This window comes from Streptomyces sp. NPDC016309 (genome assembly GCF_043077235.1).
Taxonomy (GTDB): domain Bacteria; phylum Actinomycetota; class Actinomycetes; order Streptomycetales; family Streptomycetaceae; genus Streptomyces.
Genome location: NZ_JBIBSG010000007.1, coordinates 110,660 through 168,330 on the forward strand (window position 1 = coordinate 110,660; position 57,671 = coordinate 168,330).

At 72.9% G+C, this 57,671-nt stretch carries 46 protein-coding genes and 1 tRNA gene (2 of these 47 running past the window's edge); 15 read left to right on the top strand and 32 right to left on the bottom strand.

Annotation, left to right across the window (positions count from 1 at the left end; genetic code table 11):
• The 9 genes from ACF068_RS19110 to ACF068_RS19150 all read right to left on the bottom strand — a co-directional run.
• Positions 1-1,098: the 5' portion of a DNA polymerase III subunit delta' gene (locus ACF068_RS19110; protein ID WP_392275421.1), read on the bottom strand. 108 nt of this gene lie to the left of the window's left edge; only the first 1,098 of its 1,206 coding nucleotides appear in the window; it begins with the start codon at positions 1,096-1,098; its stop codon lies off the left edge, out of view.
• A gap of 143 nt (positions 1,099-1,241) precedes the next feature.
• Positions 1,242-4,394: a dTMP kinase gene (tmk, locus tag ACF068_RS19115; protein WP_392275422.1), complete on the bottom strand. Its 3,153-nt coding sequence runs from the start codon at positions 4,392-4,394 to the stop codon at positions 1,242-1,244.
• Positions 4,395-4,714: 320 nt separating this feature from the next.
• On the bottom strand, positions 4,715-7,600 hold the full coding sequence (gene topA, locus ACF068_RS19120; RefSeq protein ID WP_392275423.1) for a type I DNA topoisomerase: 2,886 nt from the start codon (positions 7,598-7,600) through the stop codon (positions 4,715-4,717).
• Positions 7,601-7,882: 282 nt separating this feature from the next.
• Complete coding sequence (locus tag ACF068_RS19125; protein WP_392275424.1) at positions 7,883-8,080, bottom strand: hypothetical protein; 198 nt, start codon at positions 8,078-8,080, stop codon at positions 7,883-7,885.
• A 419-nt stretch (positions 8,081-8,499) separates the two neighbouring features.
• Positions 8,500-10,014, bottom strand: a complete 1,515-nt coding sequence (locus ACF068_RS19130; RefSeq protein WP_392275425.1) for a methyltransferase — start codon at positions 10,012-10,014, stop codon at positions 8,500-8,502.
• A 79-nt stretch (positions 10,015-10,093) separates the two neighbouring features.
• Positions 10,094-10,828 carry a small secreted protein gene (locus ACF068_RS19135; protein ID WP_392275426.1) on the bottom strand — a complete coding sequence of 245 codons (735 nt, stop codon included), beginning with the start codon at positions 10,826-10,828 and terminating at the stop codon, positions 10,094-10,096.
• A 211-nt stretch (positions 10,829-11,039) separates the two neighbouring features.
• A complete protein-coding gene (locus ACF068_RS19140; RefSeq protein WP_392275427.1) occupies positions 11,040-13,430 on the bottom strand; it encodes a sodium-translocating pyrophosphatase in 2,391 nt (796 codons plus the stop codon).
• 247 nt (positions 13,431-13,677) lie between these two features.
• Positions 13,678-14,136, bottom strand: coding sequence for an ATP-binding protein (locus ACF068_RS19145; RefSeq protein WP_392275428.1), 459 nt, complete (start codon positions 14,134-14,136; stop codon positions 13,678-13,680).
• Between the two features lie 329 nt (positions 14,137-14,465).
• A complete protein-coding gene (locus tag ACF068_RS19150; protein ID WP_003967428.1) occupies positions 14,466-14,819 on the bottom strand; it encodes an STAS domain-containing protein in 354 nt (117 codons plus the stop codon).
• 79 nt (positions 14,820-14,898) lie between these two features.
• On the opposite strand from ACF068_RS19150, the gene ACF068_RS19155 reads away from it, so the two are divergent.
• Positions 14,899-17,376, top strand: coding sequence for a DEAD/DEAH box helicase (locus tag ACF068_RS19155; protein WP_392275429.1), 2,478 nt, complete (start codon positions 14,899-14,901; stop codon positions 17,374-17,376).
• Here ACF068_RS19155 and ACF068_RS19160 read toward each other — a convergent pair.
• The 7 genes from ACF068_RS19160 to ssd all read right to left on the bottom strand — a co-directional run bounded on the left by ACF068_RS19160 (position 17,318) and on the right by ssd (position 22,179).
• The gene (locus tag ACF068_RS19160; protein ID WP_392275430.1) at positions 17,318-17,725 is read right to left on the bottom strand and encodes an Rv3654c family TadE-like protein; all 408 of its coding nucleotides are present in this window, start codon (positions 17,723-17,725) and stop codon (positions 17,318-17,320) included. The two genes, ACF068_RS19155 and ACF068_RS19160, sit on opposite strands and share 59 nt — an antisense overlap.
• On the bottom strand, positions 17,722-18,087 hold the full coding sequence (locus ACF068_RS19165) for a TadE family type IV pilus minor pilin (RefSeq protein WP_392275431.1): 366 nt from the start codon (positions 18,085-18,087) through the stop codon (positions 17,722-17,724). The genes ACF068_RS19160 and ACF068_RS19165 overlap by 4 nt, the downstream gene beginning before the upstream one ends.
• The gene (locus ACF068_RS19170) at positions 18,074-18,211 is read right to left on the bottom strand and encodes a DUF4244 domain-containing protein (protein WP_392275432.1); all 138 of its coding nucleotides are present in this window, start codon (positions 18,209-18,211) and stop codon (positions 18,074-18,076) included. The genes ACF068_RS19165 and ACF068_RS19170 overlap by 14 nt, the downstream gene beginning before the upstream one ends.
• Positions 18,212-18,315: 104 nt before the next feature.
• Positions 18,316-19,077, bottom strand: a complete 762-nt coding sequence (locus ACF068_RS19175; protein WP_392275433.1) for a type II secretion system F family protein — start codon at positions 19,075-19,077, stop codon at positions 18,316-18,318.
• Complete coding sequence (locus ACF068_RS19180) at positions 19,074-19,919, bottom strand: type II secretion system F family protein (RefSeq protein WP_392275434.1); 846 nt, start codon at positions 19,917-19,919, stop codon at positions 19,074-19,076. Before ACF068_RS19180 ends, ACF068_RS19175 begins: the two co-directional genes overlap by 4 nt.
• Positions 19,916-21,067, bottom strand: coding sequence for a TadA family conjugal transfer-associated ATPase (locus ACF068_RS19185; protein ID WP_392275435.1), 1,152 nt, complete (start codon positions 21,065-21,067; stop codon positions 19,916-19,918). Before ACF068_RS19185 ends, ACF068_RS19180 begins: the two co-directional genes overlap by 4 nt.
• Positions 21,064-22,179 (bottom strand): septum site-determining protein Ssd, encoded by a 1,116-nt coding sequence (gene ssd / locus ACF068_RS19190; RefSeq protein WP_392275436.1) that lies wholly within the window; start codon positions 22,177-22,179, stop codon positions 21,064-21,066. The genes ACF068_RS19185 and ssd overlap by 4 nt, the downstream gene beginning before the upstream one ends.
• Before the next feature lie 703 nt (positions 22,180-22,882).
• On the opposite strand from ssd, the gene ACF068_RS19195 reads away from it, so the two are divergent.
• Complete coding sequence (locus tag ACF068_RS19195; protein ID WP_392275437.1) at positions 22,883-23,713, top strand: HAD family hydrolase; 831 nt, start codon at positions 22,883-22,885, stop codon at positions 23,711-23,713.
• Positions 23,714-24,166: 453 nt separating this feature from the next.
• On the opposite strand, the gene ACF068_RS19200 is transcribed toward ACF068_RS19195, so the two are convergent.
• Positions 24,167-25,045 (bottom strand): oxidoreductase, encoded by an 879-nt coding sequence (locus ACF068_RS19200; protein WP_392275438.1) that lies wholly within the window; start codon positions 25,043-25,045, stop codon positions 24,167-24,169.
• Positions 25,046-25,157: 112 nt separating this feature from the next.
• Here ACF068_RS19200 and ACF068_RS19205 point away from each other — a divergent pair, with 112 nt between their 5' ends.
• A complete protein-coding gene (locus ACF068_RS19205) occupies positions 25,158-26,144 on the top strand; it encodes an ATP-binding protein (protein WP_392275439.1) in 987 nt (328 codons plus the stop codon).
• Here ACF068_RS19205 and ACF068_RS19210 read toward each other — a convergent pair.
• A complete protein-coding gene (locus ACF068_RS19210) occupies positions 26,132-27,652 on the bottom strand; it encodes a hypothetical protein (protein WP_392275440.1) in 1,521 nt (506 codons plus the stop codon). The two genes, ACF068_RS19205 and ACF068_RS19210, sit on opposite strands and share 13 nt — an antisense overlap.
• A 301-nt stretch (positions 27,653-27,953) precedes the next feature.
• Between ACF068_RS19210 and ACF068_RS19215 the strand changes: the two genes are divergently transcribed.
• The 6 genes from ACF068_RS19215 to ACF068_RS19240 all read left to right on the top strand — a co-directional run bounded on the left by ACF068_RS19215 (position 27,954) and on the right by ACF068_RS19240 (position 36,519).
• Positions 27,954-30,548 carry a bifunctional SulP family inorganic anion transporter/carbonic anhydrase gene (locus tag ACF068_RS19215; protein WP_392275441.1) on the top strand — a complete coding sequence of 865 codons (2,595 nt, stop codon included), beginning with the start codon at positions 27,954-27,956 and terminating at the stop codon, positions 30,546-30,548.
• A 301-nt stretch (positions 30,549-30,849) separates the two neighbouring features.
• Positions 30,850-32,805 (top strand): acetate--CoA ligase, encoded by a 1,956-nt coding sequence (gene acs / locus ACF068_RS19220; RefSeq protein WP_392275442.1) that lies wholly within the window; start codon positions 30,850-30,852, stop codon positions 32,803-32,805.
• 460 nt (positions 32,806-33,265) lie between these two features.
• Positions 33,266-34,735, top strand: a complete 1,470-nt coding sequence (gene nhaA / locus ACF068_RS19225; protein WP_392275443.1) for a Na+/H+ antiporter NhaA — start codon at positions 33,266-33,268, stop codon at positions 34,733-34,735.
• A gap of 39 nt (positions 34,736-34,774) precedes the next feature.
• Positions 34,775-35,269, top strand: coding sequence for a phage holin family protein (locus tag ACF068_RS19230; protein ID WP_392275444.1), 495 nt, complete (start codon positions 34,775-34,777; stop codon positions 35,267-35,269).
• A complete protein-coding gene (locus tag ACF068_RS19235) occupies positions 35,266-36,198 on the top strand; it encodes an alpha/beta fold hydrolase (protein WP_392275445.1) in 933 nt (310 codons plus the stop codon). The genes ACF068_RS19230 and ACF068_RS19235 overlap by 4 nt, the downstream gene beginning before the upstream one ends.
• Before the next feature lie 141 nt (positions 36,199-36,339).
• The gene (locus ACF068_RS19240; protein ID WP_392275446.1) at positions 36,340-36,519 is read left to right on the top strand and encodes a hypothetical protein; all 180 of its coding nucleotides are present in this window, start codon (positions 36,340-36,342) and stop codon (positions 36,517-36,519) included.
• Positions 36,520-36,619: 100 nt separating this feature from the next.
• Here the strand turns inward: ACF068_RS19240 and ACF068_RS19245 are convergent, their stop codons facing one another.
• From ACF068_RS19245 to nth, 3 genes are all read right to left on the bottom strand, one after another.
• Positions 36,620-37,819: a MarP family serine protease gene (locus ACF068_RS19245; RefSeq protein ID WP_392275447.1), complete on the bottom strand. Its 1,200-nt coding sequence runs from the start codon at positions 37,817-37,819 to the stop codon at positions 36,620-36,622.
• 75 nt (positions 37,820-37,894) lie between these two features.
• On the bottom strand, positions 37,895-38,548 hold the full coding sequence (locus ACF068_RS19250) for an NUDIX hydrolase (RefSeq protein ID WP_392275697.1): 654 nt from the start codon (positions 38,546-38,548) through the stop codon (positions 37,895-37,897).
• Between the two features lie 442 nt (positions 38,549-38,990).
• Positions 38,991-39,905, bottom strand: a complete 915-nt coding sequence (nth, locus tag ACF068_RS19255) for an endonuclease III (RefSeq protein ID WP_392275448.1) — start codon at positions 39,903-39,905, stop codon at positions 38,991-38,993.
• Between the two features lie 311 nt (positions 39,906-40,216).
• On the opposite strand from nth, the gene ACF068_RS19260 reads away from it, so the two are divergent.
• Positions 40,217-40,891, top strand: coding sequence for a Crp/Fnr family transcriptional regulator (locus tag ACF068_RS19260; RefSeq protein ID WP_014046869.1), 675 nt, complete (start codon positions 40,217-40,219; stop codon positions 40,889-40,891).
• 88 nt (positions 40,892-40,979) lie between these two features.
• On the opposite strand, the gene ACF068_RS19265 is transcribed toward ACF068_RS19260, so the two are convergent.
• The 5 genes from ACF068_RS19265 to ACF068_RS19285 form a co-directional block, all read right to left on the bottom strand.
• A complete protein-coding gene (locus ACF068_RS19265) occupies positions 40,980-41,864 on the bottom strand; it encodes a prohibitin family protein (protein ID WP_392275449.1) in 885 nt (294 codons plus the stop codon).
• A 290-nt stretch (positions 41,865-42,154) separates the two neighbouring features.
• A complete protein-coding gene (locus tag ACF068_RS19270; RefSeq protein WP_392275450.1) occupies positions 42,155-42,985 on the bottom strand; it encodes an MBL fold metallo-hydrolase in 831 nt (276 codons plus the stop codon).
• Positions 42,982-43,851, bottom strand: coding sequence for an NUDIX hydrolase (locus ACF068_RS19275; RefSeq protein WP_392275451.1), 870 nt, complete (start codon positions 43,849-43,851; stop codon positions 42,982-42,984). Before ACF068_RS19275 ends, ACF068_RS19270 begins: the two co-directional genes overlap by 4 nt.
• A 201-nt stretch (positions 43,852-44,052) precedes the next feature.
• The gene (locus ACF068_RS19280) at positions 44,053-44,523 is read right to left on the bottom strand and encodes a RidA family protein (RefSeq protein ID WP_064067273.1); all 471 of its coding nucleotides are present in this window, start codon (positions 44,521-44,523) and stop codon (positions 44,053-44,055) included.
• A complete protein-coding gene (locus ACF068_RS19285; RefSeq protein ID WP_086785308.1) occupies positions 44,520-44,678 on the bottom strand; it encodes a DUF4177 domain-containing protein in 159 nt (52 codons plus the stop codon). The genes ACF068_RS19280 and ACF068_RS19285 overlap by 4 nt, the downstream gene beginning before the upstream one ends.
• Positions 44,679-44,951: 273 nt before the next feature.
• On the opposite strand from ACF068_RS19285, the gene ACF068_RS19290 reads away from it, so the two are divergent.
• Complete coding sequence (locus tag ACF068_RS19290) at positions 44,952-45,914, top strand: ArsA family ATPase (RefSeq protein WP_392275452.1); 963 nt, start codon at positions 44,952-44,954, stop codon at positions 45,912-45,914.
• Positions 45,911-47,257, top strand: coding sequence for an ArsA family ATPase (locus ACF068_RS19295; protein ID WP_392275453.1), 1,347 nt, complete (start codon positions 45,911-45,913; stop codon positions 47,255-47,257). The genes ACF068_RS19290 and ACF068_RS19295 overlap by 4 nt, the downstream gene beginning before the upstream one ends.
• A gap of 119 nt (positions 47,258-47,376) precedes the next feature.
• On the opposite strand, the gene ACF068_RS19300 is transcribed toward ACF068_RS19295, so the two are convergent.
• Entirely contained in the window at positions 47,377-47,721 is a 345-nt protein-coding gene (locus ACF068_RS19300) for a WhiB family transcriptional regulator (RefSeq protein ID WP_392275454.1), read from the bottom strand.
• Between the two features lie 528 nt (positions 47,722-48,249).
• On the opposite strand from ACF068_RS19300, the gene ACF068_RS19305 reads away from it, so the two are divergent.
• Positions 48,250-50,487 (top strand): transglycosylase domain-containing protein, encoded by a 2,238-nt coding sequence (locus ACF068_RS19305; protein ID WP_392275455.1) that lies wholly within the window; start codon positions 48,250-48,252, stop codon positions 50,485-50,487.
• A gap of 186 nt (positions 50,488-50,673) precedes the next feature.
• Here the strand turns inward: ACF068_RS19305 and ACF068_RS19310 are convergent, their stop codons facing one another.
• Entirely contained in the window at positions 50,674-51,138 is a 465-nt protein-coding gene (locus ACF068_RS19310) for a GatB/YqeY domain-containing protein (RefSeq protein ID WP_392275456.1), read from the bottom strand.
• A 78-nt stretch (positions 51,139-51,216) separates the two neighbouring features.
• Here ACF068_RS19310 and ACF068_RS19315 point away from each other — a divergent pair, with 78 nt between their 5' ends.
• Complete coding sequence (locus ACF068_RS19315; RefSeq protein ID WP_392275457.1) at positions 51,217-52,155, top strand: metallophosphoesterase; 939 nt, start codon at positions 51,217-51,219, stop codon at positions 52,153-52,155.
• A 128-nt stretch (positions 52,156-52,283) separates the two neighbouring features.
• Positions 52,284-52,357 (top strand) — tRNA-Pro (locus tag ACF068_RS19320).
• Positions 52,358-52,425: 68 nt separating this feature from the next.
• Here the strand turns inward: ACF068_RS19320 and ACF068_RS19325 are convergent.
• From ACF068_RS19325 to ACF068_RS19340, 4 genes are all read right to left on the bottom strand, one after another.
• Positions 52,426-52,983, bottom strand: coding sequence for a Pycsar system effector family protein (locus ACF068_RS19325; RefSeq protein ID WP_392275458.1), 558 nt, complete (start codon positions 52,981-52,983; stop codon positions 52,426-52,428).
• 74 nt (positions 52,984-53,057) lie between these two features.
• On the bottom strand, positions 53,058-54,524 hold the full coding sequence (locus tag ACF068_RS19330; RefSeq protein WP_392275459.1) for a DUF4407 domain-containing protein: 1,467 nt from the start codon (positions 54,522-54,524) through the stop codon (positions 53,058-53,060).
• Positions 54,517-55,590, bottom strand: coding sequence for a hypothetical protein (locus ACF068_RS19335; protein WP_392275460.1), 1,074 nt, complete (start codon positions 55,588-55,590; stop codon positions 54,517-54,519). The genes ACF068_RS19330 and ACF068_RS19335 overlap by 8 nt, the downstream gene beginning before the upstream one ends.
• On the bottom strand, positions 55,587-57,671 hold the 3' portion of the coding sequence (locus ACF068_RS19340; RefSeq protein WP_392275461.1) for a hypothetical protein. The gene runs 195 nt beyond the window's last position; the window shows 2,085 of its 2,280 coding nt (coding positions 196-2,280); its start codon lies beyond the right edge, outside the window; the stop codon is at positions 55,587-55,589. The genes ACF068_RS19335 and ACF068_RS19340 overlap by 4 nt, the downstream gene beginning before the upstream one ends.

Below are 57,671 nucleotides of genomic sequence, written 5' to 3' on the forward strand. Positions count from 1 at the left end.
CCGCTCGGGCGTGGACTCGCGGGCGACCCGGTCCAGGGCGTCCCGCACGTCCACGTTGGCCAGCGCCGTGCCGGAGCCGAGCTGGAGCGCGAGCACGTCGCGGTAGAAGCTCGTCAGCTCGCCGAGGGCCAGGTCCAGGCTGTCGCGCTGGGTACGGGTGCGGCGCCGCTTCTGCTTGTCCTCCAGGTCCTTCATCGCTCCGGCCGTGCCGCGCGGCATCCGGCCACCGGGGGTGCCGCCCAGCGCTGCCTTCAGCTCCTCGGTCTCCTTGACGTCGGTGCCCTCGGCGACCTCCTTGGCGTCCTCGGCCGCCGCGTCGACCAGCTCCTGGGCGGCCTTGAGGCAGCCGCCGATGTCGTCCACCCGGAGCGGGAGCTTCAGGACGGTGGCCCGGCGGGCCCTCGCCCTCTCGTCGGTGGCGAGGCGACGGGCGTGGTCGATGTGGCCCTGGGTGGCGCGGGCGGCGGCGTACGCGGCCTCCGGCTCGATGCCGTCACGGCGGACGAGGACGTCGGCGACGGCATCGACCGGCGGTGTGCGCAAGGTGAGGTGGCGGCAGCGGGAGCGGATGGTGGGCAGGACGTCCTCGACGGAGGGCGCGCACAGCAGCCACACCGTGCGGGGAGCGGGCTCCTCCACCGCTTTCAGAACGGCGTTGGCGGACTTCTCGTTCAGCCGCTCGGCGTCCTCGACGAGGATGACCTGCCAGCGGCCGTTCGCGGGCGAGGTGAACGACTTGCGGACCGTGTCGCGCATGTCGTCGACCAGGATCTGGGTGCCGACGGCGGCGACCGTGGACACGTCGGCGTGCGTGCCGACCAGCGCCGTGTGGCAGCCGTCGCAGAACCCACAGCCCGGCTCGCCGCCGAGCGCGCGGTCGGGGCTGACGCACTGGAGCGCGGCGGCGAAGGCGCGGGCGGCGGTGGTGCGCCCCGAGCCGGGCGGGCCGGTGAACAGCCACGCGTGGGTCATCGTGGACGCGTCGGGCGAGGCGGTGCCGGCCGCGTCGGCGGTGACGAGCGCGTCGGCGTCCCGGGCGGCGGAGCGCAGCTGCTCCTGGACACGGTCCTGGCCGACCAGGTCGTCCCACACGGGCATGGGTCACCGCCTTCCTGCGGGTGTCGATCGGCTTCCCATTGTGGGGCAGGGGTCCGACAACGGACGCCCGCCCTGTGACCGGCGGCCCGGTGCCGGCCGCCCGTCGGTACGGGCGGGCCGAGCCGGGCGTATCGCGTATCGGGTCAGCGGCGGCGGGGGCGTCCGCCGCCGTGGCCCTCGTCCTCGTCGTGCGGGCCCAGCAGCTCGTCCGCGAGCGTGGGCAGGTCGTCCAGCGGGGTCTCCTCGGCCCAGTCCGAGCGGCGCCGGGGCTTGCCCTGCTCGTCGATCTGCGGCAGCTCCCGGGTGCGCTCGCCGGCCGGCCTGCCGGGCCGCTCGTCCCGGAAGTAGCCGGGCGGCACGCGGTCGGCGGCCCCCTCGTCCCGGACGGGCGGGAGGACGGCCGTCTCGTCGGCGGGACCGGCCGGACCGGTGGCTCCGGTGTCCCGGACGGGCGGGAGGACGGCCGTCTCGTCGGCGGCCGGGCCGTCGTGTCCGGCCGGGCCGGAGTCGCGCACCGGGCGGAGGACGGTCGTCTCGTCGTCGGCGCGGTCCGTGCCGCGGACGGGCGGGAGGAGGGTCGTCTCCTCGTCGTCCTTGCGCATGTTGACGCGCGGCACCGGGACCTCCTGGGTCTCCTGGTCCGGGCGCACGACCGGCGTCGGCACCGTCGTCTCCATGGCGGACGTGGCGGCCGCCGCTGCCGCCGACGCCGCGGCCGCCTCCTCGGCGAGCCGTCGCGCCTCCTCGGCACGCAGCAGGGCCTCCTCGGCCTTGCGCTGCTTCTCCAGGCGCCGGGCCTCGGCCTCGGCCCGCAGCCGCTCCTGCTCCTCCTTGAGCTGCCGCAGCCGCTCCTGTTCCTCGCGGCGGGCCTTCTCCTCGGCCTCGCGGCGCCGCCGCTCCTCCTCGGCGAGCCGGCGGGCCTCCTCCGCCCGGAGCCTGGCCTCCTCGGCCTGCCGCTCGGCCTCGCGCTGGCGCGCCTCTTCCTCCTCGCGGCGCTTGCGCTCCTCCTCCTCGGCCCGCAGTTTGGCGAGCTGTTCCTGGCGCTCGCGCTCCAGGCGCTCCTCCTCCGCCTTGCGGGCCGCCTCCTCCTCGGCCTTGCGCCGGGCCTCCTCCTCGGCCGCCTTGCGGGCGGCCTCCATGGCCTTCACCTCGGCCTCGGAGAGCGGCAGCATCTGGTCGAGACGGTGGCGTACGACGGTGGTGACGGCCTCGGGCTCCTGGCCCGCGTCCACCACCAGGTAGCGGCCCGGGTCCGCCGCCGCGAGGGCGAGGAATCCGGCCCGTACGCGCCGGTGGAACTCCGCCGGCTCCGACTCCAGCCGGTCCGGCGCCTCGGTGAACCGCTCCCGCGCGGTCTCGGGCGAGACGTCCAGCAGGACGGTGAGGTGCGGTACGAGGCCGCCGGTCGCCCAGCGCGAGATGCGGGCGATCTCGGTGGGCGACAGGTCGCGGCCCGCGCCCTGGTAGGCCACGGAGGAGTCGATGTACCGGTCGGAGATGACGATCGCGCCGCGCTCCAGGGCCGGGCGGACCAGCGAGTCGACGTGCTCGGCCCGGTCGGCGGCGTACAGCAGCGCCTCCGCGCGGTTGGACAGCCCGGCGCTGGAGACGTCGAGGAGGATCGAGCGCAGGCGCTTGCCGATCGGGGTCGCGCCGGGCTCGCGCGTGACGACCACCTCGTGGCCCTTGGCGCGGATCCACTCGGCCAGCGCCTCCACCTGCGTGGACTTGCCGGCGCCGTCGCCGCCCTCCAGGGCGATGAAGAAACCGGTGGCGGCGGGGGCCTGCGCCGGGTCGGCGCCGCGCAGCGCGTCCCGGAGGTCGCGGCGCAGCGGCACGCCGGAGCGGTCGTCGGTCTTGGCGAGCACCAGGGCGGCGACGGGCAGCAGCAGGGCGCCGACCAGCATCAGGGTGAAGGCGGCGCCGCCGTGCGCGAAGACGAAGTCGCCGCCGGCGAGCCGGTGCGGGCCGATGGCGGCCGCCAGCAGCGGGGCGGCGAGCGCGCCGAGCGCGATGGAGACACGGACGACTGCGTGGAGGTGCTCGGTCAGCCGCGGCCGCCGGTACTCCTCCGTCTCCTGGTCGAGCAGGGTGTGCCCGGTGTTGGCGGCGACTCCGGCGGCGAAGCCGGCGCCGAGCGCGAGGAACAGCACGGTCGCCGTGTCGGGCACCAGCCCCAGCGCCAGCAGTGCCACGCCCGTGACGGCGGTGGCCAGTGCCAGCAGGCGGCGGCGGGAGAGGGCGGGCAGCACGGACGGGCCGCGCCGGATGCCCAGGCCGGTGCCCCCGGTCAGGGCCAGGACGAGGAGCGCGAAGGCGACCGGGCCGCCACCCAGGTCCGTGGCGTGCAGCGCGGCCACCGAGGCGGCGGACGCGACGGCTCCGGCGACGGCGGCGCAGGCGAGCACGAGCAGCGGTATGGCTCCCGTGCGGCCCTTGTCGACGCCGTTCCCGGTCGAGGGGCGGCGGAGGCCCTCCAGCGGGGAGCGCGGGCGCGGGGTCTGCGTGTCGGGCAGTTCCAGGAAGTACAGGACGGAGACGGACGCGGCGAACAGTCCGGCCGCCACGTACGAGCCGAGGGCGGCCTGGTGGATGGAGAACCAGTCGATGCCGGTGCCCAGCAGGTTGCCGACGAGGGTGGCGACGAGGAGGGCGGCGGCGGCTCCGGGGACGGCGGCGAAGCCCGTACGCAGCGACAGCCGCCGCAGGGCGTCCAACTGGTCGGGCAGGGGCCTGACGGCGGCGCCCTCCGGGGGCGGGGCGGGCAGCAGGGCGGGGGCCGCGCCTTCCTTGGCGACGGTCCAGAACCGCTCGGCGACCCCGGTCAGGAAGACCGTGCCCAGCAGGAACGCCAGTGCCTTGCCGGGCGTCCAGTCGAGCCACAGCGGGGCGATGACCAGCAGCGCGACCCGAACGCCGTCGGCACCGACCATGGTCCAGCGGCGGTCCAGGGGGCCCTGGGGGGCGGTGAGCGTGGTCAGCGGCCCGAGCAGGACGGCGCCGAACAGGAGCGTGGACAGGATCCGCGCCCCGAACACCGCGGCGACCGCGAAGGCCGCGCCCCGGTACCCGCCGCCGAAGGCCCCCTCGGCGACCGCGGCCTGGAGGGCCAGCAGCACCAGGACGAGCAGGGCGAGGGCGTCGCCGATCCCGCCGACGAGCTGCGCGCTCCACAACCGCCTCAGCGGCGGGGTGCGCAACAGGGCCCGTACGGCACGCTCGCGGGAGTCCGCGGCAAGTGCGGCGTCGGAGTCTGAGGTGGGGCTCAAGACCGTTGGCTGCTCGGCTCGCGTCATCCCATCAGCCTATCCGGACGGACCGGCACCCAGTCGTCCCCACCCGGACGAACCACAGCGCCCCCACCGCCGGCCCCGCGTCCCTCCCGGACCGCCCGTCCGGACCGGACCGCCCGCCGGGGGCGTGCGCCCGGGGGCCTGCGTTCCGGCGCCAGGCTCCGGGCCCGGGCTGGACAGCGGACCGCCCGCGCCGCGCGGGTGCGCGACACGGGCGGGGCGGGCCGTGGGCCCGGGCGGCGGACCGGTCCCGGGGCGGGCCGTGGGCCCGGGCGGCGGACCGGTCCCGGGACGGGGTCCCGGGGCGGGCTCCCCGGGCGGGGTCAGTCCTCGGACGGGGCCTCGGACGACGCGGCGGTCTTCGCCGTCGCCTTCTTCGCCGTGGTCTTCTTGGCGGTGGTCTTCTTGGCCGCCGTCGTCTTCGCGGCCGTCTTCTTGGCCGCCGTCGTCTTCGCGGCCGTCTTCTTGGCGGTCGTCGTCTTCTTGGCGGCGGTCTTCTTCGCCGGCGCCTTCTTGGCCGCCGCCTTCTTGGCGGTCTTCTTCGCCGGAGCCTTCGCCCGCTTCTCCGCCAGCAGCTCGTACCCGCGCTCCGGCGTGATCGTCTCCACGCTGTCGCCGGTCCGCAGCGTCGCGTTCGTCTCGCCGTCCGTGACGTACGGGCCGAAGCGGCCGTCCTTGACGACCACCGGGCGCTCGCTGACCGGGTCGGTGCCCAGCTCCTTCAGCGGCGGCTTGGCGGCGGCGCGGCCACGCTGCTTGGGCTGGGCGTAGATCGCCAGGGCCTCCTCCAGCGTGATGGAGAAGAGCTGCTCCTCGTTCTCCAGCGACCGCGAGTCCGTGCCCTTCTTCAGGTACGGGCCGTAGCGGCCGTTCTGGGCGGTGATCTCGACGCCCTCGGCGTCGGTGCCCACCACGCGCGGCAGCGACATCAGACGCAGCGCGTCCTCCAGCGTCACCGTGTCCAGGGACATCGACTTGAAGAGGGAGGCGGTACGCGGCTTGACCGCGTTCTTGCCGGTCTTCGGGGTGCCCTCGGGGAGGATCTCCGTGACGTACGGGCCGTAGCGGCCGTCCTTGGCGACGATCTGGTGACCGGTCGCCGGGTCCGTGCCCAGTTCGAAGTCGCCGCTCGGCTTGGCCAGCAGCTCCTCGGCGAGCTCGACCGACAGCTCGTCGGGCGCCAGCTCCTCCGGCACGTCGGCGCGCTGGTGGCCCTCCGCGTCCTTCTCGCCGCGCTCGATGTACGGCCCGTAGCGGCCCACGCGCAGCACGATGCCGTTGCCGACGGGGAAGGAGGAGATCTCCCGGGCGTCGATCGCGCCCAGGTCCGTGACCAGCTCCTTCAGGCCGCCGAGGTGGTCGCCGTCACCGTTGCCGGCCTCGGCGGCGGCACTGGCGGCGCCGTCGCCCTCGCCGAAGTAGAAACGCTTCAGCCACGGCACGGCCTGGGCCTCGCCGCGGGCGATGCGGTCGAGGTCGTCCTCCATCCTGGCCGTGAAGTCGTAGTCGACGAGCCGGCCGAAGTGCTTCTCCAGCAGGTTGACGACGGCGAAGGACAGGAAGGACGGGACGAGGGCCGTGCCCTTCTTGAAGACGTAGCCGCGGTCGAGGATCGTGCCGATGATCGACGCGTACGTCGACGGGCGGCCGATCTCGCGCTCTTCCAGCTCCTTGACCAGCGAGGCCTCGGTGTAGCGGGCCGGCGGCTTGGTGGCGTGGCCGTCCGCGGTGATCTCCCCGGCGGACAGCGGGTCGCCCTGGGCGACCTGCGGCAGCCGGCGCTCGCGGTCGTCGAGCTCGGCGTTCGGGTCGTCGGCGCCCTCGACGTACGCCTTCATGAAGCCGTGGAAGGTGATCGTCTTTCCGGACGCGGTGAACTCGGCGTCCCGGCCGTCGCTCGCCCGGCCGCCGATCTTGACGGTGACGGAGTTGCCGACGGCGTCCTTCATCTGGGAGGCGACGGTCCGCTTCCAGATCAGTTCGTACAGCCGGAACTGGTCACCGGTCAGGCCGGTCTCGGCGGGCGTGCGGAAACGATCACCCGAGGGGCGGATCGCCTCGTGCGCCTCCTGCGCGTTCTTGACCTTCCCGGCGTAGACGCGCGGCGCGTCGGGCAGGTAGTCGGCGCCGTAGAGCTGCGTGACCTGGGCCCGGGCGGCCGCGACGGCGGTGTCGGACAGGATCGTCGAGTCCGTACGCATGTACGTGATGAAGCCGTTCTCGTACAGCTTCTGCGCGATCTGCATGGTCGCCTTGGCACCGAAGCCGAGCTTGCGGCTGGCCTCCTGCTGGAGGGTGGTGGTGCGGAAGGGCGCGTACGGGGAGCGGCGGTACGGCTTCGACTCGACGGAGCGGACGCTGAACGACGTGTCGGCGAGCGCGGCGGCCAGGGCGCGGGCGTTGGTCTCGTCCAGGTGCAGGACCTGGCCGGAGGACGCCTTGAGCCGGCCGTCGGGGCCGAAGTCGCGGCCCTGGGCGACACGGCGTCCGTCGACCGCGGCGAGGCGGGCGGCGATGGTCGACGGGTCGGAGGCGTCACCGGTGCGGCCGGTGGCAAAGGTGCCGGTCAGGTCCCAGTACTCGGCGGAGCGGAACGCGATGCGCTCGCGCTCCCGCTCGACGACGAGGCGGGTGGCGACGGACTGCACACGGCCGGCGGACAGCCGGGGCATGACCTTCTTCCACAGGACCGGCGAGACCTCGTAGCCGTAGAGGCGGTCGAGGATGCGGCGGGTCTCCTGGGCGTCGACCATCCGCTTGTTCAGCTCGCGCGGGTTGGCGACGGCGGCCCGGATCGCGTCCTTGGTGATCTCGTGGAACACCATCCGGTGGACCGGGACCTTGGGCTTCAGGACTTCCAGCAGGTGCCAGGCGATGGCCTCGCCCTCGCGGTCCTCATCGGTGGCGAGGAAGAGTTCGTCGGACTCGGCCAGCTGCTCCTTGAGCTTCCTGACCTGGGCCTTCTTGTCGGCGTTGACGACGTAGATGGGCTGGAAGTCGTGCTCGACGTCCACCCCGAGGCGGCGTACCTCACCGGTGTACTTCTCGGGCACCTCGGCGGCGCCGTTGGGGAGGTCGCGGATGTGCCCGACGCTCGCCTCGACGACGTATCCGGGGCCGAGGTAGCCCTTGATCGTCTTCGCCTTGGCAGGCGACTCGACGATGACGAGTCGGCGGCCGCCCTGTGCGGTCTCGCTGGTCGGGGACAACTTCGCTCTTCTCTCCGGTCGACGCTCGGTGGCGCGTGCCGCGCGGTGTGATCCCACCACGAGCACTCCTGGCGCACTGCGCACTGCGTGGCGCTGTGCTCTGACGCTGCTGACGCTGCTGTCGCTGCTGTCGCTGCTGTCGCTGCGGAGTGTGACGGTACAACCCGCCCCCGTGTCAAACGGCAAAAGACCGCAACGGCCACTCGAACGGTAACCCGAGTCCGGGCATTCCTGCCGCCCGGACTCCCCTCAGGTCTCGGAGCCCCTCGTTCCGCCCCGGGCTCAGGTGCGGCCGAAGCACCACATGCCGAGGATCACGAAGGCCGCTCCCATCGAGGTGGCGAACGTGATCGCCGCCCCCGGGGCCACCCCGTGCGCGACCGGAGCACGGTGCAGCGCACGTGTCCCGGTCCACAGCAGCAGTCCCGCGCCGAACAGCGTGAACGCCGTGCCGGCGAAGATGGCCGGTCCGCTCTCCATGGCCGTACCCCGTTCCCTCGTGGATGATCCCCTGGTTGCCCCGGGGCCGAGGCTGACACCTCCCGGCGTCGGGAGCGCGAATTGCGGGTGAACGACGCGGGCGACGCGCCGGGGGTTCACCCGCGCGGCGCCGGGAGGGCGGCGCGCGGGTTCCGGGGTGCGGGGTGCGGGGTGCGGGGCGGGGCGCCCGGGGCCGAGGGTCCGGGTGGCACGACGGGCCGGGGCGGGGCGGGGCGGGCCGGGCGCCCAGGGCGGTGGCGTCGATGTAGAGGAGGGCCACCTTCCGCCGGCCGCCGGACACGGCTCCGCACAGGGGGATGGCTGCGCCCGCGTACGGCACGGCTTCGCACCGGTGCGGAACGGCCGGCGGCTCCGCCGGCCCGGCGGCGCCGATGTTGGCCGGTTTCACGTCCCCCGGGTCACGCCTCCGCCGCCGGCTCCAGGAACCCCTCCTCCACCAGCAGCCGGATCGCCTGCGGCGTCCGGTCCCGCAGCATCACCGGGTCCTCGCCCATGAGCTGGGCGATGGCGTCCAGGATCCGCCCCGCGCTGAGCGTCCCGTCACACACGCCCGCGAAGCCCGCGCCCACCGCGTCCACCTTGGTGGCGCGACGCATGCCGCGGTTCTGCCGGAGCACCACGTGCTCCGGGTCCTCCGCGCCCGGCAGCCCGACCTGCTCCTGCATCACCTCGGGCGCCAGGACGAAGTGGTCGGCGAGCAGCGCCGCGTCGTCCCGCGACCGCAGGTAGTCCTGGCGCGCGAAGTGCGCCCGTACCGCCTCGCCGAGCGGCTGCTCGACCGGGTGCGGCCACTCCTCGACGACGATGGACGGCTCCTCGGCCCCCGACTTGCGGAGCGTGATCCAGCCGAAGCCGACCGCCCTGGTCTTGCGCTGCTCGAACTCGTCCAGCCACGCCTCGTACCGCTGCGCGTACCGCTCGGGGTCGTCGCGGTGGTCCCCGGCGTCCCGCAGCCACAACTCGGCGTACTGCGTGACGTCCTGCACCTCGCGCTGGACGATCCAGGCGTCGCAGCCGCGCGGGACCCAGGAGCGCAGCCGCTCCTGCCAGTCCTCGCCCTCCACGTGCTGCCAGTTGGCGAGGAACTGGGCGAACCCGCCCTCGTTCAGCCGCTCCCCCGCCCGCTGGACGAGCGACCGGCACAGGTCGTCCCCGCCCATCCCGCCGTCCCGGTAGGTCAGCCGGGCGCCGGGAGAGATCACGAACGGCGGGTTGGAGACGATCAGGTCGTACGTCTCCGACTCCACCGGCTCGAACAGCGAGCCCGTGCGCAGGTCCGCCTCCGGGGCCCCGGACAGCGCCAGGGTGAGCCGGGTGAACTCCAGCGCCCGAGGGTTGAGGTCCGTCGCCGTCACCCGGGTGGCGTGCTGGGCGGCGTGCAGGGCCTGGATGCCGGAGCCGGTGCCGAGGTCGAGGGCGGAGGCGACGGGCGTACGGACGGTGATGCCGGCGAGCGTGGTGGAGGCGCCGCCCACACCGAGGACGACACCCTCGCCGTGACCGCTCGCCCCGCCCGCGCCGCCGACGGCGCAGCCCAGGTCGGAGACGATGAACCAGTCCTGTCCCTCCGGGCCGCCGTACGGCCGGACGTCGACCGTGGCGCGGACCTCGCCGCCCTCGTCCACCACCCAGCCGTCGGCGAGCGCCTCGTCCAGGGGCAGCACGGCACGCGCCCCGTCGCGCGGCACGGGCTGCTGGAGGAGGAACAGGCGCACGAGGGTGGCGAGCGGTCCGTCCGCGCGGGTGGCGCGCAGGGCGGGGACCGTCTCGCTGCGGGCGAGCGCGGCGTAGGCGGGGGCGCCGAGCAGTTCGAGCAGGCCGTCGGCGGTGAAGTCGGCGGCGAGCAGGGCGTCGCGGAGGCGGTCGGCGCGGTCGGGCACCGGGAGGCTGGCGGTAAGACTGGTCGTACTCACCCGCCCATTGTGACCGCCGCCACTGACATTCGACGCGCGGCCCGGCCCCGAGACCACGGGAACCGGGCCGCCCGGTGGCTCAGCCGGAGGTCGGGCCCGCCGACGCCGAGGCGGGCGCCGGAGCGGACGCCTTGCCCGCGGCGGACGCGGAGGCCTTGCCCGCGGCGGACGCGGAGGCCTTGCCGGCGGACGGGGTGGACGCCTCGTCCGCCGAAGCGGAGGCCTCCGGGCCCGGCTTGGCGGGCGGGACGGCCGGCGACACCGACGCCTCGGCGCGGCGGCAGCCGGGCTGCTTGGCCATCGCCTGGCCGAGCTGGCCCGACTGGAGCTTGGCCAGCGCGTCCTGGTCCATCTTCTCGATCTTCTTCAGACCCTCGGCGACGCTCTGGAGGCCGTCGGCGAACTTCTGCTGGTTCTTCGGGTCCAGCGCGTCGACCTGCTTCTTGAGCCCCTCGTACGCCGCGGCCGTGGCGTTGAGTTCCTTGACGGCGTCCTGTTGGAGCTTCTCGCCGTTGTCCACGGGCGGTACGCCGGCGCCCTGCACCGCCTTGGCGAGCGCCTTGTCCGCGTCGGCGATGTCCTGGAAGGCCTTCGAGTCGGCGGCCTGGATGTCGGCGGGCTTGCCGTCGGCGGCCGTCGAGATGATGGTCTGCTGGGCGTTGGCCCGCTTCTGGATCTGCGGCTGGGCCTGGTCGCACACCTTCTTGGCCCAGGCGTCCACCTTGTTGTCGCCGCCTTCGTCGTCGCTGCATCCCGACAGTGCGAGCACCAGTACCGCACCGCCGGACAGTGCGGCCGCAAGCTTCTTGTTCACCGGATCGGTCCCTTCCAAGGCTCTCGGCCCCGGAACATACACGCCAAGTGGGCGACTTTCGCATGCCGTCTGACCGCTTCGTACGCTTTTACAACCATTTGCATCAGGAGAGAGAAGGGTCACCGGCGGGGTGATCGGGACCGCCGGACGGAGGGGCGGACGGGCGGACGGGGCGTCACCGCACCCCGCCCGCCCGCCCGGTGACCGGGTGTTACAGGGTCGCCGCCTTGCTGGGTACCCGCCCGGTGTCGTTGTCGTCCTCGTCGCCCATGGCGACCGTGCGGCGCTTGGACACGTAGACCGCGCCGATGATGACGACGATCGAGAGCGTCGCCACGACCGCCCGCACCGCGGCGCTGGCGTCGTCGCCGTAACTGAACTGGACCACCGCGGGGGCGATCAGCAGCGCGACCAGGTTCATCACCTTGAGCAAGGGGTTGATGGCCGGTCCGGCGGTGTCCTTGAACGGGTCGCCGACCGTGTCGCCGATGACCGTCGCGGCGTGCGCCTCGCTGCCCTTGCCGCCGTGGTGGCCGTCCTCGACGAGCTTCTTGGCGTTGTCCCAGGCGCCGCCGGAGTTGGCGAGGAAGACGGCCATCAGGGTGCCGGTGCCGATGGCGCCGGCGAGATACGACCCGAGAGCGCCCACCCCGAACGTGAAGCCGACGGCGATGGGCGCCATGACGGCGAGCAGGCCGGGCGTGGCCAGTTCGCGCAGGGCGTCCTTGGTACAGATGTCGACGACGCGCCCGTACTCCGGTTTCTCGCTGTAGTCCATGATCCCGGGGTGCTCGCGGAACTGCCGGCGCACCTCGTAGACCACCGCTCCGGCCGACCGCGACACCGCGTTGATCGCCAGCCCGGAGAAGAGGAAGACGACCGCGGCCCCGAGGATCAGTCCGACCAGGTTGTTGGGCTGGGAGATGTCCATGCTCAGGTTCATCTCGCCGGCCCTGGCCCCCACGTCCCGCACGGCGGTGGCGATGGCGTCCCGGTACGAGCCGAAGAGCGCGGCCGCCGCCAGGACGGCCGTGGCGATGGCGATGCCCTTGGTGATCGCCTTGGTGGTGTTGCCGACGGCGTCGAGGTCGGTGAGGACCTGGGCGCCGGCGCCCTCGACGTCACCGGACATCTCGGCGATGCCCTGGGCGTTGTCCGAGACCGGGCCGAAGGTGTCCATGGCGACGATCACGCCGACCGTGGTGAGCAGGCCGGTGCCCGCCAGGGCGACGGCGAACAGCGCCAGCGTGATCGAGGTGCCGCCGAGCAGGAACGCCCCGTACACCGAGAGGCCGATGAGCAGCGCGGTGTAGACGGCGGACTCCAGGCCGATGGAGATGCCGGCGAGGATGACCGTGGCGGGACCGGTCAGCGAGGACTTCCCGATGTCCCGGACCGGGCGGCGGGTGGTCTCCGTGAAGTAGCCGGTCAGTTGCTGGATCAGGGCGGCCAGCACGATGCCGATGGCCACCGCCACCAGCGCCAGGACGCGGGGATCGCCGCCGTGGGACGTGATGGCGGCCTCGGTGACGCCTTCGAGGGAGGCGTACGAGGAGGGCAGGTAGGCGAAGACCGCGACGGCGACCAGGGCGAGCGAGATCACCGCGGAAATGAAGAACCCCCGGTTGATCGCCGACATCCCGCTGCGGTCGGCGCGCCGCGGGGCGACCGCGAAGATGCCGATCATCGCGGTGACCACGCCGATCGCCGGCACGATCAGGGGGAAGACGAGACCGAGGTCCCCGAACGCCGCCTTGCCGAGGATGAGCGCGGCGACCAGGGTCACGGCGTAGGACTCGAAGAGGTCGGCGGCCATGCCGGCGCAGTCGCCGACGTTGTCCCCGACGTTGTCGGCGATGGTGGCGGCGTTGCGCGGGTCGTCCTCGGGGATGCCCTGCTCCACCTTGCCGACGAGGTCGGCGCCGACGTCGGCGGCCTTGGTGAAGATGCCGCCGCCGACACGCATGAACATCGCGATGAGCGCGGCGCCGAGTCCGAAGCCCTCGAGCACCTTGGGGGCGTCGGCGGCGTACACGAGGACGACGCAGGAGGCGCCGAGCAGGCCGAGGCCCACCGTGAACATGCCGACCACGCCGCCCGTCCGGAAAGCGATCTTCATTGCTTTGTGGGAGACGGTCGTCAGGTCCTTCTGCGGTTCTCCGGGAGCCGGAGTGGCCTCCCGCGCGGCCGCCGCGACCCGCACATTGGCCCTGACGGCCAGCCGCATGCCGATGTATCCGGTGACCGCCGAGAAAAGGGCACCCACCAGGAAGAACAATGATCGTCCGGCGCGCTGCGACCAGTTGTCCGCGGGCAGCAGCAGGAGCAGGAAGAACACGACGACCGCGAAGATTCCGAGCGTGCGCAGTTGCCGGGCCAGATAGGCGTTGGCGCCTTCCTGGACGGCTGCCGCGATCTTCTTCATCGCGGTGGTGCCCTCACCGGCCGCCAGTACCTGGCGTACGAGCAGCTGGGCGACGATCAGGGCGGCCAGGGCCACGGCCGCGATGACGGCCACGATGATCCGGTTGTCATCGGTGAGGACCGCGGCCGCGAGAGAAGTCGGGTGGTCGGACACTTGTGTATGGAAGAGCCCCGCCATTCGTCCTCCTTGACGTCAGAAGAGCTCACGACAGCTCAAGACGTGGACGGATTGTAGGGAGCAGAACCTGATCAAAACAGAGCGCCGTAGAACACAATTGACCTTCGCTTGCCGGTCGGCAAATGCACGGTGCACTAAATCCACTCGAAAGCAGTAATGACTTTAGCCCATTGCCGCTCGGCGCGTTGATCTAGGAAAAGGAAAGAGGCCCTGCTCAGCAGGGCCTCTCATTTCGCCGGTGGCGGGGTCAGGGCAGCAGCGGGGCGGGGTTCGTCGGCCACGTCATCCGGATGACGCCACCCGCCTCCCCGGCCGACACCTCGACATCGTCGACGAGCCCGGTGATCACGGCGAGGCCCATCTCGTCCTCGCCCTCGGCGTCGTCGAACTCCTCGACCGGAGCGCCCTCACGGCTTCCCGGCACCCCGGCGGCGTCGGCGGCGGCGACCCCGGCGCCCGGGACCTCGTCACCGACCTCGATGGAGAACGTCTTCTCCTCCTCGTTCAGCACGACCCGGATCGGGGAGGAAACGTCGTTGCTCCGGTGCAGTCCGACGGCACGGGAGCAGGCCTCGCCGACGGCGAGCCGGACCTCGTCCAGCACGGCTTCGTCGACCCCGGCCCGGCGCGCCACGGCGGCCGCCACCAGACGGGCGGTCCTGACATGCTCGGGCTGGGCGCTGAAGCGGAGTTCAACGATGGCCATGCGGTCCCCCTCGGACGTGCGAGCTGCCTTTCAGGGCCGGGCCGGCGCCCGGCACCCTGCTCTTCCTCCGGAATCCTCCGGTCCGCCGGAGCACCCGGCCGACCGCGGCCCCCGCCCGGTCTCCCGGCGTCGGCCGGGCCGGACGGCCCACCGGGGCCCGGGGGAGCCCCGGCCGGTGTCGGTGACCGAACCGGGCCGGACCGGACCGGCGACCCTGACCGAAGCCCGGACCCGAGGCCCGGGTGGGGCACCGCGGCCGGGTGGAGCCGGTCGGCGCCGACTGGGCCGAACGGGTCGGTCCCGGAGCAGAACCGGGCCGGCGCGGCGACTCAGTCGGTGGCCGCGACGGCCTCGTCGACCGTGGTGTGGATCGGGAACACCTTGGTGAGACCGGTGATCCGGAAAATCTTGAGGATGCGCTCCTGGTTGCAGACCAGGCGCAGCGATCCCTCATGCGCGCGCACGCGCTTCAGGCCGCCCACCAGCACGCCGAGGCCGGTCGAGTCGAGGAAGTCCACACCCTCCATGTCGACGACCAGGTGGTAGCTGCCGTCGTTCACCAACTCGACCAACTGCTCGCGCAGCTTGGGCGCGGTATACACATCAATCTCGCCACCGACCTCGACGACCGTTCGGTCGCCACCAGGGCCGGACACATTGCGAGTCGACAGGGACAGGTCCACGGATCCTCCAGCACCTTGCTATCGAGCGGTCGCCCCTCGGAATCTCCGGACGGAGCCAGGGGACGGATCGCCAGCCGCGATGGCATTCAATCACTTACCAGCAGCCATGCACGACGCCTTGGGAGCATTGTCCGTCACGCCGGTGACACACTCGGTGCCGATGGCCATGAATCACCGCCCCAGTCGACCACCCGAGAGCGGGGACACCCGCCCCTCCCCCGGTGCGGTCCTCGACCGGCTCGCCTCGGGGGCGAACCGGGCTGCGCGCATCACTCATACGGAGCACCTGCCCCCAAGAGCGGGTCGGCATGCAGTCTGGCCCGATCGCATCCGCCCAGAAGTGATCAACGCCATCCATTCGGCGGGCATCGAGCACCCCTGGGCCCACCAGGCGGCCGCCGCCGAGCACGCGCTGGACGGCGAGTCGGTGGTCATCGCGACGGGCACCGCGTCCGGCAAGTCCCTCGCCTATCTGGCGCCGGTGCTGTCCACCCTGCTGGACGGGTCGGAGGCCGCCAACGGCCGCGGCGCCACCGCCCTGTACCTCTCCCCCACCAAGGCCCTCGCCGCCGACCAGCGCCGCTCGGTCAAGGCCCTCGCCGCGCCGCTGGGCAACCGGATCCGTCCGGCCGTGTACGACGGCGACACGCCGGTCGAGGAACGCGAATGGATCCGCCAGTACGCGAACTACGTACTGACCAACCCCGACATGCTGCACCGGGGCATCCTCCCCTCCCACCCCCGCTGGTCCTCCTTCCTGCGTGCGCTGCGGTACGTGGTCATCGACGAGTGCCACACCTACCGGGGCGTCTTCGGGTCCCACGTCGCCCAGGTGCTGCGCCGGCTGCGGCGCCTCTGCGCCCGCTACGGCTCCTCGCCCGTCTTCCTCCTCGCCTCCGCCACCGCCGCCCGGCCGTCCCTCGCCGCCGGGAGGCTGACCGGCCTGCCCGTACACGAGGTCGCCGACGACGCGTCGCCGCGCGGGGAGCTGGTATTCGCCCTGTGGGAGCCGCCGCTCACCGACCTCCAGGGCGAGCAGGGCGCCCCGGTCCGCCGCACCGCCACCGCGGAGACCGCCGACCTGCTGACGGACCTGACCGTCCAGGGCGTGCGGTCGGTGGCCTTCGTGCGCTCCCGGCGCGGGGCGGAGCTGATCTCGGTCATCGCCAAGGAGCGGCTCGCGGAGGTCGACCGGTCGCTGCCCGCCCGGGTCGCCGCCTACCGGGGCGGCTACCTGCCCGAGGAGCGACGGGCCCTGGAGCGTGCCCTGCACTCGGGTGAACTGCTCGGGCTGGCCGCGACGACCGCCCTCGAGCTGGGCATCGACGTGTCGGGGCTGGACGCCGTGGTGATCGCCGGGTACCCCGGCACCCGGGCCTCGCTGTGGCAGCAGGCCGGCCGCGCCGGGCGCTCCGGGCAGGGGGCGCTCGCGGTGCTGGTGGCCCGGGACGACCCGCTGGACACCTTCCTCGTCCACCACCCGGACGCGCTGTTCCGCCAGCCGGTCGAGTCGACCGTCCTGGACCCGGACAACCCGTACGTCCTGGCCCCCCACCTGTGCGCGGCGGCGGCGGAACTTCCCCTGACCGACGCCGACGTGGCCCTGTTCGGCCCGGCCGTCCCGGAGCTGCTGCCGCAGCTGGAGGCGGCCGGGCTGCTGCGGCGGCGCGCGTCCGGCTGGTACTGGACCCGCCGGGAGCGGGCCGCCGACCTGACCGACATCCGGGGGGAGGGCGGCAGCCCCGTACGGATCGTCGAGGCCGGCACGGGACGGCTGCTCGGCACGGTCGACGAGTCGGCCGCCCACGCCTCCGTCCACGAGGGTGCCGTCCACCTCCACATGGGCCGCACCTACCTGGTCCGGGAACTGGACCTGAAGGACTCGGTGGCCCTCGTCGAGGAGGCAGCACCGCCGTACTCGACCACCGCCCGCGACACCACCGCCATCTCCGTGCTGGAGACCGACACCGAGGTCCCCTGGGGCGACGGGCGCCTGTGCTACGGCTCCGTCGAGGTCACCAACCAAGTCGTCTCCTTCCTCCGCCGCCGCCTGATCACCGGCGAGGTGCTCGGCGAGACGAAGCTCGACCTGCCGCCGCGCACCCTGCGCACCCGCGCCGTGTGGTGGACCGTCACGGAGGACCAGCTCGACGCCGCCCGGGTGAACCCGGAGCAGCTGGGCGGCGCCCTGCACGCGGCCGAGCACGCGTCCATCGGCCTGCTGCCGCTCTTCGCCACCTGCGACCGCTGGGACATCGGCGGGGTGTCCGTGCCGCTCCACCCCGACACGCTGCTGCCGACGGTCTTCGTGTACGACGGCCACCCGGGCGGCGCCGGGTTCGCCGAGCGCGCCTTCCACACGGCCCGCGAGTGGCTCACCGCCACCCGGGACGCCATCGCGGCCTGCGAGTGCGAGGCGGGCTGCCCCTCCTGCATCCAGTCGCCCAAGTGCGGCAACGGCAACGATCCGCTGCACAAGCGGGGCGCCGTCCGGCTCCTCACGGAACTGCTGCGGGGAGCCCCGGAAGCGCCCCCGGAGGACCCGCCCTCGCCCTGACGCCCGGCGCGTACGGTCCGAACCGGGCCCGGGCCGTCACGTCCGCGATCTCCCCGCTGAGGCGGCACCGCACCAGTTCCGCCCCCTGGGCCCGGGCCACCCGGTCCGCCGCCCGGCACGCCTCGGCCGGGCCCCGCAGCGCCCGGTCCGCCGCGGCGAGCGCCGCCAGGTCGGCGGCGCCGCCCGCCCGGTGCCGGGCCGCCACCGCCTGCCCCAGCGCGAGGACCACGCCGAACACCGCGCACAGCACCGTGGCCGCCATCGCCACCCAGACCGTGGCGGCCCCGCGGTCCGCACCGGCCCGGCCCCGGCCCGCCGTCGGTGGCGAGCCGGGGGCCGTGCCGCTCACGGCGCCACCCCCACGGTGTCCTCCGCCGCCGCGGCCGCCTGGGCCCTCAGCGTCAGCCGGAGCGCCCCGGGGCCGGGCGCCGGCGCCTCCACCCGCACCCGCCACAGGTCTCCGGACCGCTCCACCGCGACCCGGGCGCCTCCCGGGGCGGCCGCCCGGGCCGCCGCCACCGCCTGCGCGGGCGGCTCGGAACGGGCCGCCGCCCGGGCGCCCGCCCGCGCCGCGTCGACGCACTGGATCTGGGCGGCGGCCGCCATCAGGGCCCATACGAGGGCCATGGTGAACAGCACCAGCGCCGGAAGCACGGTGGCCGCCTCGGCCGTCACCGACCCGCGGTCACCACCGCGCTCAGAACGGGGCATCGAGCGCCCTCCCGATCAGGGACTGGAGCCCGCCCGACACGGCGTCACTCGTCACGATCTTGTAGAGCACGGCCGCGAAGGCGCACGCGGCGAGCGTCCCCATCGCGTACTCGGCGGTCGTCATCCCGGCCTCGCCCCGCGCCCGAGCCCCGCGCACCCGGGCCCTCAGAACCCTGACCATCCGCTGTCCCATGCCAACCCCCATGTTTCTCGGTTCTTGTCGATTCGTCACAGAAGCTCCGTCGCCAGGCCGATGACCACCGGAGCCACCCCGACCGCGAGGAACGCGGGCAGGAAGCACAGCCCCACCGGAGCGGTGATCAGCACCTGCGCCCGCTGTGCGCGGGCCGTGGCCCGGCGCGCCCGGTCCGCCCGTATCCCCGCGGCCAGCCGGGCGACCGATTCCGCCGCCGGAGCGCCGGAGGCACTCGCCCGTTCGAGGCAGCGAGCCAGCGGCCCGGCGCCCGGTGTCGCACCGAACCGGCCCCAGACCTCGCCCGGTTCGCCGCCCAGGCGCAGCTCCGCCGCCGCCACCGCCAGCCGTTCCCCGACCGGACCGCCCAGGGACTCCCCCACCGCCTGCGCCGCCCCATGCGGTCCCGCCCCGGCCGACAGGCACGCGGCCAGCAGGTCCGCCGCCTGCGGGAGCCCGCGCGTCACCTCCGCGTTCCCGTCCCCGGCCGGGCGCGGGCGGCGCTGCCACGCCCGTACGCCGTACGCGGCGGCGGCTCCGACGGCGCACCCGGCGAGGCCGCCGACCAGGATCCAGCCGCCGACCGCGGCCCCCGCCGGTGCCGCCCACCGCCGCGCCCACACCCCGCACGCCGACCGCCGGAGCCCGCGCCGCTCGTCCGCGGCGCCCAGCAGCGCGGCGATCCGCCGGCGCGCCCGCTCCTCCCGGTGCCGCACCAGGACCGTCCAGGCCGGCCAGGACACCCCGGCCGTCAGCAGCAGGGCCACCCCCAGGGCGGGAAGGAACGGCCCGCTCACGGCTCCTCCCCGGCCCGCACGATCCGCCCGGCCCACCACAGGCCCAGCGTCTCCAGCACCCCGCCCACGGCGAGGCACCCGAGGCCCGCCGGGGTGTGGAACAGCACCCGCAGCGGATCGGCGCCGAGCGCCCAGCCCATCGCCAGACCCACCGCCGGCAGCAGCGCCAGCAGCCCCACCGTCGCCCAGGCACCGGCCAACTCGGCCCGCAGCCGCTCCCGCTGGTCGCGCGCCTCGCGAAGCGCCGCCTCCAACCGGTCCAGGCCCGCCGCGAGCCCCGCGCCGCCGTCCACGGCCACCTGCCAGCAGGCCGCCAGCCCGGCCAGCCCGTCCGCACCGTCCTCCCGCGCGGCCCGCCGCAGCGCCTCCGGCACGTCACCGCCGAACCGCGCCGCCGCCAGGACCGCCGCCTCCTCCTCGCCCAGCGCCCCGGTGGTGCGCGCCGCCCAGAGCAGCGCCTGCCCGGGCTGCCACCCGGCCCGCAACTCACCGGCCACCGCGCCGCACAGCGCGATCACCGCGTCCGCCCGCCGGTCCCGGGCACGGGCCCGCTCCCGGGCCCGCAGCCGCCGCCCCACCAGCGGTACGGCACACGCCCCGCCGGCCAGCGGCAGCAGCGACTCCCCCAGGAGCGCCAGGACCACCGCCGGCACCAGGCACAGCCACTCCCGCCGCGCCCGTACGACGGGCGCCCACCGCCGCCAGGACCAGGCCCCGGGGACAGGCGCGCCACCACCACCCGCGAACAGCAGCCCGGCCCGGCGCGGCCCTTGGCGCCGCTCCAGCACCAGCCAGGCCGCCGCCCCCGCGCACACCGCCGCGTACACCGGCTGTCCCGTCACCACCGCACACCCCCGATCAGCGACCGCAGCCGCTCCCAGCCCCGCTCGTACCGGAAGCCCTCGGCCGCCCACCGCAGCGCGGGGACCGTGACGACCAGTCCGCTTCCGTCCCGCTCCAGCACGTGCACCTCGGCGAGGCGGCGACGGCCGGTCCCGTCCCGGGCCAGATGGACCACCACGGACAGCCCCGCCGCCACCTGGCTGTGCAGCGCCGCCCGGTCGAGCCCCGCGACCGTCCCCAGCGCCTCCAGGCGCGCCGGCACATCGGCCGCCGTGTTCGCGTGCACCGTCCCGCAACCGCCCTCGTGTCCGGTGTTCAGCGCGGCCAGGAGATCCAGCACCTCGGAGCCGCGCACCTCGCCCACGACCAGCCGGTCGGGGCGCATCCGCAGCGCCTGGCGCACCAGGTCCCGGAGCGTCACCCGGCCCGCGCCCTCCTGGTTCGGCGGCCGTGCCTCCAGCCGCACCACATGGGGGTGGTCGGGCCGCAACTCCGCCGAGTCCTCGGCCAGGACGATCCGCTCGCGCTCGCCCACCAGCCCCAGCAGGGTGGACAGCAGCGTCGTCTTCCCGGACCCGGTGCCGCCGCTGACCAGGTACGACACCCGGGCCTCGACCAGCGCGCGAAGGAGCACGTCGCCGCCCGGCGGTACCGTCCCGGCGGCGGTCAGCTCCGCCAGGGAGAACGCCCGGGGCCTCACCACCCGCAGCGACAGGCACGTCGAGCCGACCGCCACCGGTGGCAGCACCGCGTGCATCCGCGTGCCGTCCGGCAGCCGGGCGTCCACCCACGGCCGGGCGTCGTCCAGCCGTCGCCCCGCCCCGGCCGCCAGCCGCTGCGCCAGTCTGCGCACCGCGGCCGCGTCCCGGAACGCCACGCCCGACAGTTCGAGGCCCGCGCCCCGGTCCACCCACACCCGGTCCGGTGCCGACACGAGGACGTCCGTCACCGCCGGGTCGGCGAGCAGCGGCTCCAGCGGGCCGGTGCCCACCAGCTCGCCCCGCAGTTCCTCCGCGGCACCGAGGACCTCGGCGTCCCCCAGCAGCCGTCCCTGGGCCCGCAGCGCGGCCGCCACACCGGCCGGTGTCGGATCCGTACCGCTCTCCACGAGCCGCTGCCGGACGGCCTCCAGCAGTCCCGCCGTCATGAGGTGCTCCCCTCGGCCGGCACCCGCTCCGGCACCCGCTCCCAGAAGGCCGTGCAGAACCGTCCGAGCGGGCCCCTGGTGCTGTCGCCGGGCGGGTCACCGGCGTCGAGGGCCGCCATCAGGCCGGGGTCCAGCGGCAGTTCCCCGGCGAGCGGCAGGCCCAGCACGTCCGCGATCCACCGGTCGTCGACCCCGGCGGCGTACGGGCCGCGCACCACCACCCGCAGGTCGCGCAGCACGGCCCCCGCGGCGGCGGCGACCCGCCTGGCGCCCGCCACGGCCCGCAGTTCGGCGGGGACGACGAGCAGTCCGAGGTCGAGCTGCGCCAGCGCCTCGGCAGTGGCCCCGTCGCCCGTGCGCGGCAGGTCCACGACCACCGCGCCGCCCCGTCTGCGCGCCGCCGCCAGCACCGAACGCATCGCCTCCGGCGGGATCGTCACCGGCTCGCCCCGGTCCCAGCTCAGGACGCGCAGTCCGTGCAGAGAGGGCAGCGACTCCTCCAGCGCCCCGCCGGCGACCCGTCCTCTGGCGGCGGCGAGATCCGGCCACCGCAGCCCTTCGGCCCGCTCGCCGCCCAGCAGGACGTCGAGCCCTCCGCCCAGGGGATCGCCGTCCACGAGCACGGTCCGTCGGCCGCCGCGGGCCGCCGCGAGGGCCAGCGCGCAGGCCAGGGTGGACGCACCGGCGCCACCGCGCCCGCCGATCACGCCGACGGTCAGCGCCTGCCGGCCGGCGCCCTCGACCACATCGGCGATCCGGTCGACGAGCCAGCCCTCGGCCTCGGGAAGCCGCAGGACGCAGTCCGCCCCGATCTCCACCGCCCGCCGCCACACACCGGGATCGTCCTGGTCACGCCCGACGAGCAGCACGTCCCGCCGACGGGACGTGCCCCGGCAGCGGGCGGCCGCGTCGTCGCCCACCAGCACCAGTGGTGCGGCCTCCCAGGCCGCTCCCCGCTCGGGTACCGAGTGGTACACCTCCGGGTGGGCACCCGCCGCTGCGCACAGCCGCAGCAGGTCGTCCAGGAGCTCCGCGTCCTCGGTCACGATCAGTGGTCCGGCCCGCCGCCGCTCGATGGTGTCCGTCCGGTCGGACGTGATGGATCCAGCCATGTTCTCCGCCCCTCTCCCCTGTCTCCTCCGCGCCGGCTTCCGCCATGCCCGTGGCCGCCGGCGGTCGCACGGGACCGCCGGCGGTCGCTCCGTGATCCGGTGCGATCGGTCGGATCCGTACGGCACGGTCATTCGTGCGACTCCGCCGGATGCCCGCGCGCCGCATTTCCGGCCCGCGCGCCCACGCTCTTCGCTCTTCCCGGACCGCCCTCCGGCGGTCGACGCACGCACCGCGATGCCTCGGCGCCGCGGCACTCGACGGGAGATCCGTGATTCCTTCGCGCCGCGGACTTCGCGACCGGAATCACGGTGGACGACTTCCGGAAAAAAAGTGGATCTTGCTCTAAAACTGTGGACAACTCACCGGTTGTGAATATCCCGTTCGCCCATACCGGCGACTTCCGGAGAGCAGCGCATCCGCTACGCTGAGTGACGAAACGAGGGCGTACCGAGCGCCTCACGGAGACGAGGGAGGGCGGGGCCGATGATCGGTGCCGGCCGCCGGGGGCGGGCCAAAACGCGTCCGGACATGCGACGACCCCCGCCGGGGGGGAGAGCGGGGGTCGTCTCTCCGGCCGACTCGGGGGGGGAGGAGCCGGACCGGGTTAGCACGGTCGCGAACGATCCGTGACTTCCATGGTGTACCCGAGAGGCTTCTCAGGCAAACCCACACGCCCCAGCGTACGCCGAATGGCGGGCACCTATGCTCAGGCTCGTGGAAAACCACTCCTTGCCGCGCACAGCAGCCTTCTTTGACCTGGACAAGACGGTCATTGCGAAGTCATCGACCTTGACCTTCAGCAAGTCCTTCTACCAAGGCGGTCTGATCAACCGCCGCGCAGTACTGCGGACTGCCTACATCCAGTTCGTCTTCCTGGCCGGTGGCGCCGACCACGAACAGATGGAGCGGATGCGGGAGTACCTCTCCGCGCTCTGCAAGGGCTGGAACGTCCAGCAGGTCAAGGAGCTGGTCGCCGAGACCCTGCACGACCTGATCGACCCGATCATCTACGACGAGGCGGCGTCCCTCATCGAGGAGCACCACGCCGCCGGCCGGGACGTCGTGATCGTCTCCACCTCCGGCGCCGAAGTCGTCGAACCCATCGGCGAGCTGCTCGGAGCCGACCGGGTCGTGGCGACGCGGATGGTCGTCGGCGACGACGGCTGCTTCACCGGGGAGGTGGAGTACTACGCCTACGGCCCCACGAAGGCGGAGGCCATCAGGGAGCTGGCGGAGACGGAGGGGTACGACCTCTCCCGCTGCTACGCGTACAGCGACTCCGCCACCGACCTGCCCATGCTGGAGGCCGTCGGGCACCCGTACACGGTCAATCCCGACCGCGCCCTGCGCCGTGAGGCGGCCGCACGGGATTGGCCGGTTCTGGTCTTCGACCGCCCGGTCCGGCTGAAGCAGCGCCTGCCCGCCTTCCGGATGCCGCCCCGTCCGGCGCTCGTGGCAGCGGCAGCGGTGGGCGCGGCGGCCGCCACGGCGGGGCTGGTCTGGTACGCCAGCCGGCGACGGCAGTCCGCCTGATGCCGCGCGTCGGCCGGCCGGTCGACGCGCGGCATACACAAGACATAAGAAGACATGGATACCGGTCGGATTGCGCTCAGATCCGGAATATAACGGTCATCCGGCCCTGACAAGTAAAAAGTGGAGCGAGGGCTTTCGCATCCTCCCGGACGGGAGTACAAAGGACTTAACGGCCCGCGAGACCAAGGACATCCGAAAGGATCACCTGTTGAGCAAGAAGGCCCCACGGACCGAACAGCACGAAAGCTGAGCACCCACGCGACGTCGACCCGTCGATTACGGGCCAGCCGCACCAGGCGTCGGGCAAAGTCCCCGCCTGATGGGCATATATCGAGGACGCATGGTAACTCGGCGGACGTGCCAGCGGCGGTACCGCCTTGCGGTACCGCCGCAACCCTGTACGGGTGTCCATCCCGCCGGGACGCCGGGCCCGGCCCGCCTCCGCCCCCGGCGCTACGCCGCTCCGCGCTGGAGCGCCTCGCACACGGCCGTCGACTCCCGGACGCCGAGTTCGACCGCGCGCCCGCAGTGCGCGATCCACGCCGCCATGCCGTCCGGAGTACCGGACAGATAGCCCTCGAACGCCGCGACGTAGGCGGCGCGCCCCTGCTCGGCATGGCCGACCTCGGCCGGGCAGATCGCCTTGGGGTCCAGACCGCTGCCGATGAGCACGATGCGCTCGGCCGCCCGCGCCACCAGTCCGCTGTACGAGGTGAAGGGCCGCAGCGCCAGCAGCTCGCCGTGCACCACGGCGGCCGTCACCAGCGCAGGGGCGGAGCTGCCCGCGACGATCAGGTCCGCCAGGCCCTCAAGACGGCCCGCGACCTCGGTGGCGTCCGGCAGCGGAGCCTCGATCAGCGGCTCGTGGACGAGCTCGCCTTCCCGCCGGGGCCGCCCCACCGCATCCGCCGGCGAGTCCACGCCGGCCGTACCGGCCCCCGGCGCCGGCGAGGCACCGGCCGGCCGTCCCGGGTCGCCCGCCGCCACCAGGTGCAGCCGCGCCAGCACCCGCATCGGCGACTGCCGCCAAATGGACAGCAACTGCCCCGCCTCGGCACTCAGACGCAGCGCGGCACCGACGGTCCGCGCCTCCTCGTCGGCGCCGAAGTCGGTACGACGGCGGACCTCCTCCAGCGCCCAGTCGGCGCCGGACAGGGCCGCCGAGGCACGCGCGCCCCGCAGCGCCGCCTCGGAGGTCACCTCATGGCCACGGCGCCGCATCACACGGTGCCCGTAGACCCGGTCGACGGCCTTGCGAACGGAGTCCACGGCATCGGGCACACCGGGCAGCGCCCCCAGCGCGACCAGGGGGTCAGCGGGATTCGTACTCATAGGTAGCGAGGCTACGCGCCCGGCACCCGGCCCCCACCTTGGAGTGGCGTTCCTCATACCCGATCGCGACAACCGGCGATCGCGCCACTACTGCCCGCTACGCTATCTGAACATGAAGATCGCTTTCGTAGGGAAGGGCGGCAGCGGGAAGACCACGCTGTCCTCGCTCTTCATCCGCCATCTCGTCGCCAATGAGGTTCCGGTCCTCGCGGTGGACGCCGACATCAACCAGCACCTCGGGGCCGCCCTCGGTCTCGGGGAGGAGGAAGCCGCCGCGCTGCCGGCGATGGGAGCGCACCTGCCGCTGATCAAGGAGTACTTGCGCGGCAGCAACCCCCGCATCCCCTCCCCCGAGACGATGATCAAGACGACCCCGCCCGGGGAGGGGTCGCGGCTGCTGCGCGTCTGCGAGGACAACCCGGTCTACGACGCGTGCGCCCGCCCGGTGCACCTGGACGACGGCACGATCAGGCTGATGGCGACCGGACCGTTCACCGAGGCCGACCTCGGGGTCGCCTGCTACCACTCCAAGGTCGGTGCGGTGGAGCTCTGCCTCAACCACCTGGTCGACGGGCCCGACGAGTACCTCGTGGTCGACATGACGGCCGGCAGCGACTCGTTCGCGTCCGGGATGTTCACCCGCTTCGACATGACCTTTCTGGTGGCCGAGCCGACCCGGAAGGGCGTCTCCGTCTACCGCCAGTACAAGGAGTACGCGCGCGACTTCGGCGTCGAGCTGCGGGTCGTCGGCAACAAGGTGCAGGGCAGGGAGGACGTCGACTTCCTCCGCGAGGAGATCGGCGACGACCTGCTCGTCACGGTCGGCCACTCCGACTGGGTCCGGTCCATGGAGAAGGGCCGCCCCGCGCGCTTCGAACTGCTGGAGGCGGAGAACCGGATGGCGCTCCAGTCGTTGCAGAACGCCGCCGACGACTCCTACCGGCACCGCGACTGGGAGCGGTACACGCGCCAGATGGTGCACTTCCACCTGAAGAACGCGGAGAGCTGGGGCAACGCGAAGACGGGGGCCGACCTGGCCGCGCAGGTCGACCCCGGCTTCGTCCTCGGTGAGGGGCTCGGCGCCGTTCAGCCCGCCTGACGGCGGGTGACGGCCCCGGCGGGGGCGCCCGCCGGGGCCTGCGACGGGGCGCCGGGCGAGGCGGCGGTGACCGGCCGGGCGGCGAGGAAGGCCGCCCAGCCGTCCTTCGGCGCCTCGCCCACCTTCAGGGTGCGCAGTTTGGCCAGGACGGTCGGGTCCTGCGCGTCGAGCCAGTCCGCCAGCTGCCGGAACGACACGCAGCGCACCTCGCTGCGGACGCAGACCTGCGCGATCGTCTCCTCGATGGCGCGCATGTAGGTGCCGCCGTTCCAGGATTCGAAGTGGTTGCCGATGATCAGCGGAGCGCGGTTGCCGTTGTAGGCGCGGTCGAAGGCCTGGAGCATCCCGTCCCGGAACTGGTTGCCCCAGAACCGGTGCATGGAGGGATCGCCCTTGGTCGTCCTCGACTGGTTGACCAGGAAGTTGTAGTCCATCGACAAGGTTTCGAAGGCCCGCCCCGGGACGGGGATCATCTGGAGCGAGAGGTCCCACAGACCCCGCTCCTTCCCGGGCCAGACCTGGTTGCTGACGCCGCTCGTGTCGTACCGCCAGCCGAGTTCGCTCGCGGCGCGGACGAAGTTGTCCCGGCCCTCCAGGCAGGGGGTACGGGCGCCGATGAGCTCCGTGTCGTAGTCGAACGGCAGCGGCTTCTCCGTCGCCAGGCCCGCGTTCGTCCTCCAGTGCTTGACGAAGGACTTGGCCTGGGAGATCTCGCTCTTCCAGTCCTCGACCGACCAGGTGCCGACGCCGCTCTCCGGGCCGCAGAAGTGGCCGTTGAAGTGCGTGCCGATCTCATTGCCCTCCTGCCAGGCGCCGCGCAGTTCGCGGACGGTGGCACGGATGCCCTCGGTGTCGTTGAAGCCGATGTCGGAGCGGCCGGGGGCATGGCCGGGCGGGTTGTAGAGCGTCGACTTCTCCTCCGGCAGCAGATAGACCCCGCTGAGGAAGTACGTCATCGTCGCGCCGTACTTCTTGCCCACCCCGCGGAAGTGGGAGAAGAGCTTCTGGCTGTCCTCACCGGCTCCGTCCCAGGAGAAGACGACGAACTGGGGCGGCTTCTCACCGGGCTTGAGGCGCTCGGGCTTGCGCAGTCCGGGCTGGGCGCCGGTGTAGGCGGTCGAGCCGTCGCCGATGAGGCGGACCACGCTCTTGGGCGGCCCCACCCGCTTGGGGCCGGCCGCGCCCCGGGTGTCGTCGTCGGCGCCGGAGCATCCGGCCAGACCCGCCGCCAGCGCGACCGCCACTCCGGCCGCGACGGCGATCGCCCCGACCGGACGCCCACCCGGAAGGGACGCTCGCCGGACGACCCCGTGCCGGTGCCGGACGGACCCGCCGGGAACGACCCCACCCGGTACGCCCCCGCCCGGGGCGTCCCCGAGGGGGGCGCCGTCCGTGCCGGGCCGCGCGGCGGCTCCGCGCCGGGCGGCGTTCCGGAGGGAGGTCAGGCGCCGGGCGGCGCTGATGCGGGCGGCGAGCCCGTGCGTGGCGGTCTTCTTCGTGGCGGCCATCTTCCGCCCACCCTTCTCGTGGTCCGCGGAGGTCTCTGCTGCGAGCGCCGTCAACGTCGCACCACGGAAGGCGGTGTGAAGATACGACAAGCCGTACTAGAACGACTAATCGCTGAATCGGGTGAAACTTTGCCCCTTATGCATCGAAAATAATGCCGGAGTCTTTACGTTCCATTACGATCTGTTTACAGAGAGTTGGCACACTCCCGCCGCTGCACGCCGTGACCCACGGCCGCGACCCCACGTTCGTTCGATCCGCACGTACCGCGACCGCGCCGCCCCGGAGGAGACGGGAATCCCCATGACTGCCTGCACCCCGGCCCGCACGAACCAGACCGGCCACCGTGACCGCCCCGGCCGGGCGTTCCGCGCCGCCGTGAGGCCCCGCTCGAAGCGACCGCACAGCCCGCCCCCGGGCGGGGGCGGCCGACGGTTCCGCGTGGCGGGGGCCGACGTCTCCGCCTCCATCGCCGTGTTCCTCATCGCCCTGCCGCTCTCCCTCGGCATCGCGCTCGCCACCGGCGCCCCCCTCCAGGCAGGTCTGGTGGCGGCCGCGGTCGGCGGTGTGGTCGCCGGCCGGCTCGGCGGCTCACCGCTCCAGGTCAGCGGCCCCGCCGCGGGGCTGACCCTGGTCACCGCCGAGCTCATCCAGAAGTACGGCTGGCGCACCACCTGCGCCATCACCGTCCTGGCCGGGCTCGCCCAACTCGCGCTGTCCGCCCTGCGGGTGGCGCGCTCGGCCCTGGTGGTGTCCCCGGCGATCGTGCACGGCATGGTGGCCGGCATCGGCGTCACCATCGCCCTCGCCCAGCTCCATGTCGTGCTCGGCGGTACGCCGCAGAGCTCCGCCGTGGACAACTTCCTGGGCCTGCCCTCCCAGTTGGCCGACCTGCACACCGCCGCGGTGTCGGTGAGCGCCGTGACCGTCGTGGTGCTGCTGGTGTGGCCCAGGCTCCCCGGGCGGGCCGGCCGGGGACTGCGGAAGATCCCGGCGGCGCTCGTCGCGGTGGCCGCCGCGACCGTCCTGGCCGTCGCCGCCGGGGTCGGCGTCCCCCGGGTCGACCTGCCCTCCTGGAGCAGTCACGCGCTCCCCGGGCTGCCGGAAGGCCCCGCCCTCGGCATCGCCACCGGTGTCCTGACCATCACGCTCGTCACCAGCGTCCAGTCGCTGCTGTCGGCCGTGGCCGTCGACAAGCTGGTGGCCGCCCGCAAGGACGTCACGGTCCACGTCCCCCGCTCCAACCTCGACCGGGAGCTGGCGGGACAGGGCGCGGCCAACATCGTGTCCGGCGCGCTCGGCGGGCTGCCGGTCGCGGGCGTCGCCGTGCGGAGCGTGGCCAACGTGTCCGCGGGCGCGGTGAGCCGGCACTCCACGATGCTGCACGGCCTGTGGGTGGTGCTGGCCGCCCTCGTCCTCGTACCCGTCCTGGATCTGATCCCGCTGCCGGCGCTCGCCGCGCTGGTCATGGTCATCGGCATCCAGATGGTCAGCATCACCCACATCCGCAGCGTCACCCGCCACCGCGAGGTGCTGGTCTACGCGACGACCATCTCCGGCGTCGTCCTGATCGGCATCCTGGAGGGCGTGGCTCTCGGCATCGCCATGGCCAGCGGGGTGGCCATGCAGCGCCTGACCAGGACCCGGATCACCAGGGAGACCAAGGGGGATGTCGAGCACATCCGGGTGCGGGGCCAGTTGACCTTCCTGGCCGTACCCCGGCTGACCCGGGCGCTGCACCAGATCCCCCAGGGGGCGAACGTGGTCGTGGAGCTGGACGGCTCGTTCATGGACCACGCGGCGTACGAAACCCTCCAGGACTGGCAGACGTCCCACGCCGCGCGGGGCGGGCGGGTCGAGATGACCGGACGCACCGGGGTCAGGATCGCGGAACCCGGCGCGGGCGCGCACGCCTGCTGCCGCCCCTGGACGCCCTGGCGCAACCACCACTGCGGGGAGCACCCCGCGGCCGAGCCCGAGCAGGAGGCGAGGGGCCAGGCGGAGAGCCGGGTGAACGGGCATCAGCTCGCCAGCGGACTCAGCTCGTTCCAGCGCAACACCGCCCCCCTGGTCCGTGACGAGCTGGCCCGGCTCGCGCGGGAGGGCCAACGGCCGTCGCAGCTCTTCCTGACCTGCGCCGACTCCCGGCTGGTCACCAGCATGATCACGGCGAGCGGCCCGGGGGACCTGTTCACCGTGCGCAACGTCGGCAATCTGGTGCCCCTGCCGGGTGCGGAGAGCGGGGACGACTCGGTGGCGGCCGCGATCGAGTACGCGGTGGAGGTCCTGCGCGTGCAGTCCATCACCGTGTGCGGGCACTCGGGCTGCGGGGCGATGCAGGCCCTGCTGAGCGGCGGTCCCGACGCGGCGCAGACGCCACTGCGGCGCTGGCTGCGCCACGGGGTGCCGAGCCTGGAGCGGATGCGCAGCGCGCCCTCCACGTGGGCCCGGCTGTCCGGCGGCCCTTCCGGCGACAGCGCGGGGCGGCCGCCCGTCGACGCGACCGAGCAGCTCTGCCTGACCAATGTGGTCCAGCAGCTGGAGCACCTGAAGGCCCATGACGCCGTGGCCCGCCGGCTCGCCGAGGGCTCGCTGGAGCTGCACGGCATGTACTTCCACGTCGGTGAGGCACAGGCGTACCTCCTGGACGAGGACGGGAACCGGGGCGGGGACACCGGCCGCGACCGGGGCGCGGACGGGCACGGGAGCAGGGACGGCGATGGGGACGGGGAGGCGCGGGGCGACGGTGCCGTCTTCCACTGGGTGGCCCCCTCCGCCCACCCCCAGCCCACCCGTGCCTCGTACCCGACCTCCCCCATGAACCCCGACTCCCCGGAAACCCCCTCCGGACTCGCGGGCGCCTCCCACGCCGCGCCCAAGGAGGGAGCACCCGCCTGACCGCGTGCCCGCGGCGCGGCCGGGACCGGGCGCGGACGGGACCGGGGCGCGTGAACCGACCGGGGCGCGTGAACCGACCGGGGGCCGGGGCCGTGGGAGTAATCGGTGGCCCTTCCTCCCCACCGCCCGGGGAGGAGGGGTCACTTGACCACCCGGTCCCGTTCACCCCGTCGGCCGATGCCCACCGGCCTGCCACCCCCAAGAGGTCTAAACCAATGGGCGGGAAGCTCTTGTCACCCGGGCATCTGGCTGATGAGCTATGGGCTGGGACACATCGGACGCCCCGGGAATGGGAGATGTCGTGAGCAATGAAAGCCTGGCCAACCTGCTGAAGGAGGAGCGGCGGTTCGCACCGCCCGCCGAGCTGGCCGCGAACGCCAACGTGACGGCGGCCGCGTACGAGCAGGCCACGGCGGACAGGCTCGGCTTCTGGGCCGAGCAGGCACGGCGCCTCAGCTGGGCCACCGAGCCGACCGAGACCCTCGACTGGTCGAACCCGCCCTTCGCCAAGTGGTTCGCCGACGGCCGGCTCAACGTGGCGTACAACTGCGTGGACCGGCACGTCGAGGCCGGGCACGGCGACCGGGTCGCCATCCACTTCGAGGGGGAGCCGGGCGACAGCCGCGCCCTCACCTACGCCGAGCTCAAGGACGAGGTCTCCCGGGCGGCCAACGCGCTGACCGAGCTGGGCGTCCGCAAGGGCGACCGCGTCGCGGTGTACCTGCCGATGATCCCCGAGGCGGCCATCGCCATGCTGGCCTGCGCCAGGATCGGCGCCGCGCACTCCGTCGTCTTCGGCGGCTTCTCGGCGGACGCGGTCGCCTCCCGCATCCAGGACGCCGACGCCAAGCTGGTGATCACGGCCGACGGCGGTTACCGGCGCGGCAAGCCGTCCGCGCTCAAGCCGGCCATCGACGAGGCCGTCGCCAAGTGTCCGCAGGTGGAGCACGTCCTGGTGGTGCGCCGCACCGGCCAGGACACCGCGTTCACCGAGGGCCGGGACGTGTGGTGGGACGACATCGTCGCCCGCCAGTCGGCCGAGCACACCCCCGAGGCGTTCGACGCGGAGCACCCGCTCTTCATCCTGTACACGTCCGGTACGACGGGTAAGCCCAAGGGCATCCTGCACACCTCCGGCGGCTACCTCACGCAGGTGGCGTACACGCACCACGCGGTCTTCGACCTCAAGCCGGAGACGGACGTCTACTGGTGCACCGCCGACATCGGCTGGGTGACGGGCCACTCGTACATCGTGTACGGGCCGCTGGCCAACGGTGCGACGCAGGTGATGTACGAGGGCACGCCCGACACCCCGCACCAGGGCCGGTTCTGGGAGATCGTGCAGAAGTACGGCGTCACGATCCTCTACACGGCGCCGACCGCGATCCGCACGTTCATGAAGTGGGGCGACGACATCCCCGCCAAGTTCGACCTGTCGAGCCTCCGGGTCCTCGGGTCGGTCGGTGAGCCGATCAACCCCGAGGCGTGGGTCTGGTACCGGGAGAACATCGGCGCCGGCCGGACGCCGATCGTGGACACCTGGTGGCAGACCGAGACGGGCGCGATGATGATCTCGCCTCTGCCGGGCGTCACCGAGACCAAGCCCGGTTCGGCGCAGCGGCCCCTGCCGGGCATCTCCGCCACCGTCGTCGACGACGAGGCGAACGAGGTGCCCGACGGAGGCGGCGGCTACCTGGTCCTCACCGAGCCGTGGCCCTCGATGCTGCGCACCATCTGGGGCGACGACCAGCGGTACATCGACACCTACTGGTCCCGTTTCGAGGGCCGGTACTTCGCGGGCGACGGCGCCAAGAAGGACGACGACGGCGACATCTGGCTGCTCGGGCGGGTGGACGACGTCATGCTGGTGTCGGGCCACAACATCTCCACCACGGAGGTGGAGTCGGCGCTGGTGTCGCACCCGAAGGTCGCCGAGGCGGCGGTCGTGGGCGCGGCCGACGAGACGACCGGTCAGGCCATCGTGGCGTTCGTGATCCTGCGCGGCACGGCCAGCGAGGACGACGCGCTCGTCGACGACCTCCGCAACCACGTGGGCGCGACGCTCGGCCCGATCGCCAAGCCCAAGCGCATCCTGCCGGTGGCCGAGCTGCCCAAGACGCGCTCCGGCAAGATCATGCGCCGTCTGCTGCGTGACGTGGCGGAGAACCGCCAGCTCGGTGACGTCACCACGCTCACGGACTCGTCCGTCATGGACCTGATCCAGTCGCAGCTGCCGACGGCCTCCAGTGAGGACTGAGCCGCGCCGGCCGCCGTCACGACCGGACGGCCGCCGGCAAGGCCCGCGCCACCCGCGAGGCCACAGCGAAGAGGGCACCCGGGGCCGACGCGCCGGGTGTCCCTTTCGCGCATAAGGTGACTCTCACCGGATGTCCCCTCGCTCAGCGGGGTAGGGTGAAGGACGCGTCACAAGAGGATGACCATACGTCCGATCGTGGACGGAGCCGCTGGCTCATGGGGTGCGCCGGGAAGTCTGGTCGGCAGGTGTTTCGTCATGCCCGCCGAACGACCGGAGGTCCGCCATCGTGGCCGCGCCCGATCCCAGCACCCCGCCGACACCCGGCAGCGAGCCGCCGGGGCACAACGGTACCGAAGCCTCCGGCGGCACGTCCGCGTCGACGTCCACGTCCGCGTCCGCATCGACGTCCACGTCCGCGGGCGGGCCCGGGGCGGGCACGGGGTCCGGCACCGCGGCCGGGGTGGCACGCACGTTCCTGGGCCGGCTGCCGCTGCCGGAGCGGACGTACATCGCGGACGCGTTGCGGGCGGAGACCGTGGGCGGTGTGCTGCTCCTGCTCGCCGCCGTCGCCGCCCTCGTCTGGGCGAACACCCCGCTCAGCGGCAGCTACGAGTCCGTGCGCGACTTCCACTTGGGCCCGGCCGCCCTCGGCCTCGACCTGTCCGTGCAGCACTGGGCGGCGGACGGCCTGCTGGCCGTGTTCTTCTTCGTCGCCGGCATCGAGCTGAAGCGCGAGCTGGTCGTCGGTGAGCTGCGCGACCCCAAGGCGGCCGCCCTCCCCGTGATCGCCGCGCTCTGCGGCATGATCGCCCCCGCCCTCGTGTACGCGCTGGTCAACCTCGCCGGCGGGGGCTCCATGGACGGCTGGGCCGTCCCGACGGCTACCGACATCGCCTTCGCGCTCGCCGTCCTCGCCGTGATCGGCACCTCGCTGCCGTCCGCGCTCCGCGCCTTCCTCCTCACCCTGGCCGTCGTCGACGACCTCTTCGCGATCCTGATCATCGCCGTCTTCTTCACCGACGACCTGAACTTCGCGGCGCTCGGCGGCGCCGTCGCGGGTCTGGCCCTCTTCCATCTGCTGCTGCGCTTCGGTGTGCGCGGCTGGTACGTGTACGTGCCGCTGGCGCTGGTCATCTGGGGGCTGATGTACAACAGCGGCATCCACGCCACCATCGCCGGTGTCGCCATGGGCCTGATGCTGCGCTGCAAGCGCCGCGAGGGCGAGGACCACTCCCCCGGCGAGCGCGTCGAACACCTCGTCCGGCCGCTGTCGGCCGGTCTCGCCGTTCCCCTGTTCGCGCTGTTCTCGGCGGGAGTGGTCCTCTCCGGCGGCGCACTGGCCGACGTCTTCGGCCGGCCCGAGACCCTCGGCGTGATGCTCGGCCTGGTGGCCGGCAAGACGATCGGCATCTTCGGCGGTACGTGGCTGGCGGCCCGCTGCACAAATGCGTCGCTCAATCGGGACCTCGCCTGGGCGGACCTGTTCGCCGTCGCCACGCTCGCGGGCATCGGCTTCACCGTCTCGCTGCTCATCGGCGAGCTGGCCTTCGCCGGGGACGCGGCCCTGACCGACGAGGTGAAGGCGGCCGTCCTGATGGGCTCGCTCATCGCCGCCGTACTCGCCACCGTCCTGCTGAAGCTGCGGGTGCGGAAGTACCAGGCGCTGTACGCGGAGGAGGAGCGCGACGAGGACATGGACGGCGTGCCGGACGTGTACGAGGAGCACGACCCGGCGTACCACCTGCGGATGGCGGAGATCCATGAGAGGAAGGCCGCCGAACACCGGCGACTCGCCGAGGCGGTCGCGGGCGGTGCGGATCCCGGGACGGGCGCCCGGCCCGCCACGGGAGGCTCCGGGGAGCCGGCCGGGGACACCGGGGGCACGGAAGTGGCGGGGGCGTCGCGCACGGACGGCGACCGTCCGGCATGATCTGAGGTCGGACCGTAGGAGAGAAGAGGGAGCGAGACGATGAGCTACCCCGCCGACAATGGTGGACCTGGTGCGGAGCGCAGTCTCGGCCAGCTGGTCGCCTCGGCGACCGCCGAGATGTCCGCGCTGGTGCACGACGAGATCGCGCTGGCCAAGGCCGAACTGCGACAGGACGTCAAGCGCGGCGCGATGGGCGGTGCGGCCTTCAGCGTCGCGGGTGTCTTCGCGCTCTTCTCGCTGCCCGTGCTGAGCTTCGCCGCCGCGTACGGCATCCACAACCTGGGACTGGGGCTCGCCTGGTCCTTCCTGATCGTCGGCGGCGTGTACCTGCTGCTGGCGGGGCTGCTGGCGCTGCTCGCGGTGTCCAAGTTCAAGAAGGTCAAGCCGCCGGAGCGGTCCATCGCCTCGGCCAAGCGGTCCGCCGCCGTGCTCGGCAACGCCAAGCCGCACCCGCGTGCGACCCCCGGCCGTCCGGTTCGTCCCGCCCTGACGGTCAAGGACGAGGCCGAGGTTGTGGCACGCTCGTCCGCATGACGGTCCCTGAGAGCACCACCGGCAGTCCCGTACGGATCGATGGTCCCTGGACGCATCGTGACGTGGCGGCCAACGGGGCGCGCTTCCACATCGCCGAGATGGGCGACGGTCCGCTGGTGTTGCTGCTGCACGGCTTCCCGCAGTTCTGGTGGACGTGGCGGCACCAGCTCCCCGCGCTCGCCGACGCGGGGTTCCGGGCGGTCGCGATGGACCTGCGGGGCGTGGGCGGCAGCGACCGTACGCCGCGGGGTTACGACCCGGCGAACCTGGCGCTCGACATCACCGGTGTGGTGCGGTCGCTCGGCGAGCCGGACGCCGCGCTGGTGGGCCACGACCTGGGCGGGTACCTGGCGTGGACGGCGGCGGTGATGCGCCCGAAGCTGGTGCGCCGGCTGGCCGTCTCGTCGATGCCGCACCCCCGCCGCTGGCGTTCGGCGATGCTGTCCGACTTCTCGCAGTCGCGTGCCGGGTCGTACGTCTGGGGCTTCCAGCGGCCGTGGCTGCCGGAGCGTCAGCTCGTCGCGGACGACGCGGCGTTGGTGGGGCGGCTGATCCGCGACTGGTCCGGCCCGGGCCAGGAGCCGAGTGAGGACGCGATCGACGCGTACCGGCGGGCGATGACCATCCCGTCGACGGCCCACTGCTCGATCGAGCCGTACCGCTGGATGGTGCGGTCGCTGGCGCGCCCGGACGGCATCCAGTTCAACCGCCGGATGAAGCGGCCCGTCCGGGTTCCCACGCTGCACCTGCACGGCTCGCTGGACCCGGCCATGCGGACGCGGAGCGCGGCGGGTTCGGGCGAGTACGTGGAAGCCCCGTACCGCTGGCGGCTGTTCGACGGCCTGGGGCACTTCCCCCATGAGGAGGACCCGGTGGCGTTCTCCACGGAGCTGGTCAACTGGCTGAAGGACCCCGAACCGGACCGGTAGTCACCGCCCGGGCACGGGGAGACGACCACACGCTCGTCCGACGAACGGGTTGTACGACGAACAGCCAATTGCCCGGCGCATAGGCCAATTGGCGGGCCCGGAGGCGGTTACCGACCATGGGGCCCGGGCAGACGTCGGGGTATGGGCTGGACGCACGACTACGCTGACTCAGCACGGAACCGCCGCGCGGCCTCTGCGCCGATTCCCCAGAGGAGCGGCCCCCCGGTCGCCCAGGGGGCGGACCTCCGACTCGGGATCCCCCGTATCCTCCGCCGCCGCGCCCGCTGGGTCTCCGCGCGTCTCCGCCACACCCGCGACTAGGACACGATCCAGCGGCGGGCCGAGCGCGACCAGGCGACGGGCCGAGCGCGACCAGGGGCGGGCCGGGCAGACCGGTCGCCGCCCCGGGAGCGGGCTCGGGTCAGAGGGCGCAGCCCTGGCTGTCGACCTGCTGGCCGGCGGTCCGGCCGAGCTCGATGTCCTGCTGGATCTCGTCGGCCGTCAGGGCGTAACCGGTGTTCGGGTCGTCCAGGCTCCTCGCGAAGATCACCCCGTACACCCTGCCGTCCGCGGTGAGGAGCGGGCCGCCGGAGTTGCCCTGGCGGACCGTGGCGTACAGCGAGTACACGTCACGGCGGACCTCGCCGCGGTGGTAGATGTCCGGTCCGTCGGCGTTGATCCGGCCGCGCACGCGCGCGGAGCGGACGTCGTAGGCGCCGTTCTCCGGGAAGCCCGCGACGATCGCGCTGTCACCGCTGCGCGCGTCCGCGTCCGCGAACCGGAGCGGCTTGGCCTCCAGGTCGGGTACGTCCAGTACGGCGATGTCGCGCTGCCAGTCGTACAGGACCACCTTGGCGTCGTACCGCCGGCCCTCGCCGCCTATCTGGACGGTCGGCTCGTCGACCCCGCCCACGACATGGGCGTTGGTCATCACGCGGCGCTCGGCGAAGACGAAGCCGGTGCCTTCGAGGACCTTGCCGCAACTCGGCGCCGTACCGACGACCTTGACGATGGAGCTCTTGGCGCGGGCGGCCACCGGGCTTCCGGCGAGCGCCGGGTCGGGGGCGCGGACCTCGGTGATCGGCTCGTTGGCGAACGGGCTGAAGACCTGGGGGAAGCCGTTCTGCGCCAGTACGGAGGTGAAGTCGGTGAACCACGTGGTGGCCTGGGTGGGCATCACGCGGGAGACGCCGAGCAGCACCTTGGAGTTGCGGACCTCCTTGCCCAGGGTGGGCAGGGTGGTCTGGGCCAGGAACGAGCCCAGCAGCCACGCCACGAGCAGCATCGCGACCACGTTGACGAGGGCGCCGCCGGTGGCGTCCAGCGCGCGCGCCGGCGACCAGGTGATGTGGCGGCGCAGCTTGTTGCCGAGGTGGGTGGTGAAGGCCTGCCCCACGGAGGCGCACACGATCACGATGACGACGGCGACGATGGCGGCGGTCGTCGACACCTTGGCGTTGTCCGTCAGCGGCCCCCAGACGAGGGGGAGGAGATAGACGGCGACGAGCCCGCCGCCGAGGAATCCGATCACCGACAGGATGCCGACGACGAAGCCTTGGCGGTACCCGACGATCGCGAACCACACGGCGGCGACCAGCAGCAGAATGTCCAGCACGTTCACCGTCATTAGCCTCGCAGATTCGTCTCCGGTCGCCCCAGTCGCCCCGTTCGGCCGCCGGAGCACAGCGTCAGCCTGTCATGAGCGCCAGTCGAGCGGGACCTGCTTCTCCCGGTCCCAGGGGCGCTCCCAGCCGGCGAAGTGGAGGATCCGGTCGATCACCCCGGCGGTGAAACCCCAGACCAGGGCCGATTCGACCAGGAATGCCGGACCTCGGTGGCCGCTGGGGTGGACGGTGGTGGCGCGGTTGGCCGGCTCCGTGAGATCCGCCACGGGAACGGTGAAGACCCGGGCCGTCTCGGCCGGGTCGACGGCCCGGAACGGGCTCGGGGCGCGCCACCAGCCGAGGACGGGCGTCACGACGAAGCCGCTGACCGGGATGTAGAGCCGGGGCAGCACGCCGAAGACCTGTACGCCGGCGGGGTCGAGGCCCGTCTCCTCCTCGGCCTCGCGCAGGGCGGCACGCAGCAGGCCGTCGGCCTCCGGGTCGCCGTCCTCGGGGTCCAGGGCGCCGCCCGGGAAGGACGGCTGCCCGGCGTGCGAGCGGAGGCTGCCGGCGCGCTCCATGAGCAGCAGCTCGGGGCCGTGGTCACCCTCCCCGAACAGGATGAGCACCGCGGACTGGCGGCCCCCGGTCTCGGGCGGCAGGAACCGGCTGAGCTGCTCCGGCGCGACGGTCCGGGCGGCCCGCGCGACCGGCTCCAGCCACTCGGGCAGCCCCTCCTCGCTCACGACGACCGGCGCCCCCGCGGCCGTGCCCCCGGCCGCCGCCCGGGGATGGGCGGGGGTGGTGGCGGTGGTGGGGCTGGGGGTGGTGGTGGAGCTGGGGGTGGTGGGGTGCGCGGGGAGCACCGGATCGGTGGAGGCCGGGGCGGAGGGCCGGGCGTGGGCGGCGGCGGGGTGCGCGGAGGCGACGGGTCGCGCCGGGACCGGGGCGGCGGCGGGAGCGGCGGATTCCGGTCCGGCGGCGGCATGCGGGGCGGGCGCGGCCCCGGACGCCGGCGCGGTGCCGTGGGTGCGGCGCGGGGCGGTGGGCTCGATGCCCGCCGGCGGGCCGGGCCGGGGACCGGCCGGCCGGGCCGGGCGGTCGCTCCCGCGGTCGTACGTGTCTTCCTCAGCGCGCGTCATAGGCACCCCCGGCTTCACCACGCGTTCCTGCCACTGGTTCGTTCCGTCACTCGTCACCGGTGCCCAGCGGCGCCGCCGGGCTGCCGGGGTAGTCCGGAGGCGGGGCGAGCCGCTGGCCCGGGTAGCCGCCCATCTCGTACTTGAGGAGCTTCCTGGCCTTCTCCGGGTCGGTCTCGCCCTCCCCGTACGCCGGGCACAGCGGCGCGATCGGGCAGGCACCGCAGGCCGGCTTGCGGGAGTGGCAGATGCGCCGGCCGTGGAACACCACCCGGTGGGACAGCATGGTCCACTCCGACTTGGGGAAGATCGCGCAGATCTCCGCCTCGACCTTCTCGGGGTCCTCCTGCTCGGTCCACTTCCACCGCCGGACCAGCCGGCCGAAGTGGGTGTCCACGGTGATGCCCGGCACACCGAAGGCGTTGCCCAGGACCACGTTCGCCGTCTTCCGGCCCACGCCCGGCAGCGTCACCAAGTCCTCCAGCCGGCCCGGGACCTGGCCGCCGAAGGTGTCCCGCAGGGCGGCGGACAGGCCCAGCAGCGACTTGGCCTTGGCGCGGAAGAAGCCGGTCGGCCGGATGATCTCCTCCAGCTCCTCCGGGGCCGCCGCCGCCATGTCCTCCGGCGTCGGGTACTTCGCGAACAGCGCGGGCGTCGTCTGGTTCACCCGGAGGTCGGTGGTCTGGGCCGACAGGACGGTCGCGACGAGCAGTTCGAAGGGGTTGCGGAAGTCGAGCTCGGGATGGGCGTACGGATAGACCTCGGCCAGCTCGCGGTTGATCTTGCGGGCGCGGCGCACCATCGCCAGGCGTGATTCCGGCTTCCAGGGCCGGACGGCCCTCTCGTCCTTCGCGGCCCTCTCACCGCCGGCGACCTTCGCCGTCTTGGCGGTCGTCGCGGCCTTGGCGGTCTTGGCGGTCTTGGCGGCTTTGGCCGTGTTGGCGGTCTTCGCCGTCTTGGCCACCTTCGTCACTTTGTCCGCTTTTGTCGCTTTCTTCGCCGCGGCCGGCACATGTTCGCCCACAGCGGAATTCTGTTCCCCGGACACTCTCCCGGCCCCCTTGGCCTGCGCTCTCACCGGCGAATTGGACACCCGGCCAGCCTAAGCTGCCCCAGGGACATGTGCCCCGGCCATGATGGATCAAGACCCAATCGGGCCCCTGCCGTACGGACACGCGTACCAGTGCGTCAAACTTGTTGTGATTGATCGCACTGTTTTACCGTCCGGCATCATGGGACCCACCGTCCCTGAGCAGGTCGACATAGGAGAGATTCGTGGACGACGTTCTGCGGCGCGCCCCGCTCTTCGCGGCGCTCGATGACGAGCAGGCCGCGGAGCTCCGCGCCTCGATGAGTGAAGTGACGCTCGCCCGTGGCGACGCGCTCTTCCACGAGGGCGATCCGGGCGACCGGCTCTACGTGGTCACCGAGGGCAAGGTGAAGCTCCACCGCACGTCCCCCGACGGACGCGAGAACATGCTCGCCGTCCTCGGTCCGGGCGAGCTGATCGGTGAGCTGTCCCTCTTCGACCCGGGGCCGCGCACCGCCACCGCCACCGCCCTCACCGAGGTCAAGCTGCTCGGCCTCGGCCACGGCGACCTCCAGCCCTGGCTGAACGCCCGCCCCGAGGTCGCCACGGCCCTGCTGCGCGCGGTCGCCCGCCGCCTCCGCAAGACCAACGACCAGATGTCCGACCTGGTCTTCTCCGACGTGCCGGGCCGGGTCGCCCGGGCGCTCCTGGACCTGTCGCGCCGCTTCGGCGTGCAGTCCGAGGAGGGCATCCACGTGGTGCACGACCTCACGCAGGAGGAGCTGGCGCAGCTCGTCGGCGCCTCCCGCGAGACGGTCAACAAGGCCCTCGCCGACTTCGCCGGCCGCGGCTGGCTGCGCCTGGAGGCGCGGGCCGTGATCCTGCTGGACGTCGAGCGGCTCGCCAAGCGCTCGCGCTAGTACGCGACGCCACGCGACGCGACGGACCACACGCGCCGAAGGGCCGCCCCGGACATCTCCGGGGCGGCCCTTCGCGCGTCGCGGTCCGTCAGTTCTTGGTGCCGTCCACGATCAGCGGGTTGCCGCTGCCGCCGCCGCACGGCACCGCGTACACCGGGTTCTTGGCGGCCGCCTCCTTGTAGGCGTCGATGCACTGGTTCAGCAGCACCTTGTCGCTGAGCGAGTTGTTGAGGATCTTGTTGGCGCGGGCGATGCCCTCCGCCTCGATCCGGCGCCGCTCGGCCTCCGCCTTCGCCGTACGCGCGGCCTCCGTCGCCCGTTCGGTCGCCTGCTGCTGCTGGATCTTCCGGTCGATCTGGTTCTGGAGCTGGTCCGACGGCTTGACGTTCCGGAGGTTCACGGTCGTCACGTCGATGCCGCGCGGGGCGAGGCGCTCCTTGATCAGGTCGGCGATCTCGGTGTTGATCTGCTCGCGGGCGGTGGCGTAGCCCTCCTCGCTCGTGTGGCGGGCGAAGACGTTACGGATGATCTCCCGGCTGTCGGGGAAGACCAGGCGCTGCTGGATGGCCTCCTCGCTGCCGGCCAGCTTGTACAGCTCGACCGCCTTGGCCGGGGTCACGGCCCACTTCACCGTGACCTCCACGTACATCACACCGCCCTGCGAGGAGCGGACCTCGACGACGTCCTTGTCGGACAGGTTGAGGTCGACCGGGCGGGTCGAGAAGGTCGTGACGTTGGTGAACGGCGAGGTGAAGTTCATGCCGGCCGTCATGGGCGTGCCGACCTTGCCGAAGGTGACGGGCACGCCGACCTCGTACGCGCTGATGACGTGCAGGCAGCTGGTGACGGCGGCGAACAGACCGGCGATCAGCGCGCCGGCCGAGCCGAGCTTGAGGCCGCGGCTGTCGTTGCCGCGGGCGACGAAGAACAGCACCACGGCGGCGATGAGCAACAGGATGGACAGGACGAACACGGCGGGATCCCCCCAGGGACGGAGCACAGAAGTAAGCGGAGCGTAAGGCATTGGCCTCCGGCCGGTCCTCCATGCCCGGGCAGCGTCCGGGCCCGGCCCCAACGGAAGGTCCCTGTCCCCGCACCTCCGGCCCCGCCGGGAGGTCCCTGTCCCCGCACCTCCGGCCCCGCCGAGCTCCCGGCCCCGGGCTCCCGCGCGGCCCCGCGTAGCCCGCACAGGCCCCGGTGGCCCCATGTACGCCTCGCCCCGGCGCGGGCCGCACACGGGGCCGCGACCCCGGCGCCGGTCCCTCAGATGAGGCCGTGCTCCGTCAGGTACTCCAACTGCGCCCGCACCGACAGCTCGGCCGCCGGCCACAGGGACCGGTCGACGTCCGCGTACACGTGCGCGACGACGTCCGCCGCCGTCCGGTACCCGTTCTCGACGGCGGTCTCCACCTGGGCGAGCCGCGTCGCGCGGTGGGCCAGGTAGTACTCGACCGCCCCCTGGGCGTCCTCCAGGACCGGCCCGTGGCCCGGGAGCACCGTGTGGACGCCATCGTCGACGGTCAGCGACCGCAGTCGCCGCAGGGAGTCCAGGTAGTCGCCGAGCCGCCCGTCGGGGTGCGCGACCATCGTCGTACCGCGCCCCAGGATGGTGTCGCCGGTCAGGACCGCGCGGTCGGCCGGCAGGTGGAAGCTCAGCGAGTCGGCGGTGTGCCCCGGCGTGGCGACGACCCGCAGCTCCAGGCCGCCGACCTCGACGGCCTTCCCCGCCGACAGTCCCTCGTCACCGAGCCGCAGCGCGGGGTCCAGGGCCCGCACGGCGGTCCCCGTCAGCTCGGCGAACCGCCCCGCGCCCTCGGCGTGGTCCGGGTGCCCGTGCGTGAGGAGCGTGAGCGCCACGCGCTTGCCGAGCTCTTCGGCGGTGTCGACGACCCGTCGCAGGTGGGCCTCGTCCAGCGGGCCCGGGTCGACCACGACGGCGAGCGGCGAGTCCGGTTCGGACAGGATCCAGGTGTTCGTGCCGTCCAGCGTCATCGCGGACGGGTTCGGCGCGAGGACGTTGACGGTCCGTTCCGTCGCGGGGCCGGAGACCACGGCTCCGCGCGGCTGGCCGGGGAGGGCGGCCGCGTCCGTCATGCGTCCCCACCCCCGGCGCCGACCCTCTTGGTGAACTCCTCGTGCCCCGGCCAGCTCAGCACCACCTGGTCGCCCTCCAGCCGTGCCTGGGCCAGCACGGGGGCGAGGTCCTGCTCCCGGGCCCCCGCCAGTGCCTCGGCGGGCGTCCCGTACCCCTCCAGGGTCCTCAGGGTGGCGATCGTCGGCGGCATCATCAGCAGCTCGCCCCGGTCGTACCCGGCCGCCGCGTCCGCCGGGCGGATCCAGACGGTGCGGTCGGCCTCCGTCGAGGCGTTGGACGCGCGCTGCCCGGCCGGCAGGGCGGCCACGAAGAACCAGGTGTCGTACCGGCGCGGCTCGAACTCCGGGGTGATCCACCGCGCCCAGGCGCCCAGCAGGTCGGAGCGGAGCACCAGGCCCCGCCGGTCCAGGAAGTCGGCGAACGCCAGCTCACGTGCCACCAGGGCCGCCCGGTCCGCCTCCCAGCCGTCGCCCGTGGTGTCGGCGACGACCGTGTCGGGCGCCGGGCCGGCCAGCAGGACGCCGGACTCCTCGTACGTCTCGCGCACCGCCGCGCACACGATCGCCTGGGCCTCGGCGGGCTCCCCGACCCCGAGCCGGGCCGCCCACTCGGCCGGCGACGGGCCGGCCCACCGGACCGGATGCTCGTCCCGGGGGTCGACGCCACCACCCGGGTAGGCGTACGCGCCGCCCGCGAAGGCCATCGACGTACGCCGGCGCAACATGTGCACCTCCGGCCCGTCGGCGCCCTCCCGCAACAGCAGCACGGTCGCCGCGCGTCTGGGGGTCACCGCCGTGAGGGTGCCGCCCGCGAGCGCGCGGATGCGGTCGGGCCACTCGGGGGGATACCACTGACCATTGGACATGGCCGGATGCTATGCGCATCCGTCGAGATGTTCGAGAGGGAGAAAGGTGGATACGGCGACGCCCCCGCGCCCACCCAGCGGGGACCGGCGACGCCCCCGCGCCCACCCAGCGGACCGGCGCGACCCCGCGGCCACCCGGGCGTGGAGACGCCAACGGCCCCGCACCCACCCGGGGCACGGGGCCGTGTACGACCGGTCCGCTCAGTCCTGGACCAGCTCCACCTGGATCTCGACCTCGACCGGCGCGTCCAGCGGCAGCACCGCGACGCCCACCGCGCTGCGCGCGTGCACGCCCTTGTCGCCGAGCACCTCGCCCAGCAGCTCGCTGGCGCCGTTGAGGACGGCCGGCTGCCCGGTGAAGTCCGACGCCGAGGCGACGAACCCGACGACCTTGACCACCCGCGCGATCCGGTCCAGGTCACCGGCGACCGACTTCACGGCGGCCAGCGCGTTCAGCGCGCAGATGCGCGCGAGCTTCTTGGCCTCCTCCGGGGTGACCTCGCCGCCCACCTTGCCGGTGACCGGAAGCTTGCCGTCCACCATCGGAAGCTGGCCCGCCGTGTACACGTACACGCCCGACCGGACCGCCGGCTGGTACGACGCCAGCGGCGGCACCACGTCGGGCAGGGTCAGGCCCAGCTCGGCGAGCGTCGCCTCCACGCGGCCCGTCACGGCTTCGGCCGCTTCAGGTAGGCCACGAGCTGCTCGGGGTTGTTCGGCCCGGGAACGACCTGGACGAGCTCCCACCCGTCCTCGCCCCAGGTGTCCAGAATCTGCTTGGTCGCGTGCACGAGAAGGGGCACGGTCGCGTATTCCCACTTGGTCATGGAGCCGACTGTAGCCGCTGCCCGGGACCTCCTCCCGCCCAGGCGCCCCGCCCCGCACCACCCGCACCCCCGGCCCCGAGTCCTCGGCGGCCTCCGCCCCGCACCCCCGCCCGGCCCGGCCCGGCACGGCCGGAACCTTCCCGCGGCCGCACCGCCACAGCACCGCGCCACCCGCCTCGTCACGTCCCGCGACAGCACCGCGCCACGCGCCTCGACCCGCCAATCCGACCCGGGGGCGTTCGGCGCAGGACCCGACTGGTTAGGCTCGAATGCGTGAGCAGGCTCCAGGTCGTCAGCGGCAAGGGCGGTACCGGTAAGACGACGGTCGCCGCCGCCCTCGCGCTCGCCCTCGCGACCGAGGGCAAGCGGACCCTCCTCGTGGAGGTCGAGGGCAGACAGGGCATCGCACAGCTCTTCGAGACGGAGGCACTGCCTTACGAGGAACGCAAGATCGCCGTCGCGCCGGGCGGGGGCGAGGTGTACGCGCTGGCCATCGACGCCGAACGCGCGCTCCTCGACTACCTCCAGATGTTCTACAAGCTCGGCTCGGCGGGCCGCGCGCTCAAGAAGCTGGGCGCCATCGACTTCGCCACCACCATCGCACCGGGCGTCCGGGACGTCCTGCTGACCGGCAAGGCGTGCGAGGCGGTACGCCGGCGGGAGAAACACGGGGGCTTCGTGTACGACCACGTCGTCATGGACGCCCCTCCCACCGGCCGCATCACCCGCTTCCTGAACGTCAACGACGAGGTGGCGGGCCTGGCGAAGATCGGCCCGATACACAATCAGGCCCAGGCCGTGATGCGGGTGCTGAAGTCCCCCGAGACGGCGGTCCACCTGGTGACCCTCCTGGAGGAGATGCCGGTCCAGGAGACCGCCGACGGCATCGCCGAGCTGCGGGAGGCCGACCTCCCGGTGGGTGGCGTGGTGGTCAACATGGTCCGCCCGCACGTCCTGGACGAGGACGCGGTGCGGGCCGCGGCGGGCGACCAGCGCCCGGGCATCACCAAGGCGCTCACCGCGGCGGGCGTGAGCGGCGCCGCCCGGCTGGTCGGCCCCCTGCTGGACCAGGCCTCCGAGCACGCCCGGCGGGTGGAGCTGGAGCGGGAGCAGCGGGAGGCGCTGGCGAAGCTCCAGGTGCCGACGTACGAACTGCCCTTCCTCGGGGAGGGCGCGGACATCGCCGGTCTCTACCGGCTGGCCAAGGAACTGAGGAAGCTCGGGGTGGGCGCATGACTCTCGACGGGGCTCCCGGCCTGGAGATCGATCCGCTGCTCGACGACCCGGCGACCCGCATCATCGTGTGCTGCGGCGCGGGTGGCGTCGGGAAGACCACGACGGCGGCCGCCCTCGGCGTACGGGCGGCCGAACGCGGCCGCAAGGTGGTCGTCCTGACCATCGACCCGGCCCGCCGGCTCGCCCAGTCGATGGGCATCGACCGGCTGGACAACGTGCCGCGCCGGGTGGACGGCATCAAGGGCGGCGGCGAACTGCACGCGATGATGCTGGACATGAAGCGCACCTTCGACGAGATCGTCGAGGGTCATGCCGAGCCGGCGCGGGCGGCGGCCATCCTCGCGAACCCCTTCTACCAGTCCCTGTCGGCCGGGTTCGCGGGCACGCAGGAGTACATGGCCATGGAGAAGCTGGGCCAGCTCCGGGCGCGCGAGGAGTGGGACCTGATCGTGGTGGACACGCCGCCGTCCCGGTCCGCGCTGGACTTCCTGGACGCGCCGAAGCGGCTGGGATCCTTCCTGGACGGCACGTTCATCAAGCTGCTGATGGCGCCGGCGAAGGTGGGCGGCCGGGCGGGCATGCGGTTCCTGAACGCCGGGATGTCGATGATGACCGGCACCCTGGGGAAGCTGCTGGGTGGTCAGCTCCTGCGGGACGTACAGACCTTCGTGGCCGCCATGGACACCATGTTCGGCGGTTTCCGTACGCGGGCGGACGCCACTTACCGGCTCCTCCAGGCACCGGGCACCGCGTTCCTCGTGGTCGCCGCGCCGGAGCGGGACGCGCTGCGGGAGGCGGCGTACTTCGTGGAACGGCTGGCGGCGGAGCGGATGCCGCTGGCGGGGCTGGTGCTCAACCGCGTGCACGGCAGCGGGGCGGCCCGGTTGTCCGCCGAGCGGGCACTGGCCGCGGCGGAAAATCTTGAAGAGGGCCGCATTGTGGATCAGGGGCCCGGGAAGACTGGTGTTCGTGGCCCCGACGGCACCTCTCCCGAGCCCGAGGCCCCCCGAACCACGGCAGCACGCCCCGACGCCCCCATCGCCACGGCTGCTGCCGACACCGATGTATCCGGTGCCCCGGTCGGCACCGACGGCGACACCACGACCGGCGCGGGCACCGGCCTGGTCGTCACGCCGCCCGCGGTCGCGGACGTGACCGCGGGTCTGTTGCGGCTGCACGCCGAGCGGATGCAGGTGCTCGCGCGGGAACGGCGCACGCGCGACCGGTTCGCCGCGCTCCACCCCGAGGTGGCGGTGACCGAAGTCCCCGCGCTCCCGGGCGACGTGCACGATCTGGCGGGCCTGCGGACCATCGGCGACCGACTCGCGGAAGGGCACCACTGAGGGACGGCCGACCCCGTTCGTGCCACGGATCCGTCCGGCGGCCTCACGACGTGCTCGCCATGTGCTCGCGACGTACTCGCGATGTGCCGGCGACGTGCTCGCGGTCCGCTCCGGTGTCCTCAGCCCACGGCCGCGTACGCCTCGTACGTCTCGTCGTCGTCCAGCGCGACGGGCAGGATGCCCGCGCTGCGCTCGTACTCCGTGCGCGCGGTCTCCAGCAGCCGGCGCCAGGACGTGACGGTCGGCCGCCGCCGCAGCAGAGCACGGCGCTCTCGTTCCGTCATCCCGCCCCACACGCCGAACTCGACGCGGTTGTCCAGCGCGTCCGCCAGGCACTCGGTCCGCACCGGGCACCCGGTGCACACCGCCTTGGCCCTGTTCTGCGCCGCTCCTTGTACGAACAGTTCGTCCGGATCGGTAGTGCGGCAGGCGGCCTGCGCACTCCAGTCAGCTACCCAGCCCATACCGGCGCCGTCCTCTCCCGAATCGAGGCTCCCCCACGGCGGCAGCGGCATATTCACCGCCACCAGTTGAGGACGTTACGGAAGGTGGGCACAGCGCAACACCCCCTTCGGGCCCAATCTTGAATGGTCCGAACGGACTATGCGTACGCGGCAGATCACCCAGGGGAGTGAGCGCAGGACATACGTGAGAAAGGACGCGAGTGCGGGCGTTCCGGGTGAGCCGCGCGGGGCGCGGGGTGACACATGAGGGACGTACGAGGGGGAAACGGACAGGAACCGTCGCGGTTCGGGAACGCGAGGGCACGAGCGGGGGGTGTACGCGGGTGGTCAGGCCGGGTAGCAACTGCTGTGACAGTTGTGAACAGCTTAGGCCAAGGCCTGTACGCCTGTCCGGAAAACGCGCAAGGAGGCCCCGTGGGGGCAGCCGGCCTCGGTACGCGGCGGGCCGATGTCACAACCTGGTACGCGAACATCCCGTTACCCACCCGCTCCCGCGGAACGCCATGGCCGACGGATTAGGCTGACTCCATGCCAAAGAAGCGCTCGGGCGGTGGTCTGACCGGGACCCAGCAGGCCGCCAAGTTCGTCGGTGTCAGCGTGCTCGCCGGAGCCGTACTGGCGGGCATCGCCCTGCCCGCCGCGGGAGCGCTCGGGCTCGCGGCGAAGGGCACGGTCCAGGGGTTCGACGAGATCCCCGCCAACCTCAAGCGGCCGCCGCTGAGCCAGCGCACCACGATCCTGGACTCACGGGGCGGCCAGATCGCCACGGTCTACTCCCGTGACCGCACGGTGGTGGACCTCAAGGACATCTCCCCGTACATGCAGAAGGCGATCGTCGCCATCGAGGACTCGCGCTTCTACGAGCACGGAGCCGTCGACCTCAAGGGCGTACTGCGCGCACTCAACCGCAACGCCCAGTCCGGCGGGGTCGCCCAGGGCGCGTCGACGCTGACCCAGCAGTACGTGAAGAACGTCTTCGTGGAGGAGGCCGGCGACGACCCGGACAAGGTCGCGGAGGCCACCCAGCAGACCCTCGGCCGCAAGATCCAGGAGCTGAAGTACGCGATCCAGGTCGAGGAGGAGCTCGGGAAGAAGAAGATCCTCGAGAACTACCTCAACATCACGTTCTTCGGGCAGCAGGCGTACGGCATCGAGGCCGCGGCCCAGCGGTACTTCTCCAAGCGCGCCAAGAGCCTCACGCTGGAGGAGTCGGCGATGCTGGCCGGCATCGTCCAGTCGCCGAGCCGCTACGACCCGGTCAACGACGTCCAGGAGGCGACCAAGCGCCGCAACGTCGTGCTGACGCGCATGGCGGCCGTCGGTGACATCAGCGAGGCGGAGGCGCAGCGCGCGAAGGCGACCCCGATCACGCTGAAGGTGAGCAAGCCGAAGAACGGCTGCATCACCGCCGTCGACGGCGCCGGCTTCTTCTGCGACTACGTCCGCGAGGTCTTCCTCTCGGATCCGGTCTTCGGCAAGAACCGCGAGGAGCGCAGCAAGGTCTGGAACCGCGGCGGTCTGACGATCAAGACCACGCTCGACCCGCAGGCGCAGAAGTCGGCGCAGGAGTCGATCAAGGACCACGTCTACCAGACCGACAAGGTCGCCACCGCGGTCACGATGGTCCAGCCCGGCACCGGCAAGATCATGGCCATGGGGCAGTCCCGGCCGTACGGCTTCGGGAAGAACGAGACCCAGATCAACTACTCGGTCAACAAGGGCATGGGCGGCTCGAACTACGGCTTCCCGACCGGTTCGACGTTCAAGCCGTTCGTGGCGGCCGCCGCCCTGGAGCAGGGCAAGCCGCCGACGCAGATGTACCCGTCGCCGTACGAGATGCCCTACCCCTCCTCCGTCTCTACGTGCAGCGGCAGCCCCTGGAGGAACCAGGGCGACACCGTGGAGAACGAGAACGAGTCGGAGGTCGGTCCGTACGCGCTGAAGGACGCGATGGCCAAGTCGGTCAACACGTACTTCGTGCAGATGATCGGCGAGATCGGCATGTGCCCGGTCGTGGAGATGACCGACAAGCTGAACGTGGTCATGGGCAACGACGAGAAGCTGCCCGAGAAGCCCTCCAGCCTCACCCTCGGCTCCGACGGCATCTCGCCGCTGAACATGGCGGCCGCGTACGCCGCCTTCGCCAACCGCGGCACGTACTGCACGCCCACCGCCATCGAGTCGATCAGGACGGCGGACGGCAAGAGCCTGAAGGTGCCGAAGTCCGAGTGCGCCAAGGCCATGTCGGAGCGGACCGCCGACACCATCAACAGCCTGCTGCGCGGTGTGATCGACTCGGGTACGGGCCAGGAGGCCGGTCTCAGCAGCCGTGACAACGCGGGCAAGACCGGTACGACGGACGCCCGCAAGAACGCCTGGTTCGTCGGCTACACCCCGAACCTCTCCGGCGCGGTGTGGGTCGGCGACCCGAGCCAGGACGTGCAGATGGAGTACATCACCATCGGCGGCCGGTACCACGACAAGGTCTTCGGCGGAAAGGTGCCGGGGCCGATCTGGAAGGACGCCATGACCGGCGCGCTGGACGGCCGCGAGGCGCCGGACTTCGTCCGCGTTACGATCCCCGACGCCCCGAAGGACGGCAAGGGGAAGGGCAAGCCCTCCGGCGACGACAAGCCGGGCGACGGTGACGGCGGCGACGACGGCAAGCCGGGCGACGACGACCCCTGGGGCGGCATCACCATCCCGCCGGACCTGATCGGCGGCAACCACCGCGGCGGCCAGGGCAACGGCGGCGGCTGGCGCTGACGCGCCACGCGACGAAGGGGCGCCCCGTCCGGATCACGGACGGGGCGCCCCTTCGTCGTACACCGGATGAGGCGGGCGCATGGTCCGCTTCCGGCCGGGACGCCGCCACCGGAGGGCGGCCGCCCGGGCTACGGGACCGAGGTCCCGGCCGGCGGGTCGGGATCCGCTCAGCGGGTCAGGATCCGCTCAGCCGGCCAGGAGCTGCTTGACCACGGCGGCGACGCGGCCGCCCTCGGCGCGGCCGGCGACCTTCGGGTTCACGATCTTCATCACGGCGCCCATCGCGCGCGGACCCTCGGCACCGCCCGCCCTGGCCTCCTCGACCGCCTGGGCCACGATCTGCTCCAGCTCCTCGTCACCGAGCTGCTTCGGCAGGTACGCGTCGAGGATGACGCCCTCGGCCTTCTCACGCTCGGCCTGCTCGGCACGACCGCCCTGCCCGAAGGCCTCGGCCGCCTCCCGGCGCTTCTTCGCCTCCTTGGCGATCACCTTCTGCACCTCGTCGTCGGAGAGCTCGCGCTTCTCCTTGCCGGCCACCTCCTCCTTGGTGATGGCGGAGAGGGTCAGCCGGAGGGTCGAGGAGCGGAGCTCGTCGCGGTCCTTGATCGCGGCGTTGAGGTCTTCCTGCAGCTTGGACTTGAGCGTGGTCATGCGGACAAGTGTGGCAGGTGCGACGACCACGACGCCCGTGCATTTCCCGCGCCTCCAGGGTTCTGGGACGATGGCGGTATGCGCGCGCGATACGGAGTTCCCCTGAAAGTCACCGCAGGAATCGCAGCGGCCGGCGCGGCCGGTCTGGCCTACGCCGCCGGGTTCGAGGCCCGCTCGTTCCGGCTCCGCCGGATCACCGTCCCCGTACTGCCGCGCGGGACCCGGCCGTTGCGGATGCTCCAGGTGTCGGACATCCACATGGTGAGCGGCCAGCGCAAGAAGCGGGCGTGGCTCCAGTCGCTCGCGGGGCTGCGTCCGGACTTCGTGGTCAACACCGGCGACAACCTCTCGGACCCGAACGGCGTACCGGAGCTGCTGGACGCGCTGGGGCCGCTGCTCGACTTCCCCGGCGTGTACGTCTTCGGCTCCAACGACTACTACGGGCCCAAGCTTCGCAACCCGGCCCGCTACCTGCTCGAGAAGGCCCAGGGGCGGCACGGCCTGAACGGCAACGCGCCGGCGGTGGGGGCCGTGCACAACCCGTGGGAGGAGATCCGCGACAGCTTCGACACGGCGGGCTGGGTCAACCTCACCAACACGCGCGGCCGCCTCAAGCTGGAGGGCCTGGAGCTGGCCTTCACCGGCCTGGACGACCCGCACATCAAGCGGGACCGGTACGACAGGGTCGCCGGCGGCCCGGAACCGGACGCGGACCTGTCCCTGGCCGTCGTGCACGCCCCGTACCTGCGCTCACTGGACGCGTTCACGGCCGACGGCTACCCGCTGATCCTCGCGGGCCACACGCACGGCGGCCAGCTCTGCATCCCCTTCTACGGGGCGCTGGTCACCAACTGCGACCTGGACACCGACCGGGTCAAGGGCCTGTCCACCCACCGCGCCGGCGGTAACACCGCGTACCTCCACGTCTCCGCCGGGTGCGGCACCAACCGGTACACCCCGGTCCGCTTCGCCTGCCCGCCGGAGGCCACGCTGCTGACCCTGACCGCGAAGGACTGACCCGGAGCCCGGCCACACCCCCCGGCCACACCCCCCGGGCGCCCGCCCCTGGGCCCGCGAGAACTGGATTTCGTCTCCGGCCGCCGGTGGGCTAAAGTAAACGACGTCGCCGGGACACACGGTGACATCGGGGTGTAGCGCAGCTTGGCAGCGCGCTTCGTTCGGGACGAAGAGGTCGTGGGTTCAAATCCCGCCACCCCGACAGCAGAAACACCAGGTCAGGGGCCTGATCCGCGAGAGCGGGTCGGGCCCCTGACTGGTTTGCGGGTGCTAGGTCAAGGCTCCCGTCACCATGCCCAGCAGCGTGAGCCCGAGGAAGACCGAGCCCCAGACCAGGGCGTGGCGGATGCAGCGGTATTTGGTCCAGGCGATCTGGGACAGGACGGCGAGCTGGCTCAGGTCGCGGGACACGAGGTCGGTGTGGCGGACCGTCCGCTCCAGGTGGGCCATCGTCGTCACGAGCCTCGTATCGCCGAAGTAGTGGGTGCGGAGGCGACGCGGGGCGCCGAGCCGGGGGGTGACGGCCAGTCCCAGCAGGGCGAGGGCGGGTACGCAGGCGGCGCAGCCCACGTACAGGAGGACCTGTGGGAGGAGGGCGTACTGCCGTGGGGCGATGACGCCGCTGCCGATGGCGCCGAGCAGGGCGGTCAGGGCCGCGCCGAGGGACGCCAGCAGGAGGCCCGCCTTGTTGTCGGCCTTCACGAGCTCCTCGCGTGCCTCGGCCAGCAGGATCCTGGCGAGCTCCGCGCCGCGGTCGGTCGTGATACCGGTGTTGGTACCGGTGTCCGGATCCGGGTCCGGGTCCGCCTCGCGTTCGGGTATGGGCATGCTTCCCCTCCGTTCCCTGTGGTGAGGTACGACCGCCCCGGCGGGCGGGGCGGCCGTGGTGCCGACGGGTCGGGTCAGACGGCCGATGAGCGGCGGATCTCGTCCTCCAAGGCGTTCACCGCCTGCCGGACCCGGATGTTCATCGCGGCCGTGTGTTCCCGGAACGCCGCCTCCGACTCGGCACGGTGCCGGCGGACCTCCTGTTCGATGGAGTCCTGGGCGATCTCGAGGTCGGCCAGGGCGCGCCGCTCGGCCAGCCGGATCTGCTCGCCGTGGATCTTGACCGCGCTGTTGCTCGCGCCGGTGAGCATCCGGTCGTACGCGGATTCACCACCGAGGTACTTCACCAGCACGGGCAGGACGTCGAGGAGCACGAACAGCAGCCGGACCAGCCAGATGCCGACGAAGAGGACCGGGTTCCCGGTCGCGAGCTCGTCGAGCGCCCGCATCCGCTCCAGGACACCGATCTCCTTCTGCTTGGCCCGCTCCTGCTCCAGCCTCCGCTCGATGCCGTCGGCCCGGGCCTTGAGGAAGGCGCCGCGGGACACGGTCTGCTTCCCCTCGATCTCCGCGATACGGCCGTGCATGCGGGCCAGCCGCTGTTCGTTCTCCTCGGTGCGGTGGGTCGTCCGGTAGTCGCGCGCCTTGGCTCGCAGCCGCACGCACTCCGACGTCCGCTGGTACACGTTGGTGCCCGCGATGCGGATGAGCCGCCGGCACTCCTCGCGTACCTCCGCGTCGATGGCTTCCAGTCCCGCGGTGTCGCGGTCCACCCGCTGTTGCAGCACGGTCGCGTCCGCGCGCAGGGCGGCGAGCTCCTCGGCCCCTTCACCGGGCGTCCCGTCGAAGGAGAGGACGTACGTCCCCTGGCAGCCCGGCGGGATGACCGTCCGCGTCGTGGACGGTACGGGGTTGCAGCGGACCAGGTTCGAACGCAACCGGTCGATCGCGCCCGTGCGCTCGTCGGCGACGTGCTCCTCGACGGCCGTCTGGAAGACGCGGAGCACCAGCGGCTCGGCGATCACGGTGCCGAGCAGCAGGGCGATCAGCAGCCGGGTGAGGAGGGGCCCGAGCCGTCGCCGCGCGTTCGGCTGCGGGGTGACGAGCCATCGGTCCAGGTTGAGCACGAACAGCATCCAGATGACCGTCGGGACGAGCGCCACGAGGGAAACGCGACCGAGGGCCTCGGTGGCGAAGTTCCACATGGAGAACGCCGCGATGACGGACGTGCCGAGGACCACTCCGCCGAGTGCCGTGTACTTGCTCCGCTCGTACTTGACCCTGGCCAGCAGTTCCTCGTCGACACCGGTCAGGGCACGCAGCCGCCGGGCGGTGTCGAAGCCGCCGGTGCGGCGGCCGGTCCGGGCGTGGGCCGCGCGGTCGCCCGGGAGCCGGGTGGTGGGCCGGTCCGACGTCGTCCGGGCGGTGGTGCGGCCGGACGCGGGGCCGGATGCAGCGGGGCCGGAGGCGGCGGTACCGGCGGCGCCCTGGCCGGTCGCCGTCCCGGAGGCCGGCACGTGGTTCGTCAGGAGGTCAGTCAAGGAGATCGTCCTCGTCCGTGACGTACCCGCCCCGCGGGTCGCGCGAGCCGTCCCGGCCCGTGGGCGTCCGCCCGGTGCCCGCCGACCCCGGACCGACCATGCGGGTGGCACCGGCGGCCGCGATACCGGGCGCTGCCTGGGTGCCGCCCGTCTCCCGCAGGACCTGTTCCAGGACCTGGTGGTAGTCGACGTACTCGCTGCCGCCCATCTGCCGCAGCAGCGTCAGCACCATGTCGCGGCGCATCTGTGCCTCCGCCGTCTCCCGCCCCTGGGCGTGGGCCCGGGCCGATGCCTCGGCTTCATGGCGCCGGGCGGACTCCTCCTCGCCGGTCCGGTGGATACGGGCCGCCGCCTCGGTGAGGTCGATCTCCTTGCGGGCGATGCCGAAGGCGTCCACGTGGTCGGACCCCTGCGAGAGCAGCTCCGCGATCCGCAGGGCGTCTTGGGTCTCGAAGTCGCGCTGGCCTCGCTGGAGTTCCTGGCTGCGCCGCTCGTCGCGCAGCTTCTGCTCCCAGTCCCGCAGGTCGTCGGACGCGTGCACCTCGGCACTGACGAACTCCACGCTCATGCCCGCGACCCGGGGCGGCACGATCGCGCTGTACGCGGTCAGACGGTGACTGACCTGTGTCCGTACCGCGTTGACCTCCTCCACGCGGTGCCCGGCGCTCACCCTCGGCAGGTCGGCGTCGCCCATCAGATACGCGCGCAGCGGCACCGTGACGTCGATGATGCCCTGCCGGGCGATGACGGTCGGGTCGGTCACCTGGCAGGTGAAGGCGGCCCGTACGGTGAAGTTGTCCGCCTCGCTCACCGAGGGGAGCGTGCGCTCCACCTCGACCAGGCGGGCCCGGGTGTCGACCAGGCTGACCGAGGAGGCGTCGAGCACGTCGGGGTGGCTCGGGTCGAACACCATGCCCTCGGGGAACGGGCGGTAGTTCCCGCCGACCCTGAAAACGTAGACCGCACCGGGCGGAAGCTGCGGCACGTCGTCGCGGCGGCGACGCCGAGACCACCAGGCGCCCTGGACCGTGGCCAGGATGTCCTCGGCGATGACCGGGTAGTTCACTTGCTTCGGCCTCCTTGAACGGAAGTGGGGGGAGGGGTGGATATGAGGGACGCGGGGGAACGCCCGCGAACGGCCGGCGGACGGCCGCGCAGCGATCCGATGAGCACCCGCGCCAGTCGTGCGGCACCGGGGATCGCGTAGTCGGGGTGCCTGAGGGCGATGGACAGGTGGTGGCACAGCGCGTCCCACTGCCGGCCGCTCATGGCGTCGCGCATGGCCTCGCCGAGGTCGCGTACGGCGCCGGTCACGGACGGGTCGTCCCGCAGCCGCACCAGGGTTCGGCACAGGGCGCTGACCGCCCTGCTCCGGTTGCCGCTGTGCAGGACGTCCGCCCAGAGGGACCCGAGGTGGCGGGCGCTGTCCGGGACGGTGCGCAGGAGTGCCGCGGCCAGCGGGTCGGGGGTGTCCAGTTCGATGGCTTCGAGGACCTGGAGGGCGGTGCGCAGGGCGATCGACCGCTCCCGGGACCCGGGTGCCGACCTGGCGATCACGGTCCGTACGTACCGGAGGATGAACACCGCGCGGTCCGCGTCCTGTCCGGCGGACTGAAGCAACAGGACCAGGGAACGGTGGGCCGAGACCGCGATCCGCTCCCCGCGCTGCATCAGGAACCAGAGCAGCTTGAGCGCGTCGAGGCGGTACAGGGAGCCGAGGCGGCCGGTCAGCGCCATGGCCGCCGTCACGGCACGGTTGGGCCCGGAGTTGTCCGTCCAGCTCAGAACGATGCCGAACGCCTCGGAAGCGAGGTGCTCGACGTCGCACATGAACTGCAGCGTCAGGGCGGCGGTCACCCGCTGGTTGGTGAGCCCCTCGGACCACACCGTCAACATGTTCTCGTCGACCTCGACGAGCGCGTGCCGGGCGAGCAGCGCGACGCCGCGGGCCACCTCCGTACGGGCGTCCAGGTCGCCCAGCAGGGCCAGGTCGCCCAGCCACTGGCGCAGCGGGTACCAGAGCTCGTAGCCGTACAGGTCGTGCAGCTCCGCGATGACGAACTCGCGGACCCGGGGGTCGGTGAAGACCAGTCGCCGCTCGCTGCGCCCGGCGTCGCGGCCCGGACCGGCCCGGTACTCGGTGGTCACCAGGCCCACCGCCCGGTCCTTCCAGCGGGCCCGGGACTGCTGTGCCACCGTGCCGCGCAGGGCGGTCCCGGCCTCGTCGTCCGGCTCGCCGGCCGGTGTGCCGCCGCCGCGTTCCCAGTCGCGCACGTGGGCGGCGAGTGCCGCGCACTCCTTCTCGAACGTCCGCTCCGGGATGCCTTCCAGGAAGGCGAGGGCCGCCAGTGGGAGCAGGTCGTGCGCCGGGGGCTGCTTGCGGAACAGCTCCCGCACCAACTCCCGGCACCGGTCCCGAAGGGTGTCCAGCGCCTTGTCGGGGCCTTCCCGGGACAGGGCGCACGCCGCGGCGACGACATCGGCCGGCCGCCGCTGTCCGCCGACCCGCTCCCGCAGTTCCCGCTCGGTCTCCGGTGCGAGGTCGGTGTGCGGCAGCGCGTTCCTGCACCGCTCGAACAGCTCCAGGGGGTCAGGGGCGTGCCAGGGCACGCAGTGGTCCCGCAGCGCCAGCCGGCGGTGGACCGCCCCGCCCGCCGTCATGACCAGGTAGGAGCCTTTGCGGCGCAGTTCCCCGCTCAGCCGCCCGATCTCCCAGGCCTGTACGGCTTCGACGTTCCGCTCGCCGACGTAGTCGAGGATGACGTACCCCTGCCCCGGCTTGAGGTCTCGCGACGCGGCCAGCTCGGCGAGGGAGTTGGCGGGCGACAGGCTGCGCAGTCTGGCGCCGTCTCCCAGGACCTCCCTGAGGAGTGCGAGAGCGCCCGCGCTGCGTCCGCAGTTGTCCTCGCCTGTCAGGACGACGACGGCGTGTTCGCGCAGTCTGGCGAGCGCCTCGCCGAAACAGGGCCGTGGCGGGACGTAGAACCGCAGGGCGCGGTCGGACTCCTCGGGTTCGACGGTGCCGGGGGCCAGCCCGGCGGGTGGTGCCGCGCCGAGGCCGAACGCCGCTCCGGCGGCATCGACGACGCCGTAGAAGTTGTTGTTGACGAGCTGGTGGACGCGGCGCAGATCGTTGTAGCCCCGGTC

Bases quoted from the DNA above. Each gene is read 5' to 3' on its own strand.
- ACF068_RS19210 (WP_392275440.1), bottom strand. From the start codon at position 27,652: ATGGCCGCCACGAAGAAGACCGCCACGCACGGGCTCGCCGCCCGCATC.
- ACF068_RS19295 (WP_392275453.1), top strand. From the start codon at position 45,911: ATGACTCTCGACGGGGCTCCCGGCCTGGAGATCGATCCGCTGCTCGAC.
- ACF068_RS19215 (WP_392275441.1), top strand. From the start codon at position 27,954: ATGACTGCCTGCACCCCGGCCCGCACGAACCAGACCGGCCACCGTGAC.
- ACF068_RS19300 (WP_392275454.1), bottom strand. From the start codon at position 47,721: ATGGGCTGGGTAGCTGACTGGAGTGCGCAGGCCGCCTGCCGCACTACC.
- ACF068_RS19185 (WP_392275435.1), bottom strand. From the start codon at position 21,067: ATGACGGCGGGACTGCTGGAGGCCGTCCGGCAGCGGCTCGTGGAGAGC.
- ACF068_RS19145 (WP_392275428.1), bottom strand. From the start codon at position 14,136: ATGGCCATCGTTGAACTCCGCTTCAGCGCCCAGCCCGAGCATGTCAGG.
- ACF068_RS19315 (WP_392275457.1), top strand. From the start codon at position 51,217: ATGCGCGCGCGATACGGAGTTCCCCTGAAAGTCACCGCAGGAATCGCA.
- ACF068_RS19270 (WP_392275450.1), bottom strand. From the start codon at position 42,985: ATGACGGACGCGGCCGCCCTCCCCGGCCAGCCGCGCGGAGCCGTGGTC.
- ACF068_RS19195 (WP_392275437.1), top strand. From the start codon at position 22,883: ATGCTCAGGCTCGTGGAAAACCACTCCTTGCCGCGCACAGCAGCCTTC.
- ACF068_RS19310 (WP_392275456.1), bottom strand. From the start codon at position 51,138: ATGACCACGCTCAAGTCCAAGCTGCAGGAAGACCTCAACGCCGCGATC.
- ACF068_RS19200 (WP_392275438.1), bottom strand. From the start codon at position 25,045: ATGAGTACGAATCCCGCTGACCCCCTGGTCGCGCTGGGGGCGCTGCCC.
- ACF068_RS19155 (WP_392275429.1), top strand. From the start codon at position 14,899: ATGGCATTCAATCACTTACCAGCAGCCATGCACGACGCCTTGGGAGCA.
- ACF068_RS19240 (WP_392275446.1), top strand. From the start codon at position 36,340: ATGGGCTGGACGCACGACTACGCTGACTCAGCACGGAACCGCCGCGCG.
- ACF068_RS19285 (WP_086785308.1), bottom strand. From the start codon at position 44,678: ATGACCAAGTGGGAATACGCGACCGTGCCCCTTCTCGTGCACGCGACC.
- ACF068_RS19165 (WP_392275431.1), bottom strand. From the start codon at position 18,087: ATGCCCCGTTCTGAGCGCGGTGGTGACCGCGGGTCGGTGACGGCCGAG.
- ACF068_RS19235 (WP_392275445.1), top strand. From the start codon at position 35,266: ATGACGGTCCCTGAGAGCACCACCGGCAGTCCCGTACGGATCGATGGT.
- ssd (WP_392275436.1), bottom strand. From the start codon at position 22,179: ATGGCTGGATCCATCACGTCCGACCGGACGGACACCATCGAGCGGCGG.
- tmk (WP_392275422.1), bottom strand. From the start codon at position 4,394: ATGACGCGAGCCGAGCAGCCAACGGTCTTGAGCCCCACCTCAGACTCC.
- ACF068_RS19325 (WP_392275458.1), bottom strand. From the start codon at position 52,983: ATGCCCATACCCGAACGCGAGGCGGACCCGGACCCGGATCCGGACACC.
- ACF068_RS19305 (WP_392275455.1), top strand. From the start codon at position 48,250: ATGCCAAAGAAGCGCTCGGGCGGTGGTCTGACCGGGACCCAGCAGGCC.
- ACF068_RS19275 (WP_392275451.1), bottom strand. From the start codon at position 43,851: ATGTCCAATGGTCAGTGGTATCCCCCCGAGTGGCCCGACCGCATCCGC.
- ACF068_RS19125 (WP_392275424.1), bottom strand. From the start codon at position 8,080: ATGGAGAGCGGACCGGCCATCTTCGCCGGCACGGCGTTCACGCTGTTC.
- ACF068_RS19170 (WP_392275432.1), bottom strand. From the start codon at position 18,211: ATGACGACCGCCGAGTACGCGATGGGGACGCTCGCCGCGTGCGCCTTC.
- ACF068_RS19230 (WP_392275444.1), top strand. From the start codon at position 34,775: ATGAGCTACCCCGCCGACAATGGTGGACCTGGTGCGGAGCGCAGTCTC.
- ACF068_RS19205 (WP_392275439.1), top strand. From the start codon at position 25,158: ATGAAGATCGCTTTCGTAGGGAAGGGCGGCAGCGGGAAGACCACGCTG.
- ACF068_RS19140 (WP_392275427.1), bottom strand. From the start codon at position 13,430: ATGGCGGGGCTCTTCCATACACAAGTGTCCGACCACCCGACTTCTCTC.